A 57,062-nucleotide genomic window follows, 5' to 3' on the forward strand; every position below is an offset into this window, starting at 1 on the left:
CATGCAAAAACACCTCCGATGTTAGTACTTTTTAAAAGTGTACCACTCCGAAGGTGTTTTATATTGTCTCAAAATTTTAGGTTAGCCCACCGACAACAATGGAGTGGATTGGTTTTTTTGTTCAGTCCATCATGAATTTTTCGATGACGAGGGCAATGCCGTCTTCATCATTAGAGGCAGTCATGTACTGGGCTTTTTCTTTGACGGTATCGGCAGCATTTGCCATGGCAACACCAAGACCGGCCCATTCAATCATCGATAAATCATTGTTGCCGTCTCCGCATGCGATGACATCTGCCTGTTTGATCCCGAGGCGTTCAGCCAGCAACGCGAGACTTGTTCCTTTCGTCACGCCGGCCTCCGTAAATTCGAGGAAAAACGGTTTGGAGCGGGCGACGGCGAGCTCACCGGCTAACTCAAGCTGAAGTTTCAGCTCGACTTCCGCCAAACGATTTTCTTCCGCAAGCATCAAACACTTGACGACCGGTTCTGTAATGGCTGCCTTGAAGTCCGGAACCGTGATGACATCCATTCCTGTCAGTTCGCCTTCAATCGTCGAAAATTCGTTAGCCCGTTCCGTAAAAATCTCGTGCCCGACATATGTGTGGATATCGATATTTTCACGTTTACTTAAATCGTAAAGGCGATGTACGGTTTCCGGAAGAAGGGTACTGGAGAACAGGGACTCGTTTGTTTTACAGTCGATGATCGAAGCCCCGTTGAAACTCAGAATATAACTGCCGTAGCGGGCAAGTTCGAGCTCTTTTGCCAAATCAATCATCGCGTAAGTCGGACGGCCGCTCGCGAGCACGACTTTTTTTCCGCGACGCTGTGCATCGAGTAACGATTGTTTTGTTTTTGGAGAAATCGTGTGGTCGCTCGTCAATAATGTATCGTCAAGATCAAGTACAATCATTTCGTAAGCCATAAATATAAACCCCTTTCGAATATCTGTTACATCTTAACAAGTTGACTCTTCTTCCACAATATACTCTCGCTTGAAAGAGTGTGATAAAGTTTGAGAAGAGCATGTATGGAAAGGATTTAAGTCTGATGAAATATTTTATAATTTTCTTATCGACCCTATATTTGGCCGGATGTGGTCTTACGCTGCCTCATCCTGCTTCCTTGCTGGAGCACCCGGCTTTACCGGAATGGGAAAAGTCATTAAAAGCAAGAATTGATACCGATTTGCCGACAGAGGCGGAAATCGTGGCGCCGCGTAATCAATCCATTTCCAGGCTGTATGAATTGATTGATTTAAACCGGGATGGGCGGGACGAAGCCATTACGTTTTACCGGATTGAACATCAGGGAGCATTTCAAATCAGAGTGTTGGTACATGAACGCCTGAAAAAGAAGTGGGTGTTGCGTGTCAGCCAGCCGATTGCGACAGGCCGATCGATTGACCAACTCCATGTCATCCTGGATGAATCCCAAAAGTCGAATCAACTGATGATTGGTGTGACGAGTCTTGAAAAGAATACCGTTTATCTCCTGAAAGATTTGATGAAGCCATCGATTCACGTTACGAAAATCGATACATATGATCGATTGACGATTGCCGATTTGAATCAGGATCGACGTCAGGATATGGTGTTGCTCAAAAAAGAACAGACGACAGAACTCATATATTATGAAGAAGCCTTAAATCCGACCAACCAGCAAGACATCACACTGCCGGTCAAAGACGGTGATTTGTTTGCGGATCATGACCTGTTTGAAATCGATACCGTCAATCCGGCCAAGAAAAAAGGGGTATTCGTCTCCTTTACCCGTGAAGCCAAGATGCATCTGCTGGTCTTTCAGCTTGAAGAAACCCGGCTGACACCCGTCCGTTGGGGTGAGACATCAGAAATCGTCGAGCCGATGTATACGTTCCCGAAAGATGTCGATCAGGACGGTGTCATCGAATTTGCGCATCAATATACGCCTGACGGAAGCATCGGACGCGCGGCCGAAGAAAAACCGCGGATTACGGCATATTACGCTTGGAATGGCGCCGACGTGCAACCATTTCTCGAAAGCGGCTTTGAACTTCGGGAAGAGCAATACATCGATCTCGAATACAATTTCGTGATGCGTTTCCCGGCAAACTGGGCGACGCGTGAAACGATTGAGAAAAAGGACAACCGGGTCCGGTTCATCAACCGGGATACCGGGACGATTGATTTTGAGCTCGAAATCATTCCGAAGACGCAATACATCGCCAGTCATCGCAAGAAAAAAATCAAAGAAGGCATTGATTACGTGTATGTCATCTCGACCAATCAATCCTATGAAGAGTACGCTGCCAACGTAGCACTCGTGGAATAAAGGAAAAAGCAGGAGGAAAATAAGATGACTAAAATATTAGTGGCCGAGGATGAACATGCGATTCGCAGTTTCATCGTCATTAATTTAAAACGTGCAGGATATGAAGTGATTGAAGCGGAGAACGGACGGGAAGCACTGGACTATTTTGAACAGCAGACGTTCGATATCCTGCTGCTCGACATCATGATGCCCGAAGTCGACGGATTCGCGGTCTGCGAACAGGCCCGCTCGAAAGATGAAGTTGTCGGCATCATCATGCTGACTGCGCGAACGCGCGAAGAAGATAAAGTCATGGGACTCAGCGTCGGGGCGGATGATTATATTGCGAAGCCGTTCAGTCCGGCTGAACTGTTGGCACGTATTCAATCCCTGCTCCGCCGGGTCGAGACGCTCCGCCGCCGGAAACAACCGCGTGAACTGGTCTCCGGACCATTTCGGATTGATCTCGGAGCGAAGCGGGTGCAAAAAGCAGGAGTCGATGTCGAAGTCACACCGACGGAATATGATTTGTTGTGCCATTTCATCAAAAATGAAGATCAAGTCATGTCGCGGGATGAGTTGCTCGATGCGGTGTGGGGCGAAAATTATTTCGGAGATCGTAAGACGGTCGACGTCAACATTCGCCGGTTGCGTCAGAAAATCGAAGAAAATCCAGCGGAACCCCAATTCATCGAGACGTTGTGGGGTCATGGCTATAAGTGGCGTAACGAAAAATGAAACGACAGATTTTGATGCGGTTCATGACGATCATCACGGTGACGGTGCTGCTCGTCATCGGAATCTTATCCTTCGTGACGTATAACTATTATTATGTGACGGCGACCGATGTCTTGAAACGACATGCGAATGCCAGTGCCGTCTTATTTGCGAACAGCGGTCTTGCCTATGATTTTCAAGATTCAGAGGCGACGATTCATGACGTACTCGATTCCTATGCCTACACGGATGCAGAAATCGAAGTCCTAGATGCGAAGGGGATTCCCCGCTATTCGTCGACGGGATTCGTCTCAAAACGAAACATGACGAAACAGGAAGTGACCCGTCTGTTGAGCGGGGGAACAATCACGAAACGTTATGATGATCCGACGACAGGGGAACATCTGCTTGAAGTGACGGAACCGATTGTTTCTTTCGGACAGACGACGGGAGCACTGCGTTATACGACGTCGCTTGCGAAAATCGATCAGCGGGTCATTGAAATTTGTTTGGCGATTCTCCTGTTAGGTGTCGTCATTTGGGGACTGGCCTACATTTATTCGTCCCGTCTCGTATCGTCGATCGTTCGTCCGATTCAGGAAGTCATCGGTGCGTCCGATCAAATTGCCAAACAGCATTATGATGTCAAAGTCAATGAAGAGTATACGTTTGAACTGGGGGAGCTGGCCCGGACGATCAACTATATGGGACAACAGATCAAACAACAGGAAACGTTAAAAGATGAGTTCATTTCCGGTATTTCGCATGAGTTGCGAACACCTTTGACCTCGATCAAAGGGTGGAGTGAAACGTTGCTCGCAGAGCCGGAACGATTGCCGGAAGAAGCCTCGCTCGGAATGGGGATCATCCATTCCGAAACCGAACGCCTGATTTCCCTCGTCGAACAGTTACTGGATTTTTCAAAGCTCGAAACGAGTCGTTTAGTTCTGTACCGGCAGGAAGTGAATCTGACGGAAGTCATCGAGACGGTGACGGCGCAACTCCGGCAAAAGCTGGAGGAGAAAAACATCCGGATCATCCGAAAATTACCGGCACAGGTCGTCGGTTTATATGATGAGAACCGTTTGAAACAGGTCTTTTTGAATTTGCTCGACAATGCAATCCGCTTTTCGCCGGTTGACGGTGAAATTACGATCCGTCTTGTCCGTTCGGAACGTGTCCTCTTTTTATCCTTCAGCGATGAAGGTCCCGGGATTCCGAAAAATCATCTCCGCCACGTGACGGAGAAGTTTTATCAGGTCCAAAAAGGGAAAGGTGGAACAGGACTCGGACTGGCGATTTGCCGGGAACTGGTGGAAGCCCACGAAGGGAAATTGTTCATCGATAACCAACCGGAAGGCGGAGCCATTGCGACCATCCTGTTGCCGGTCACGAAAGCATAACGGGAAAGTCAAATGAGAAGCGCTTTCGAAACTGAACTGGTAAAGTAAAATCAGAATCATGATTCACAGCAAGACGAAACGAATGGAGGAATCAGTCATGGCACTTGGCGTATCGAACGGCAAATTAAGTCCGCTCACAGGGAAACCGAACGCGGTATCGACACAGACGGATAAAGAAGCGTTGAAGATGACACCTTTACCTTTTCACGGAAATCTAGCAGAATCAAAATTTCAAATCATGCGGATTCTTCAAAGTCTTGAGCGGGTGAAAGTAGTCAAAGAAGATTCGACGTACATTCATGCCATCTTCTCGAGTAAAGTGTTTCGTTTTAAAGATGATGTTGAATTTTACTTCGACGAGTCTTCTCAACAAATCCATTTCCGTTCAGCTTCCCGCGTCGGCTATTCCGACTGGGGCGTCAACCGCAAACGAATGGAAGACATCTCGGCACGCTATAAGGAGGCTTCCCGATGAAAAGTTATCAGTTGGTCGTAATCGGCGGCGGAGCAGCTGGAATGACGATTGCAGCAGGGGCTGCCAGTCTCGGCGCACACGTCGCATTAATTGAAAAACATACGCATCTCGGCGGTGATTGCCTGCATTACGGTTGTGTCCCGTCAAAAGCATTGATTGAAGCGGCACACGATGTTCATGTCATGAAGCAGACAGCCGCCAAATACAATGTGACGTTGAACGGGGAAGCGGTCTACAGCAAGACGAAAGCAAGCGTTGACCGTGCCCGGAACATCATCCAGTCGCATGACGGAACAAAACGGTTTAAGGATTTAGGCGTGGATGTCTATATCGGTGAAGCCAGTTTCTTGAGTGCCAATGAAGTGGAAGTGGCGGGGCAGTTGGTCGTCGGAGAGAAATTCGCGATTTCGACCGGATCACAGCCGATTATTCCACCGATTGAGGGTCTCGATACGATTCCGTACTTAACGAATGAGACGATTTTTGAACAAACGGAACGTCCGGAACGATTACTCGTTATCGGCGGCGGTGCGATTGGCCTTGAATTATCGCAAGCTTATGCGCATCTCGGAACGGAAGTAACCGTGATTGAAGGTGCCAAATCACTGATGCCGAAAGAAGACCGCAGTATGGTCGAAGTGTTACAACGGCAAATTGAACAGGAATTGACGCTCCATTTGGATACGACGGTGACAAGTGTCCGTAAAGCGGCAAAAGGAATCGAAGTTACGGTCAAAACCGGTGAAGAGTCCCGTGTCATTGAAACGGATGCCGTCCTCGTTGCGGTCGGTCGCAAGCCGCGGATTGATGCGTTACGTCTCGACCGTGCCGGCGTCCATGTTGAAAAAGGTTATGTTCAAGTTGACGGTTCACTTCGGACGAATCAACGTCATATCTTTGCGGTCGGTGATACGATTCAATCGTTACCGTTTACGCATGTCGCAGGTCTTGAAGGAAAAACCGTCGTCACAAACGCTCTGTTCGGTTTACGGACCAAACCGGATTACCGTGCCGTTCCGTGGGTGACGTTTACGACACCGGAACTGTTCCACCTCGGACTGACGGAAGAAGAAGCCCGTCAAAAGTACAGCGACATCAAAGTCTACGAAACCGGACTGGATGAAGTCGACCGGTTTGTCATCAACGGCCGGACAGAAGGGCGTGTCAAACTGATTGCCGATAAACGCGGGAAATTGATTGGTGCCCATGCCATCGGCGAACAGGCCGGTGAATGGATGCAGGAAGTCGTGTATGCGATGGCTCGCAAAGATAAAGTCGGTCAGCTGTCACGTGTCGTGCATCCGTACCCGATCCGGGGAGCAGCCGTCCAGCGTGCCGCCGATCTTTACTGGCGTGAACGTCTGTTTGACGGTCCATTGCCAAAATGGTTAAAACGATACTTTGATTGGAAACAAGGAGAATAATACATGCAACAATCTGCTAAAAAACGTAATTTCGTTCCGGTCGTCATCCTCTTGACGCTCGTCATCAATCTGTTGGTCGCACTGTTGTTTTTTGCACCGCCTGTTCAGGTCGGTGACGGGTTTGACTGGACGCTGCTTCCTTTTTTAAACGCGATCTTTAACAGCTTTACCTTTATGCTGTTGCTCGGTGCCTGGATTTCGATTCGCCGGGGCAACCGGATCAATCACCGTCGTTTCATCGGCGGTGCCATCACGACGACGACGTTATTCTTGATTTCGTACGTGACGTATCATGCGGTCAGTGAATCAACGAAATTCGGCGGCGAAGGATTTGTCCGTCCCGTCTACTTCTTTATTCTCATTTCGCATATCATTTTGGCGGCGATTATCGTCCCGCTCGTCTTGATGTCACTCGCTCATGCCTTGAATCAAAACTTTGAGAAACATAAAAAGTGGACCCGTTTTACAATGCCGCTTTGGTTATATGTCAGTCTGACGGGTGTCATCGTGTATGTGATGATTCGTCCATATTATTAAACAGCACGTTAAAACAGGCCCATTCCGATTTTTTTCGGAGTGGGCCTGTTTTGATTAGTGAGTGGATATTATGGTTTGACCTTTGTCTCATCGAGGACATTTTGTGCCTTGATATCAATCAGCGGACGGATCAAGACTTCGACCCGGCGATTTTGACTGCGGCCGCTTTCCGTATCATTCGAAGCAATCGGTTGATACTCGCCGTAGCCGCTGACTGTAAATCGTTTAGGGGCCAGTTTTGGATTCCGCTGAAGAGCACGCATGAAACTGATGGCGCGTTCTGCACTGAGTTCCCAGTTCGATGGATATTGAACGGTATTGATCGGAATATTATCGGTATGACCCGACACCTGAATTTGACGCTGTCCCGCTTTGACGAGCAGATTACTCATGCCTTGGGCAATTTGAATCGCGTCACCTTTGACATCTGCTTGGGCAGGGGAGAAGAGAGCCCGGTCGCGAATGGTGAAGACAAGCCCTTCATTCGTAACCTCGACTTTGATGTCCTTCTCAAGCTTCTGTTGTTTGATGTAGTCATTGGCTTCTTCCTTGATTTTTTCAAGTTCAGCAATTTCATAGCTTTGTGCTTTCGTCCGGGCATCCGTCTTTTTCGAGTCCTCTTCTTCTTGTGAGGTCGATAAGGAACTGTTCGTAATCATGCCGGAGCCGCCGTTAAAGACGGAGCTGAACGATTGGGACATCGCTTTCAGCTTGACGGCATCGACGTTACTCGAAGCGAACAGGACAATGAATAAGGCCAGTAACAGCGTCAGGAGATCGGCGTAAGGAATCAGCCAGCCTTCGGAAATGTGTTCGTCATGCGGCTTCTTTTTCCGTTTCATACGTCGCACGCTCCTTCGGTGTCAGATAGACAAGTAACTTATCCTCCAGGTTTTTAGGCGATTCTCCGTTCTGGATCGATAAAATCCCTTCAATCATCATTTCATACAGTTGAATTTCAGTCGCTGATTTTTGCTTTAATTTTGTCGCGAACGGGAACCAGAGGACGTATCCTGTAAAAATCCCGAACAGCGTTGCGATGAAGGCACCGGAAATCGCATGTCCGAGCTTTTCGATATCGGATAAATCAGACAGCGCGGCGACAAGTCCGACGACGGCTCCGAGTACCCCGAGCGTTGGGGCATATGTACCGGCCTGCGTGAAGATATTGGCATTTGCATGATGTCGTTCGGTCATGTTTTCAAGGTCACGCGTCATGACATCTTCGACATATTCCGACGGCTGACCGTCGATGACCATCATGACACCACGGCGCATGAACGCATTATCGACTTCTTCGAGTGCCGTCTCAAGCGACAGCAAACCTTCTTTTCGGGCTTGTGTCGAAAGGGTCAGGAATTGTTGGAGCAATGTTTGTTTCGTCATCAGTTGTTGCTCAAAGAAAATGACTTTAAACAAAGCCGGGATGATCTTTAAACGTTCTTTTGGAAATGAGATCATGATTGCTGCCGCTGTACCGACAAAAATGATGACAAGTGCTGCAGGGTTCAGCAATGCAATCGGGGAGGCCCCTTTTAAAATCATTCCTCCGACTAAGGTGATGAGCCCCAGTATAATACCAATAATCGACACGATATCCATTTCAGTTGTGCCACCTTTCCTCATGTTGTCCAATCGTGAACGAAAAATAAAAAGAGCAGAAGAGGGCGTCTTCTGCTCGGAAATCCAAAAACCGAGAATCACGCGCCGTTTTCGTCGATCAGCAATTGAATGCTTTCGTTTCGTTCGTCACGCTCTATATCGGTTAATACATCGTATTTTTTTAATGCAATATACAATTCGTTTAGAATTGATTGATCCACATGCAGCGATAATAACTCCTCGAATTGATAATATAACTGTGCGGGCATCCATTGCGATTGGCGTTCAAGCCTTCGCGAGACATCTTCAATCGAATGGTCAGCCGTCCTAGGGTCCACTGTTTCCCTCAACCTCCTTTTATGATTAAACGTCGACTTTTATCTATTTTACCAAAAAAAAACGAAAACGTTTAGCAGATTCAAAATTTAAATAGAACAAATGTTTTTGAGGGAGTATGATAGATGCAATTGGGTCATTTCATCTAGGAGGAGTACGAATATGTTTTCTCATAAAAGACGTTCGCGGCTCGCGAAGTTCGGACGGTTCGGGGAACTGATTTATCATCAGTTATTCGATAAACCGGCCCGTTTTATCGCGACCGGTTTTACGTTGACCATCTTATTGGGTGGATTTTTACTGTGGTTACCGATTGCTCAACAGGACGGTCAGGACATACCGTTCATCGACTGTTTGTTTGTCGCGACTTCGGCCGGGACGGTCACCGGTCTTTCGACGGTCAATATTGCCGAATCCTTTAATCTGTTGGGACAAATCATTATGGTGCTGCTGATTCAGGTCGGGGGACTCGGGTTCATGACGATTGCGCTTGTCCTGTTGAGCGTAACAGGACGGAAGATCGGAATCCGGCAACGCATCATCATTCAAGAGATGTTTAATCTCGACAGTCCGGGCGGTACGATCCGTCTGGCCCGGAACATTATTCTGACGACTGTCGTCGTCGAATTGATCGGGATGCTGTTGATTGCGCTTGATCTGTTCATTCAATATAAGTACACGTTCGGTAAGTCCTTGTATTACGGATTGTTCCATGCTGTATCGGCCTTCAATAATGCGGGCTTTGCGTTATGGGGCGATAATCTGGTCGGTTTTCAACAGGATACGACGTTCATCCTGACGATTTCAGCATTACTGATGATCGGTGGACTCGGTTTTACCGTCATCGCGGATATATCGGCTAAACGGAATTTCAAGAAGATCTCCTTACATTCGAAATTGATGCTCTTATCACTTGTCGTCATCAACGGTCTTGGGGTTCTTGCGATGATGATTTATGAGTGGGTATCACATCTCGGATCGCTTCACGATAAATCTTTTTTTGCAGCATTGCACATCGTCTTCTTCCAAGTCGTTACGACGCGGACGGCAGGGTTCCAAACGATCGATTTAACGACGATGGTCCCGTTATCAATCGGCTTGATGATGGTCTTGATGTATATAGGGGCAGGTTCTGCTTCGACAGGATCCGGAATCAAGGTCACGACGGCAGCGGTCATCTTGAAAAACGTCTGGACGTACCTGCGCGGACAACGGGAAACCGTCTTGATGCGGCGAACTGTCCGGCCGCAGGCAATTCAAAAAGCTTACGCCATCGCCGTGTTCAGTCTGTTGTTCATCGCTCTCGTGACGACGTTGCTTGCTTTGTCCCAACCGAATCTCTCCTTTGTCGGTCTGTTTTTCGAGACGGTGTCCGCATTCGGGACAGTTGGTCTGTCGTTGAATGTCACGGCGGAATTAAACGACTTCGGGAAAGCCTTGATCATGTTTATGATGTTACTCGGACGTGTCGGATCGTTAACGATTCTGTTTACGTTTGCCGCTCAACACGATCGTTTGATTCGTTATCCGAAAGAAAATATGCTGATTGGCTGATTTTCCGGGAATGGTTAAAAAAGTGTCGTCTCTCCCATTTTTTATGGGACGGACGACACTTTTTTAATGAACGAAGGACAGGTGTTCTGAAATTGGTCGGATGACAACCCGTGAGTCGGTCATCCGATCGTCGCGCGTCATACTGTTATCTTCAGTAATGTGCCACTTCGACCCATGCAGGATGTTCAAAGCGGTCACGATGTCAAAAAAGGAATGACTTGCATTTCCGTTTGCCAAATAGAGACCGGGAGTATACGTCGTGACGATCGTATAAAGCGTCTGGGCCGTATCCTCTAGAAAAGCACAGGAAGGATACCACTGTGTGCTGGCGGGAATTGGACCTGCGATAGCATGGCGTTCCAAATAATCAATCATATTATTGGAGCCGGCTGCCTGCCCAATCTGCCAACCAATCCGGACGATGTAGGCATCGGGATTGACCGCTTGAATCAGCCGTTCGCACGTTCGTTTGTAAGCTCCGTACTCATCCGTTGCTGCAGGGACGATTGCAGGATCATGAGGTCCTTTTTGTTCGTCGGAATAGACGGAAGCCGTGCTTGTAAAAAGAAACGGAATGTTTCGTTCGAACGACAGTCGTGCAAGTGTTTCGGCGAATTCAGCCGGACCCATCCCGATATGCAGCAAGAGGTCGGGTTGAACACGATCGATGAACGCTTCCATGACGGCAGAATCAGTCGTAGAGACGACGGACCGGTCCCAGGCGGTGATATCGTAGTGATGGGAACGGAAGACGTCTGCGAGAACGGGCGCGACCGTTCCGTTCATACCTGTTATTAAAACATTCATACGGGTTCTCCTGTCTGCGGATGTTTTGTTTTGTAATAGGTGACAAGGCGGGGAATCAGTTCCGCTAAATCCGGACAGATGATACCCGTTCCGTCCAAATCACGTAAGGCGTTACTCGTATCATATCGGGCCGGATGGGCGAAGTAATCGAGTGTCTGCCGTTGCATCTGCAGGCGTTTCGCGATCCGCGGTGTGAGAAGAGACGTGACCAGTCGAAACGGAACAGTACCTCTCGGATATGAACCGTGATAGACGACGTGCAGCATCTCGTAAATCGCGCGGGCACCATGCGGGAACGGATCGGTCAGGTGATACGTCGTCCGGATGCCGGCTGGCGCATGACTGAGATACGTCGTCGCATTGACGACGTAATCATACGGAACAAGATTGACGAGTGCGTTTGCTCGTCCGGCATACGGTAACGGGGCAAAAGGACGGAGCAGCCGTAGCGCATTCAGAACAAAATACACACCATCCCACTTCGGGGTTTCACCGGTCTGGGAATGTCCGACGACGATTCCGGGCCGGATGATCGTATAGGGTAACGTTCCGACTTCTTCACGGAATCGTACTTCTGCCAAATATTTCGTTTCTTCATAGGCATTTTTAAAGTCGACCTGATGTGTTAACTCGTTTTCAGAAATCGTTCCGATCCGGAGACCGGAAACATAAGCCGTACTGAAATAGACATAACGTTCCAGGTGGACGAATGTATGGGCAAGGCGCGTCACATTCGAGGTGCCGGTGACGTTAATCCGAAAGGCAGCAGCGTAAGCAGTCGCCAAGTCATAAAGAGCAGCCAGATGGAAGAGATGAGTGACGCGACTTACCAGCTCCTTCCGGATGGACTCGGGCAAACCCAACCCCTCTTTCGTAATGTCGCCTTCAATTAAAATCAGCTGTTCTTCCTTGAGCGACGTCGTCCGTAAAAACTGTTCCTTCTGCGAGACGGCGCTCGCGTATTCATGTTTAAGATGCAACAGATAAAAGCAGTCGATTTGTTCAGGAACCAAAGCTAAACGTTCGATCAGCTTCGTTGCCAAAAATCCGGGGAATCCTGTCATCAGATAAGTTCGCGTCATTTTTTCTCAAAATCCTTTCGTGGATCCAGCTCCAATACAATCGTGAACGTCGATCCTTGATTTAACTCCGATTCGACGGAGATGGCGCCTCCGTGAGATTCGATGATTTCTTTACAAATAGCTAGTCCTAAGCCGGTTCCGCCGATTTTTCGGACGGCGGAGTTATCGACGCGATAAAATTTCGTGAATAATTTATCAAAAGCGGTGGGCGGAATGCCGATGCCGTAATCTGTCACGCTTAAGATGGCCTGATCTGCTGTTTTTTCCAAACGGACATCAATATGATCAGCGGCAGGGGAATACTTAATGGCATTGGACAACAGATTGATGATGACTTGTTTGACCTTGTCTTCATCGGCAAAAATAAGGATTGGGTCATCGTCCGTCACAGCATGGATCGTATGAATCTCTGCTGTCTCCCCGAAGGTTTCGATCGTTTCTTCCAACAATTGGCGTAACGAAAATGGTTTAAAGGCATAATCCTGTTTGCCGCCTTCCATGCGTTGGATGTCTAAGAAATCATTGAGAAGATTCGTCAGGCGCTTCGCTTCTTCATGGACGATTTCCACATACCGCGTCGTTTTTTCAGGTGTCGGTTGCCGGTAACGCAACAGTTCCATGAAACCAAGGATAGATGAGAGCGGTGTCCGTAATTCATGGGAGACGGTGCTGATCAGTTCATCTTTGACGTGATCCATTTTCTGTTCTTCCGTCCGGTCACGGAAGACGAACAGGAAGCCGTGTCGTGAAAAGCGGCTCCGTTCTTTTTTGATCGAGGTCGCATAAAATTCAAAGTAATGATGACCGGATTCATCCGGTTGCTGCAAGGTGAAGCGGAAGGAGATCTCGGAATGTTTCCCTGCCAACAATTCCTCGACCTGCTGCAGCATGGCGTACCGTGTCGCTAAATCGAGATTCGGAATCATGCTGATCCGTTCCTGGATTTTACTTGGCGCGATACCCGGTACATCCAGCAGCTTGCGTGCTTTGACGTTCATATAGGTAAAACTGCCGTCTTCCCCGGTCAGTAAAAAACCTTCATTGGAAGCTTGGAGAATCGACTGTGTGATATCGCGTTGGCGCATGATGGCATTTTTTTCACGTTCTAACATCTTTTCGATTTTCTTTTGTTCGGTCATGTCGCGAACGACGGCGACGCGCATCCGGGTCTTTTCGTAGGTTATTTCACGGGGAAAGACTTCAATTTCGACAGAAGTGCCGTCCGCCCGCCGCCCGATGACTTCATACGGTTCTTCATGATGCTTCATGATTCGCTGAGTGACGGAGTTCTGAAACTCGGGTTGGATAAAGTCGAGAATCTGATGACCTTTCATCAGTTCGAGTCGGGTCCGGAAAATAATTTCCGCCGCCCGGTTCGCATCGAGAATGAAGCCGTTATCATGAAAGATGACGGCTTCAAGAACCGATTCGGCAATCAGACGGAAACGCCGTTCACTTTTCGCAAGATGCAGCTCGACTTGCTTTTGAGAACTGATATCCGTGATGAATAAAAAGAAACCGCCATTTTGGAGACGCGTCATATACAGGCGGCCGTAGAAATAAGAACCGTCTGTCCGGTGATACGTCCAGTCATTTTCTGTATCCCGTCCGTGTAACAAGAGAATATCTTCATCGGACAAGTTTTTTAGATTTAACTGTTCAAGATGTTGTTTCCGGAGTTGGAATTCTTCCGGATCATGAATCGAGATCGGTGTCATCTCCTGAGGCAGCGCAGCGGGATCGACGCCGAACATCGTGCCGGCTGTCTCGTTGATGGCGGTGATGCGGAAATCCGGATCTGTCACGAGAATCGCGGCATCAATCGTTGAATTCAATAGTTGGTGGAGATCAAGTGACTTGATCGTGACTAAAAAGAAATCCGTCTGCTCGACCGGAGAAATCGTCAACGTGTATGGAAGCGAGACGACTTGAATCCGGCTTGAAATCGGGAAAAGTGTATCCTCCAGTAAGAAGAATGAAGAAAGCGATGTATCAGCTGATGACAGCTGGAACTGATTATGAAATGCAGGGTTCGCAAAGTCGATGATACCAAGTCGATCCACTAACACGACAGGCTCTTCGAGAGCGCGCAACGTTGCATGGATGACTCTGCTGGAAGAAGGAGATGAATGTTCTGCCATGAGCTGCCTCCTTAAAAGAAATGAGCGGTAGACGAATGTGTACAAAAAAGTCAGTAAGGTGACGTATTCTCTATATATTCTCCATCCCATGACGTCGTTCCTATCACTTACGCAAGACAGGCACGAATTTAGTATGATGAATATAGAGAACGAATCCGACTACGGACGGGTGTGACACGTAAACCGACGAGCGGACTCGGAAGGGCGGAACAAAACGATGCAAACACATACGAAACGAAGAATGATTGCCTTCTTATTTGCAGGAGGCGGGGGAGCCGCTGCTTATTTTTTTTCGAGTTCTTGGGAACCTTTAATCTTGATTGTCAGTATAGTAGGGTGTACACTCTTTTTAATCCTTTCCTTCCTGACACCGTCACTCGCCAATCGGCTGGACCGGATGGAAGGACGAGAGTTTGAGGAATGGTTGGTCGAGCTTTTTGAAAAAGCCGGGTATCGTGTCGAGTTGACACCGGCCTCACGTGATTTCGGAGCAGATTTATTGATTGAAGACGCACAAGGGTATAGGATTGCGATTCAAGCGAAACGATATGGTTCGGTCGTAGGACTCGAAGCCGTTCAACAAGTGGCGGCGGCCGTCCCGTTTTACGGTATGGATGAAGGATGGGTCGTGACGAACTCGACCTATACGGAAGCCGCGTATCGTCTGGCAGAACCGAATCAGGTTCGGTTGATTGATCGGAACGAATTACTGGAATTTGCTCATGAAATTGGCTTTCGCTAATGTTGTCGAATGATTGTCGACAAAAGGGGGTTGTCAATTTGTTCAAACGGTGCAATAATCATTTTCGTTAACGAAATATCAGTCAGATAAAGAAAATCAAAATTATACGGAATGTCTAAATATACTGGGGACGAAATACCAGCACTTTTTAGCAGTGAGAGGAGAATTTCTGTTGCGCAAAGTTGTCTATGTGCAGGGTTGCGTTTTTTCGCAAGGTCATGCCGCGATTTATGATGAATCCCACCAAATGATTGGGGCGGTTCAACACGACGATACAGGTCGTGTTCAAGTAATGAATGGTGAAGGTAGAGGGGTAGCGTTTGGTAAGTTCATCCCGACATGCAAGAAATGGGTCGTGATGAACCACGATGGTCAAGAAGTAGGTCAAATGCGTGAGAAATTTTCACTCTTCTCGAAGAAATGTGAGTACAACGTTTACGAACGAGGTACGTACACCATTTCCTTCGACCTGACAAAAGGAAAATTCTCAGTACGGAGTTCAGCGGGAGAAGTCGTCGCAGAATTGCTGCAAGACGGCGATGAATACCGTCTCGTCAAAGATGCGGATAAGCTTTCGATGTACGAATTACTCTCGGTTCTAAAGAGCCTGACGAATAACGTCAACTACAAGTCACTTACAGCAGTCTAAAATAAAAAAGATGTCCGGCCATCGATGATGACCGGACATCTTTTTTTATTAAGTTTGTAAGACATGTTGAAGACGTTGCTTCGCTTCGTGCGTCAGATGCGATATACGGCGCGCATAGAGGCACAGTTGGAGAACGTGGACAGTTTCAGGGCGGTAGGCGTTGATGCGCTCTAAGGACCGTCTCAAGCGTTTTTCCGTCAACTCGATCGGACCGCTTGTTTCCGCATGTTGTGTATACACAAGATAGAAGTCAAGCGGACTGATTAAATCATCTTCATCAATGTTTGGATTTTTGAAGACAATCGTCAATAATTCACGTGTTTCCTCCAGTGAAAACAAATGCTTTAAATCATCCAGTAAGTAAATGATGGCAGCCTGGTTAATGGAATACTTCTTACCCCGGTGCGGAACGCCGATGATGTCACGGACTTCGCGCTTCGTCCAATTTTGAATCGTCGTTGCCGACATATGTTCCCCGATCAATGCATTGGCAAGGTGAACGATTTCATTAATGGATAAACCGTTTTTGGAAGGATCGAACTGTTTGAGACGGGTCATTACTTTCGGCAGATCGGCTTCATCTTCTGACACAAGTGTCCCGATTCCTTTGCCTTCTTTCAAACGAAGCAGGCAACTGGATAACGTTTGTACTGCTTGAGCATCATACATGCAGAATACTTCCTCTCTAGAACGTCATTTGACCTTATGTTAACAAATGAAGGTTCGAAAGAGCAAACGCCAATTGAACGAAGTACAATGAAACTATCAAAAAAGGGGGATTCGTATGGAGTGGATTGCTGCAGTCGGAACAATCGTCATCGTTGGAATCGTCTTAGCCCTTCTCGAATGGACGGGAAAAAAATTGCAGATGCAACCCGAGACGATACGGAAGTGGATTCATATCGCGGTCGGGCACTGGGTGTTTTTAGCCCTCGCTTGGATGGAGCATTGGTATGTCGCCATCACACCGCTGCTTTTTTTCACACTGATCAATTGGATTACATTGAAACGAGGGACCGGGCGGATGAATCAGGTGGAACGGGTTTCGTATGGAACAGTGTATTACCCGATGGCCTTGGCCCTGCTGGTTCTGTTCTTTTTCGAACAGGAACCGATGGCGCTTGTCGCAGGAAGTATGGTCCTTGCCTGGGGAGACGGATTAGCCGCCCTCGTCGGAAAACGCTTTGGGAAAACATTCTACACCCGCGGAAAAATCCGTCGTTCGTTCGAAGGTAGCATCGCGATGTTTCTCGCCTCGTTTCTCGTGTTGACAGTGACCTTCCTATTGTATGAAGAACCGGCTTGGCTTGCCGTCAGTTACGGTTTTTTACTGGCCAACATTGCGGCCTTGATTGAAGCGGTCTCTTACCGGGATACCGATAACCTGTTGATTCCGCTGACGATCGGAGCTCTTGTCGCATTCGCCCTGTGAATTACGAACGGTGCAACAGACAACGCATGAAATACCGGGACCGGATCGTCAGGTAGAGCGGAATGGACCGGATTCCGGCATGGCGATACGTCAAGTCACGGCAAAGCGTATCAAAAACGGTCCGACACATCCGGTCTTTCGTCTGATCGTAGACGGCTGCCCACATGCTGTGTTCGACCATCAGGGAAAGCATGGAATCGAGCCGAAAGACGGTTGCTTCATCCGGTTCGCCGTCCAGTGCCTGTTGGAATAACTCATAACGCATTTCCGCATTGTTGGCGGCGATCGAATGGAACACCATATCGTGGTGGTGTTCCGGAATTTCGAACAGCAATGAGTAAAGAGACTCCAGCACATGTTCATCATGCCCCGGCATCGACTGCATCATATCGATGGTCATCAAGGTCCCTTCTCCACCGGGACCGATTTTTTTCAGGTATTGGAGTGCATGAGACGCGGCCTCGCCGAAAAATTCCCGTTCGTGATAATGAACGGCTAAATGACGATGCACACTCGGCTCCTCCGGAAAAAGCGACAACGCATCCAGGAAATGCCGTTCGGCCTCATGTTGAAAATTTTCGACTTCACTCATCAAACCGAGCAGCAGGTGCGCCCGGACATGATCACCGGTTTCGGAACGTGCCTGTTCAAGTTGTCGACGTGCGGCTGAAAAGTTTTGTTCGTGAAAGAAAGCATAGGCTTTGGCAATCCCGGGAAGCGGATGCCCAGGGTCCAACTGGTGCAGGCGTTCAATTTTTTGCTGAAACAGCTTGGGTTCAAATTCAGACGTCAAATGCGACAACAGATCAAGCTCTGCGAAAGGGATTGTAATCTCATTTGATTGTGCTTGTAACGTATGGATCATGTGAAGACCACCTTATGTCATGTGATATCTTCATGATAATGGAAAGAGAAGACAAGAAACAGCCCATTGCTTCAGCAACGGGCTGTTTCTTGTCTTTATCAGATAGGCTTAAGCGTGTAGATGAAGCACATCTTCCACCGATTTGTACGTGTATCCAAGATCGCGTGCAACTGCTTCGTACGTGACGAATCCTTGGGCAACGTTCAGACCTTTTTCAAGAGCGACGTTTTCAGCCAGCGCGCGATGCGTGCCTTTGTTCGCAAGCTCTAATACATAAGGAAGTGTCGCGTTCGTCAAAGCGAGTGTCGATGTGCGTGGAACCGCACCTGGCATGTTGGCGACCGCATAGTGAACGACACCGAACTTCTCATATGTCGGATCATCGTGTGTCGAAATACGATCAACTGTTTCGAAGATTCCACCTTGGTCGATCGCTACGTCAACGATGACAGAACCCGGTTTCATCCGCTCGACCATTTCAGCCGTGACAAGTTTCGGAGCTTTTGCTCCAGGAATCAAGACGGCACCGACAACGAGATCACTTTCAGCGACAGCTTCTGCGATCGTATACGGGTTTGAAATCAATGTGTTGATGGAATTACCGAAAATATCATCGAGTTGACGAAGGCGTTCCGGACTGACATCGATGATTGTTACGTCTGCACCGAGACCAACCGCAAGTTTCGCTGCGTTTGTTCCAACGACACCACCGCCGATGACCGTTACTTTACCGCGACGCACACCCGGAACACCTGCGAGCAGGATTCCCATGCCGCCGTGTGGTTTTTCGAGGAACTGCGCTCCGATTTGTGATGCCATCCGACCAGCGACTTCGCTCATTGGTGTCAAGAGTGGTAATGTCCGGTTTTTTTCGACCGTTTCGTATGCGATAGCTGTAATTTTTGAATCGACGAGTGCGCGTGTCAATTCAGGTTCTGCAGCCAGGTGAAGATATGTGAACAGTGTCAGTTCCGGACGGAAGTATTGATATTCTGAAGCAACCGGTTCTTTCACTTTCAGTGCGAGTTCTGCAGTCGCCCAAACTTCAGCCGCTGTCTCGATGATTTGTGCCCCTGCTTGCGTGTACTCTTCGTTTGTAAAGCCGCTCCCCATACCAGCAGTTGTTTCGACGATGACCGTATGTCCTTGACCCGTTAATGCTGCTACCCCAGCAGGCGTTAACGCGACACGGTTTTCATTGTTTTTGATTTCCTTTAATACTCCGATGATCATAAATGCGATCCCCTTTCGCGAATAAACAAACAGTGTGTCACTTCTTCTTCAGTATACGAGAAATGAAAGCGCTCTACTTTATCGGCGATTTCAAAAATACAAGCAATCCTTTGTGAAAAATCACAAAGGATAACGGTCTGCTTTTAGGTATAGGTAGAGAAGGGCCCGTTCCGGAAGCGACTCCATCCGAATACCGGCTTCTTCTTCGATTCTTCGCATCCGGTACAAAATCGTATTCGGGTGAACATGGAGATGAGAAGCGACCTGTTTGACGTTTCCGTCATAATGAAGGAACCATTCCAACGTCTCGCAAAGGGAAGCGGCATGCTTCTCGTCATAGGAACGCAAGCGTTCGATTTCTTCCAAGCGGACAGTTCTTCTGCGCAACCGTTCAGAAAAAATCGGCAAGAGTTGAAACAGACCAAGACGTTCATATCGTGTAACCGTACTAAGTTCAAACGGAAAAGCATCTTTTAACCGCAGAACGATGCCGGTTTCCTCGTACCGTTCCGGAATCGACTGGACGCCGGTAAACACTTCGCTGCTGGCAGAGATGAAGTTCGTATAATTAAACCGTTCCGCGAGCATCTGTCGGAATGACTGGATGAACGCATCGAACTGGAGTCGTTCATGATGGGCATCTTGATCGTTTGTGCTGATCCACAAAATAAAATCAGTTTCATCATATGCGTACAAAAGCGGTCGGACGGTTTGCTGGATAGTCAGCAAATAGCGTAAACGATCCGCGAGTCGTGGCGTGATGGCTTCTGAAAACCGGATCACCATCAGACGGCTGATTCCGGGTGGCGCAACATGTAACTTAGAGAAGGTCTTTAAAATTTCCGATTCGGGCATGTCTTCATGCAGTAGTTCAAAAAAGAATTGTTCCGTTTTTTCTTCCTGGCGTTTCTTTTGCATGTCGATCGCGAGCAACTGGCGCTGGGCAAGCAACGCTCCTTTTTTTAAATCGGATAACTCCGTTTCCGAAAAGGGAGTGCTGCGGGCAATCGACCAAATATACCCTAAAATTTCTGTGTCCTGTTTGATTGCAATCGCGACGCGGTCATTCAATCCGACACCCGTCCGGGCTGAAATGATTAAAGGTTCGTCTTGCGCAGCAAGATTCTGGATGACTTCGTCTTTCCACAGTTGATCGATGACCGATTCGGGGACGCGCCGCCCAATAATTGTTGCAATCCGGGCCGGATCCGTATCAGCTGTGTGTGTGCTGTAGGCAAGTAACCGGTGATTCCGGTCCTCGATCGTAATGGGAGCACTCAGTGCGACACCAATCGCTTCGGCTAAATCCTCAAGGGAATGATACGTCGCTTCCAACATAAAAATCAGACCTTCTTTCTCTATTTAAAAAATCCTATTGAAGTAAGTATATCTTTGGTTGTGTACAAGCACAAAGAAATTCCTGTAAGTTGTAAATTTTAACAAAATATAAAACGACTCCACGTCAAAATCAGACACAAAAAACCTCCCGACAGTTAACCGGATTTACCGGGGAACTGTCGGGAGGCGAGATTATACAAAGAATCAGCGGCGGACAGAGCGTTTACGACTGTAGACGACAAGTGTCAGCAAGAAGACAAGACTGAGGGCAATCAAGACAATCAGTGAAGCCGTATTGAAATGAAGGACCTCAAGAAGAACGCTTGTTGCAACGGTCAGATAAAAAATACCGAGATATTTTTTGACGAACGGGCTGTCGAAATGCGCCAATTGTTTGGCCCCGATCGGTGCACCGAGTAAAGCTCCGATGATCAACATGACTCCGACGAGCAGATCGACATCGGTACTTGCGACCGTATAGTTGACGAGCCCGGACAAGACGATCAATAAGGCAGAAGCAATACTTGTTCCGACTGCGCGCTTCAACTCATATCCGGCAATACCGACCAGGAGCGGCGTGATGATAAAACCACCGCTGACACCGAGCAACGACGAGATGAATCCGGCAAACAGTCCGATGAATCCAAGCGCCAGGTAACGGTTTTTCCAACCGGTCTGTGATCCGGTCGTTGTTTTGGGACGTAAAAATTTATTGGCGAAATACAGCAGCAAACCAATATAGACGATCGAGATGACGAGATGGGCACCGTTCACTTCTTCCAAGCGGAGAACGATCGGCGTTGCGATGGTAGAACCGATGATCCCGACGAGACCGACGACCAGACTGTCACGCCAGACCACGTTTTTAAGGCGCAAGTGTGAGAGCGTACCAGATACGGTCGAGCCGAGCGTCAACATTAAGCTGGTCGCGATGGCGACGCTCGGGGCAAAACCGAGAATCAGCAAAAGCGGTGTTAAGATGATGCCGCCGCCGATTCCGAAGAAACCGGAGATGATACCAATGAAAAAGCCGAGCGGTAAAAAATAATAAAATTCCATTTGAGACATTCCTTTCACGTTCTTTCATACGGTTAGTATGGCAATCCCTTCGCAAAATGTAAAAGGGAACGGCTCCTTCAAGGGGGTTGAAGGAGCCGTTAAGGGGATTATTCTTTTGATGCCGCAACTTCAGTTGCTGTATCAATACCGGTATTGGCTTTGACAAGAATACGTTCGAAGTTACCGGCCACTTCGTCCGATTTCGTAACAAGTGTTCCGATGATCGCACCTAGAAAACCAAGTGGAATCGAAACAATTCCCGGATTCGACAGTGGGAATAACGCTTCCCCGACGAATAAGGCTGAACCGTCGACTGCCCAGATGTTAGGACTGAGCGCGACGAGAAGCAGTGAAGAGAAAAGACCGACGACCATACCTGTGACAGCTCCGCCAGTATTGAAACGGCGCCAGAAAATCGTCAGCAAAATGACGGGCAGGTTAGCACTGGCTGCAACTGCAAAGGCCAGTGAAACGAGGAAAGCGACATTCATCGATTGCGCGAATAACGCCAGTACCATCGAAACGAGTGCGACGGCAATGGAAGCGAGACGGGCAGCCGTCATTTGTTCTTTTTCCGTCGCTTGTCCTTTGCGCAGGATGTGACTGTAGAAATCATGGGCAAAGGCGGAAGCAGCCGATAAAACGAGTCCGGCGACGACGGCAAGGATGGTCGCAAAAGCAACAGCCGCAACAAAGGCGAACAGTAAGTCTCCGCCAAGCGCCTGCGCAAGGAGAGGGGCCGCCATGTTACCGGCAGCATTCGCAGCAATGATGTCATCTGCTCCGACGAAAGCCGCGGCTCCAAAGCCGAGGAAAATCGTTAAGATATAAAACGCACCGATGATCCAGGTCGCATACACTACTGATTTCCGGGCAGTCGGTGCATCTTTAACCGTAAAGAAGCGGATTAAGATATGCGGCAAGCCGGCTGTTCCGAGAACAAGTGCCAAGTTTAAGGAAATCGTATCGAGCGGCAACTTAAACTTATTACCGGGGTTCAGGAATGAATCACCGAGCGGCGTTGCTTGTTTCACTTCCGAAAACATCTTCATGACTGAGAAGTCGAATTTAGCAAATACCATAAAGGAAATAACAGCTGTTCCGGCCATCAACAGAATGGCTTTAATGATTTGCACCCAGGAAGTGGCCGTCATCCCGCCGAACACAACGTACACCGTCATCAAAATACCGACGATGATGACACTTGTCGTATAAGGAATCCCGAGTAATAACTCAATCAGGGCACCGGCTCCTACCAACTGGGCAATCATATAGAAAATGGAGATGACGATGGAGTTCATCGCTGCGACACCCCGAACTTTCGAGGCATTAAAGCGGGCGGCAATCATATCTGCCATCGTATATTTTCCTAAATTACGCAACGGTTCGGCGACAAGGTAAAGAACGACGAGGTAGGCGACCAGGAAACCGATCGAATAAAAGAATCCGTCAAATCCGGCCAAGGCAATCATTCCGGCAATTCCAAGGAAAGAAGCAGCTGACATATAGTCGCCGGCAATGGCAATTCCGTTTTGGGCACCGGTCAAACCACCGTCCGCGGTATAAAAATCGTTTGCCGTCTTCGTTTTACGGGCGGCGAAGTATGTAATGACGAGTGTCAACCCGACAATCGCGGCGAATAGGGTGACAGCTGTATAGTTCATTTCGATTCCTCCTTGATTTGTTCGACCAACCGATCAAACGAACGTGCTTTTTTGCTGTAAAGGGTACAGAACGTCCACGTCATGATGAACTGCAGGAAAGCGAATAGCCAAGCTCCTGTAATATCACCAAGCAACGGCCGATTCAAGAAGGTAAAATAGCTGGTCATGATAGGCAACGTAAAATAAAAAATGAGACAAAATAGAATAGCAGGTAAGATGAATGCCTTTTTTTCTCGCATCAATTGTTTAAATGATGGACTTTCGACAATCGCTTCAGCAGAGCGTGTTGTTTCCGTCTTAGCTGTTTCGGATACCTGATGCATGGGACGCCTCCTTTGAAAATGAATTTAAATTCATTATAGAGACACTTACTTTGGAAAATCTATCCTAATTTAGAAGGGGGAAACAGAGATATTATACTAGTATTGGTCTTACCAATTAATTGTAAGCGTTTTCAATGGTGAACAAAATGTGAACGTTATTTTAATAACATATTGATTTCAAAAAATGATTCAAAAGTCCTGCTTTGGAAAATGGATTCAAACCTTAGAAAAGCGTGATGAAACAGCATAATTAAAAGACACACCCTTCATCAGGATGTATCTTTAGAGGTAAATCATTTGTTATTGTGCTCGATTTCTTGTTCAAGCTCACGTAATGACTTCGAACGTCGTGCCAAGGCACGGCGCTTGATGATTTCTTCGACGCCGCGACTGACTCCCCAGATGGCGAGTAAAATTAGGAACAGAAAAACAAGCCGGATCGGCCGTTCCAAAAATGTCGACCATTCTTTACCGATTAAGGAGAAGATGATGACGACGATCAGTCGTCCTGCTCCGGCAGCAATCAAATACGTCCGAAGCGACAGTTGAATCATGGCGGAGATGGCTGTAATGATGAACGCCGGCATGAACGGAAGGGAAAAGAAAAAACCGAGCGAAATCGGACTCATATGGCGAACCCGTTCAATCCACTGTTGAGCGGCTTTATGTTGTTCAAGCCACCTCGTGACAGGGCGACGGAATAAATAACGGATACAGGCAAAGACAACAAGTGAGCCGAGCATGCTTCCGACCCAAGAGACGAGCACACCCATCCAAAATCCATAAGTGGCGGCATTGGCGGAAATGATCAGAACAAGTGGGAGGAACGGAAAAAGTGATTCCAAAAAGGGTGCGATCAATCCGGTCGCAGCACCACCCGGAAGATCCTGGAGAAACGTAATCATCTGTTCAATCCACTGACGGACGGTTTGGAGCATTCGGAATCCTCCTTACAATATAAACTGCTAATTTCTATTTTAACTCTTTCCCCGCCAGAAAGGGAGAAAGTTTGTCCGGAGCTTCTTCTGAAACTAGTAATTGTGCATTTCAAATGAAGTTGGTATTATACTTAAATGGGTGCGTTTTGCAGGCGTTCCCAGCTAGCTTATAGCTATGACGCTTCGTTCGCCAACGTTCGTTTTACTGCAAAAAACTGACATGGGGGCCAATGAGGATTATGAAACCTTATCGCGTACTATTATTTTATAAGTATGTTCCGATCGACAATGCGGAACAATTAACAAAAGAGCACCTTGCTTATTGCAAAGAGCTCGGCATCAAAGGAAGAATCTTGATTGCTCCGGAAGGAATCAACGGTACTTTATCCGGAACAGTCGAACAAACCGATCAATACATGCAAGACCTGCTTGCCGACCCACGGTTTAATGATATCGAATTTAAAATCGATGAGGTCGACGAACATGCCTTCAAAAAAATCTTCGTTCGTTATAAAAGCGAACTGGTCACATGGCGTTTTGAAGACGAGTTCAACGTCCCGGAAGAACATGCCGCGTATCTTGAACCGGCCGAATGGAAAAACATGATGCAAAATGAAGATGTCGTCATTCTCGATGTTCGGAACAACTACGAATACGATCTCGGTCATTTTAAAAATGCCGTCAAGGTCGATGTCGATGCGTCACGTGAGTTTCCGCAATGGCTCGATGAAAATGAACACTTGTTTGAAGGAAAAAAAGTCCTGACGTACTGCACGGGTGGTGTTCGTTGTGAAAAATTCACAGCGTATTTCCGTAAACGTCAAAACAGTGATGACATCTTCCACCTTAAAGGCGGCGTCGTCATGTACGGGAAAGATGAAGCGACACGCGGAGAAGACTGGGAAGGGGAATTGTATGTGTTCGACGAACGCATACAAGTACCGGTCAACGAAGTGAATCCAACCGTCGTCTCAACATGCTATTACTGTGGGAAAGACGAAACACGTTACGTGAATTGTGCAAATCCGGAATGTAATCGTCAACACTTCTGCTGTGAAGAGTGTGAACCGAAAGTCATGCGATCTTGTTCAGACGAATGCCGGGAACACCCGCGCAACCGTTATGTGAAAGAGCAGATGGAAGAATTGGTAAAGTGACGGCGTATAAATAAAACAGGCTGACAAAATCCGGTTTCTGGATTTTGTCAGTCTGTTTTTTTTAGGATGAAAATAAGAAGCGGAGAATATCCGGCATCCGTTTTGCCCATTCGGTTTCATGATGGATGGCACCCGGAATGATTTCATAAGCCGCTTGTTGAACTTTTTTCTGCACCGCTTTCGCCAAAACCTCGTTCGTATGCAGATAGTCATTTTCTGTCATCGGTCCGCTGACTTCCTTCGTACCGACGTCCATGTAACAACGATGGTCCTCTGATAAACCCGGACTGCGCTCGATGAATTCCAGTAAAGAAGAAAAATTCGCCCAACCGGCCGTCGATAAAGCAGCCACACGTGTGAAGACTTCCGGATAAGCAAATAGGCCGTACAGTGAAATGACACCTCCCATGGAACTGCCGATCATGGTCGTATCCGTCGGAATCGTCGCATACTGCGCATCGATATACGGTTTTAATTCATGAACAATCCAGTGCATGTATTGTTTTCCGTTACCGCCGATCGTCTTGCGATGAGACGGATATGCAGTGCGCATCAAAAGGGCTTCATCTGTCCAGGGGGCATATTCATCGTAACGGTCCATCCCGTCATCCGGACTGTCGATGGCGACGATCATCGCGTGTAACTGAACGGTGTGTAAAGCATGATGGACTTCCCAGCCTTTTCCGAAAGAGGCGGTTTCACCGCTGAATACATTTTGTCCATCGTGCATATAGATGACCGGGAGTGCTTCATCGGCCGGGAGTTCAGTCGGACGATAAATTCGGATCGTTCGGGGCATTTCAAGTGTAGGAACCAATCGTTCAATTTCAGTAATCGACAAGATAGTCACGACCTTTCAAAGATTAGCGTAATGAGCAGTACAATTGCGACCGTTGTGTTTGCCTCCGACATAAAGGGCATGATCCGCTTGACGAAGCGATTCTTCAAACGATCGTTCCGACTGATATTCGACGGTATCGACGCCGAGGCTGATGGTGATGGATAAACGATGTCCGTCGACGACGAACGGTCGATCGAGTACAGCATGCCGGACCTCTTCTGCGACATCGATGGCCTGATTCTGTGGAGACTGATGAAGTAACAGGACAAATTCCTCCCCGCCGTACCGTGCTGCGAAGACATTGTGCTTTTTCTGCTGGATGGACCGGATTCTGCGACCGAGTTCACGCAGGACGAGGTCACCGACCTTATGCCCGTATGTATCGTTGACATACTTAAAGTGGTCGATATCAAATAAAACAATCGACAACGGATAACGGTCGGAAGCAAACTGTTGGGCCCCTTCCTCGTAAAAAGCACGGCTGTTGGCGAGTTCCGTCAAGGCATCCGTCCGGCTTTCGGCGTACAGTTGATACGTTTCCCGTGAACGGTGCACCACCCGGCAAAAAATGCGTAACAAACGCGAAAGCTCGTCTGCACTTGTCGCATCATAGGCATCGGCAATTTGATGGAACAGAACGATCGATACATCGACATCTTCGTTCGTAATCGACGGAATGGCAATCATCGAATGACGGTCAACGGGTAAATCGATTTGAATATCCGAGCCCCAATCGCATCGGAGACCGTGGATGATTGGGGTGTGTAACTGTTCGGCCGACAGGGAATGGAATAGAGGCAACACGTCAATGATTGTCTTCGTTCGTATGTTGTAGATCGTTTGCTTACGCTGTTGCTGAATCGATATCCATCCTTCTGAGAAATCAATCAGGTGTGGCAAATCGCATAATAAGGAATCAATCGTTTCTTGTTCAAACCGGGAAATCAGCAGGTGTTCTTTTGCGTCATCAAACCGTTTGGCTTTCTCATTCGCTTCAATCGTCTCCACGCGTTGTTGGAGCAAACGTTTGAATAAAAATAAAATCAGTGTCGAGACAGATGCGGCGATGAGCGGATTCTCATCGTAAAACCAGATTCCGAGCAGGGCACATAAGATGCTGATACCGTAGACCAGCGTCTGCAGGCGGACAAGGCGGACCAAATCATATTTTAAGTAGAGGATCCGGTTGACGAACCGGCACTGGAGATAGGAAACGAGCATCACGGTCGTTAAATATCCGAGAAGCGGAAGGAGCGCTTTCGAGTAAGTAAAACCGGTCCCAATCGGTCCACCGAGTGCTAAATAGACAAGGGATGGACAGGCGAGATAAACCAAATCAAACAGAACGTTGATTGGATACAAGTATAAAAAGCGTTGACGGCGAATTTCTTTTTTGTGAGAAAAATATTGAAAAATGATGATACCAATCTGACTGAGAAGGATGGACGGCCCTAATCCGTAGTTAAGGAAGATGAATAAGATGATTCCTTCCTGAAACGTATAATAAATGCCTCCCCGCCGGATGTTGTCGAACTGAAACAGGATGATGAGTGCGAGAAGGTAGGCGGCATTGCCGAGTGAGAGTGGGAAGTCAATGAGTGTCGGATGTGTAAGTAAAGTGAAGGTAAGCAGGCTGGCGACGAGACACAAGACGAGCCAACTGTTTCGTGCCACTTTTTGATAGTAGACCATGGTGCGTCCCCCTCCTTTAACAGTCCTTCCCTACTTATACCCGTTTTGTGGAAATTATGATAAGGGATTTACAAAAAAATAAGGTTGAGAGAATGGGGTGAATTGCGTATAATGTGAAAGATATCAGACAATCGATGACGAAGAAAGTAACGATAGGATGTAATCGACCAGCGAATCAGGGAATGGTGGAAGCCTGAACAGATTAGACCATCGTGAAACGCACTTCCGAGATGCTATCCGAATCCATGTGATCAGGCCTAGCCGGGGGAACCCCGTTATCCCCGTTAAAGTGGGTGTCGTACCGTCGACACCAAGAAGAGTGGTACCGCGGTCTTTCCGTCTCTTTGCGTGTTGCGCAAAGGGCGTTTTTTATTGGAAAAAATAATTGTTTGGAGGAAATAAAATGAGTTACAAGCAACAGTATGCCCAAGTATTACACGATGTGATCGGTGACGCCCTGTCACAAGAAGAGATTGAACAACTGATCGAACAGCCGAAGCACGAGGATCACGGAGACCTGGCTTTCCCATGTTTCCAACTCGCAAAAGCCTTCCGCAAAGCTCCAATGATGATTGCGACGGAACTGGCTGAAAAAATCGATAACCCGCTGTTTTCAAACGTCCAGGCAGCCGGACCGTATGTAAACGTCTTTCTGAACCGGGAAGTGGTTTCGCGTGAAATCATTAAACGTGTCTTAGAAGAACAACAGGCATACGGATCAAGCGAACCGAACGGAAAAACGATCGTCACGGATTTCTCATCTCCGAACATCGCAAAACCATTCTCGATGGGACATTTGCGTTCGACGGTCATCGGAAATGCATTGAACCAGATTTCACGGAAAAAAGGATATGAGGTCGTCGGCATCAACCATTTAGGAGACTGGGGAACTCAGTTCGGTAAATTGATGGTTGCCTACAATATGTGGGGGAAAGAAGAAGATGTCCGCTCTGAGCCGATCAAAGAATTGCTGAAACTGTACGTTCGTTTCCACGAAGAAGCGGAAGAAAACCCAGGCTTAGAAGACGAAGGTCGGGCTTGGTTTAAAAAACTCGAGCAGGGGGACGAACAGGCGACAGCACTTTGGACATGGTTCCGTGAAGTCTCACTCGTCGAGTTCAGCCGTGTATATGAAATGCTTGGTGTCAGCTTTGACAGCTTAAACGGAGAAGCCTTCTATAATGATAAAATGCAACACGTCATCGACTTATTGGAAGAAAAAGATTTGCTCGTCGAGTCGGAAGGCGCAATGGTCGTCGACCTTGAAGCAGAAGGCATGCCTCCTGCCTTGATCAAGAAAAAAGACGGTGCGACACTGTATGCGACACGTGATTTGGCGGCTGCCGTGTATCGTCTTGAGACTTACGGCTTCGAACAGGCGTTTTATGTTGTCGGCGGCGAACAAGCCCTTCACTTCAAACAACTGTTTGCTGTCCTGAAGAAACTCGGATTTGAAAATGTTGACGGCATGCACCATGTTCCGTTTGGTTTAATCATGAAAGACGGGAAAAAGATGTCGACACGTAAAGGACGGATTGTTCTGCTTGAAGAAGTGCTTCAAGATGCAATTAACGTTGCCAAACAAAACATCGCTGAAAAAAATCCGAACCTTGCCAATGCAGAACAGACAGCACGCGAAGTCGGTGTCGGCGCCGTCATTTTCCATGATTTAAAAAATGAACGCATGAACAACATTGAGTTTGATCTCGAGCAGATGTTGAAATTTGAAGGAGAAACCGGTCCATACGTCCAATATACGAATGCACGGGCAAATTCACTGCTTCGTAAAGGTGCTTATGACGGATCAGCGTTCAACGGAAGTGTGGATGATTATTCATGGGGTGTCGTATCTATGCTGAACCAGTTCTCGGCTGTCATCGACCGGGCGTTTACACGCCGCGAACCGTCGATCATCAGCCGTTATGTCCTTGATTTGGCTCAAAGCTTCAATAAATACTACGGACAAGTTCGTGTCCTCGAAGACGATGCGGAAAAACAATCTCGCCTCGCACTCGTAAAATCGGTTACGATTGTATTGACGGAAGGATTACGCCTGCTTGGCGTCGGCGCTCCGGAAGAAATGTAAAATAAATCAGATTAAAGATGGGGTTATCATATGAACAAAGAGACAATGGAACGGTTACAGCACGCATCTACACAAATGAACCAGGAAGACTTAGCTGCATCGATCGCTTTTATTGCTGACTTTCACGGAAAAGTCGCTGCATGGCTTCCGGGCGAATCAGTTGATTTCGTATTCGATTTCGTGACAGCACCAGGAGCTGATCAAATTGCTCCAATCAGCGGTGACGCACTCGATACGAAAACCAACTTTGAGTTCTTCATGACGAAAAAGCAGACACGCAAAAAACTCGGTGAGTTGCTGGCGTTATGGAAAGCACCCCGTACAAAAGAGACGTTGAACCAGATTGATGCGATCGGTTTGAAGAAATGGTTGGCCCGCAATGAATTTCGTTCGGAAGACAAGCCGTGGGACTATTTGAACCGTCTCCATGTCCTGTTATTCCTTGATCAGATGACGACGGTCATCGATGATCATCAGTTGACGACGTTATACGAACAATTGGTCCGGAAAACACCGGTTCCGACAAGCTTCGTCCGTCGTCAAGGTGAAGTCCGTCACGTCGTCAACCAGTTTGCCGATAAGACAGAGTTCACACAAGTGGATTTAGTTCGTGCTTCTCTTGTCCGTTATCTGTAACAGCGGATAACTCAAAATCCCCCGTTCCTTCACGAATTGTGAAGGAACGGGGGATTTTTCATGTCAGGCAGTCATTTGGCTCGATAAAACGTGATGGTTTCGGTCGTCGTATCGTACAGCAACCATTCCCGTTCGACCAGAACCGGTCCGACGTTGATGGCGTAACGGCCGCGTTTGATCGAAATCGGAATATCATGATGAACGGTTAATCGTTTGCCCTCTTTAAACAATCCGCGTACATGACTGTGACCGAAAAATAAGAGCCGGTCCGCATAAGAAGAGGTGTCGGGCGTCAAATCATAACTCCATTTCAATTGATCACCATGAATGAACAAAGCAGAATCCGTTTGTTTTGTCCGATCCGATGAGCGCAGCTGATCGAGATAATGGGATACGCCTGTCGGAATCAATGAAAACAACCGTTCTTCCTGATTTCCGAGCAACGTTTCAAAAAACAGCAACTTCAAAAAATCCGGATCAAGCGTCACGACTTGTTCGATTTCTTCAAACGTATACCGCTTGACCCGTTTTTTTCCGATATGACATTCGTGGACGTCTCCGAGCGAAAAAACAATTGCTTGCGGAGCCGTCCGTTGAATAGCTGTCAACACAGCACGTGTATCGGATAATGAACTGTGCAGATCGGTGATGAGTGCATACTGCATGTGGCATCGCTCCCTTGTACTAAGAGTATACCCCGCGTTTCATGCGGCTCATCCTGTTTTTAATTAAGCCGGGTCGACGGTCACGCCGCGTTCAGAGAAAACAACTTTTGCGACTTCGAGTGCGTTAAGGACACGCGGGAAGCCGGTATAAGGAACAAGGTGCATGATGGCTTCGACGATTTCGTTTCCTGTTAATCCGGCCGTTAATCCGGTATTAATATGAAGCGCGAGTTGTGGTTCAGTTCCTTGGGTGACAAGTGTTGCGATCGTGACGATCGCGCGGTCGCGATTGACGAGCCCGTTGCGGCTGTAAACTTCCCCGTAAGCAAAATCGGTGATCCATTCACCAACTGCCGGAGCGATATCTTTTAACGATTCGGCGATTTTTTCGTGTGTTGATTGCGCAGAATTCGTATCGGTAAATTCGTTTAATTTTTTAAGTCCTACTTCGTGTCGGTTGTTTAAGTGTGTAGCCATGATGAATAACTTCCTTTCTGTTATGAACGATACGGTTTATCTTAAAGGAAGAATACTCATGCTACAAATACATGGTTTTTATATGTGTCATTCATTTTAAGAATGATTTTCTTGAATGAAGCGAATCCATTCACGTGTCACATAAGACTGATAGCGTCCGGTCGGGACAGCGACACCGATCTGCCACGGTACACGGACATCGAGCGGAATGGTTTTCACACCTTTGATCGTCATTTGCTGTGCCAAAGACCGCGGAAGAACAGTCACGGCATTTCCTTCCGCAACGAGCAGGCACAAGAAGTCCCACTGCGAACTGACATGGGCGACGGCCGGGCGGAACCCTGCTGTCTCACAGGCCTGTAAAACGACGTCGTGAAGTGAAAAGGTTTCATTAAACAGAACGAACGGCATCTCGGCGACATTTTCCAAGGCAATGGACGGCTGATCCGCGAGAGGATGTTGCTCCGGTAAAAACAGATGCAGCTCCTCTTCAATGAAGGGATAGACCGTCAAATGTTCATCGGCCGGAAAGACAGTCGCGATTAAATCGACTTCTCCGGCAACGACAGCCTTCTCAAGCGCGTGTCCGCCGGCTTCCGTAATCTCGATTGTCACCATCGGATACCGTTCACGGAACAAACGGAGCAGACGCGGGAAAAACAATGAACCGATCAAAGGCGGAACACCAATCCGGATTGTCCCTTTCGTCAAGTGCATGACGTCATAGAGATGAGACGGCAGATCGGCAAGCTGATTCAGAATTTTTTCGCCTTCGACAAGTAAAGTTTCCCCGGCATCCGTTAAGACGATTTGCCGTTTACTCCGATCAAACAGTTCGATATCCAATTCTTCTTCTAAATGGCGGACCATCTTACTGAGGGTCGGCTGAGTGACATGCAGGTGATCCGCCGCCTTTGTAAAGCTTTTGAAGCGGGCGACTTCCGTGAAATATTCCAACTGGCGAAAATCCATCTGATTCACTCCTATTCGTTTTTGTTATATCTATCATAACAAGTATTCATTTTTATTATTCATTGCCTAAGCGTACAGTAAAAGAAACAAACGAGTAAAGAGGAGTAGATGAAGATGAAACAACTTGAAGGAAAAGTCGCATTGATTACCGGAGCAGCAAGCGGAATCGGTCTCGAAATTGCGGAAGAATTTGCACAGGAAGGTGCAAAAGTCGTCATCGTTGATTTACAGGAGAATGCAGCCAAACAGGCGGCGGAAACACTTCAAAGTAAAGGATTCGAAGCCTTTGCTGTCGCAGGGGACGTCACAAGTGAAACGGCGATTCAGTCAAGCATTGAACAAACGATGAATCACTACGGACGGATCGATATCGTCATCAACAATGCCGGCATGCAACATGTTTCACCAATCGAAGAGTTCTCGACTGAAAAATTTGATTTACTTCAAAGCATCATGTTACGGGCACCGTTCCTCTATACGAAATACGTGTTCCCGATCATGAAAAAACAAGGATTCGGTCGTATCCTGAACATGTCATCCATTAACGGTTTGATCGGATTTGCCGGTAAAGCCGCTTACAACAGTGCAAAACACGGTGTCATCGGTTTGACGAAAGTTGCCGCACTAGAAGGGGCAACGTCCGGTATTACCGTCAATGCGATTTGTCCGGGTTATGTTGATACACCGCTCGTCCAAAAACAATTGTCTTCGCTTGCCGAAACACGGAATGTGCCGCTCGACCGGGTACTTGAAGAAGTCATCTACCCGCTCGTTCCGCAACATCGCTTACTGCAAGTCAAAGAGATTGCCGACTACGCGATCTTCCTCGCAAGTGACAAAGCAGCCGGTGTCACCGGTCAAGCTGTCGTTCTTGACGGCGGATATACCGCTCAATAAGCATAAAAAATCCCTTGCTCCAACCGGAGCAAGGGATTTTTTATGCTTAACGGAAATTAATGAACTGGACGTCGACCGATAACGGCAACTCACGGACGATTTGCATAACTTGCTGTAAGTCATCGCGTGATTTTCCCGTAACACGGATTTGATCGTCTTGAATCTGAGTTTTCACCTTGAGTTTTGATTCCTTGACGGCGTTATTGATTTTTTTAGCATCATCACGATCGATTCCGCTTTTGAGAATAACGCGTTGACGGACAGTATTTCCGGCTGCCTGCTCGACTTTTTCGTATTGCAGGTTTTTCGTCGGGACTTCCCGTTTGATGAGTTTAGCTGTCAGGACATCTTTGACTTGATCGAGTTTGAAGTCGTCATCTGAGATCAGAATCAAATCTTCTTTCTCGAGTTTCATGTCGCTTTTTGATCCTTTGAAATCAAAGCGGTTCGTAATTTCCTTTAGTGCGACCTGCATCGCGTTTTTAACTTCTTCGATGTTGATTTGTGACACGATATCAAATGAATTGTCTTTTGCTGCCATAAGAATCTCCCCTTTCGTTCCACAACCATTTTAGCATATTTGCCCGGAAATGCTTTGACTTCAGGTTGAATTTTCGGCAAAGAAAAAGCAAGGAAGAGAGTCGAATCGTTCATCCGGATGAAATTTTGTTATAATGAAAACCATGAAATGAAAGGGGTGCATGGCTTTGAAACAAACAGCAGATATGTTGACGCTCACACCGGAAGAGTTGGATGAGCGCTATGCCTATAAAGGATCGGATTTAGGAGCGACGTTTGATGAGCATACGATACGTGTCCGTTTATGGGCACCGACGGCGGAACGTGTCGTAATTCGTTTGTACCGGACATTGCGGGCAAGGAAAGTTGAAGAACTTGAATTGACGGCAGATCAGCAGGGGACATTCGTCGTCGAACTGGATCGCGCTGTGTATGAAGGTTACTTTTATACGTTTCAAGCCAGCATCAACGGACAGAAAGTCGAAGCAGTCGATCCGTACGCGAAAGCAGTCGGGACCAATGGCAAACGGGGGGCATTAATCGATCCGTCGGCGATTCACCCGGAACGTTGGATTGAGGAACGTCCTTTGTTCCATTCGTCACAAGACGCTGTCATCTATGAATTGCATGTTCGGGACGCGACGAGCCATCCGGCGAGTGGGGTCATCGAGCGGGGCACATTCCGCGGATTAACGGAAGCGGGAACACGGACACCGGCAGGCGGATTGACGGGTCTTGATTATCTGACGGACCTAGGTGTGACGCATGTCCAACTTCTTCCGATTTATGATTTCGGTTCAGTCAATGAAGCGGCACCAAATGATCCGGATAACTACAACTGGGGATATGATCCCGTCAATTACTTTGCGCCGGAAGGATCCTATTCGTCGAATCCGGATGATCCGGCAGCACGGATCCGGGAATTAAAAGCCTTGATTCAAGCCTTGCACGATCGAGGCATTCGCGTTGTAATGGACGTCGTTTTTAATCATGTCTATGATGCGGAAACGGCACCACTTGGACAATTCGTTCCGGGTTACTTTTTCCGGCAGGCAGCGGACGGAACACTTTCAAACGGAAGTTTCTGCGGGAACGACACAGCATCAGAACGCTTTATGATGCGGAAATTCATTCTTGATTGTGTGACCTATTGGGCGAAAGAGTATCATCTGGACGGATTCCGGTTCGATTTGATGGGCTTACATGACGTCGAAACGATGAATCAGGTTCGTCATGCCCTTGACCGGATTGACCCGTCGATTTTGATTATCGGGGAAGGGTGGGATCTTGACACACCACTCGCAGCCGATCAAAAAGCCAACTACTTTAATGCGCCGCAGATGCCGGGAATCGCTCATTTCAACAACGGATTACGTGACGGTGTCAAAGGTGACGTTCAGACACCGGCTGACCGGGGATTCATCAGCGGGGCTTTCGAGCGGACGAATGAAGTCAAACGGGGAATCGCCGGAAACGTCTCTTCGCAAGGCTTTGCGGATGAACCGAATCAGGTCGTTTCGTATGTTGAAGCCCATGATGATTTAACGATTTGGGACAAATTGTCCGTGTCAAAACCGGAAGATACGGATGAAATCCGTCGAAAGCGGCAAATGCTAGCGAATGCGATTATCTTAACCGGCCAAGGTATTCCGTTTTTACATGCAGGGCAGGAGTTTTTCCGGACGAAAAACGGGATTCGGGACAGTTTTAATTCCGGAGAAGTCGTGAATCAATTGGATTATGAGCGCGCGGAACAATTCCGTGCCGGCGTCGAATATGTCAAAGGATTGATTGCCCTGCGGCGCCAGTATCCGATGTTCCGTCTGGAAAATACAGCAATGATTCGGAAACATCTCCGCTTCCTCGAAGAAGGGGAAGGTATCATTGCGTATGAATTGAAGCGGACGTACGAAGGATATGTGGAGCGTCAGCGGGTATATCACAATGCGACGGACCATGATGTGACAATCGAGTTACCGAGCGGCGAGTTCGAAATTCTCGTCGAAGAAGGGGTCGTAAAAATCCACGCCCCCCGTCTACACGAAGAAAAACAACTTGTCGTGAAAGCCTTATCGACGACGGTGATTGCCGAACGAAAAGCAGACTATAAGAAATATGCAGTGGCAGGCGGTGCCGCACTGACGATTCTTGGTTTGCTCTATGCAGCGAACAAACGACGTAAAAATAATAAATGATGCATAAGACGCTTGTAAGAATCGGGGTTCGCTGATGTGGACTCCGATTTTTTTTTGATTTAGCCGTAGTGCATGACGTGACAGTCGTGTTGCGGTGTCATCAGAATGACTTAATGAATTTCTAAGTTTACTGTTTTAATTCATGACTTCCGGGAACATACTATAAGTAGTATTTAGAGTGCTGGTTTTTTTGAAAGGATGTATCGTATGTTTGGTTTCAATGATATCTGGAAATTTTTCTTCTCGTTTTTTTTACTCTTACCAATCGTCACGTTAATTCATGAGATGGGTCATTACTTTTTTGCACGTCTGTTTGGCGGTAACATGGAAATCAATATCGGATCGGGAAAATCCTTGTTACGCGTCGGTCCAATCCGCTTGAACCGCGTTTATTTTTGGGACGGGTGGTGTCAGTACGAGGCGCTTCGTCACGAAAATAAGTTTACGAACATCATGGTTTACGCCGGTGGAGCCATCTTCAATCTGGCGAGTATCCTGATCGTAAACGGTTTGATTTATGCGGGTGTCTTCGAGGCTTCGATCTTTACGTATCAATTCGCCTATTTCTCGTTCTATTTCATTTTCTTCTCGTTGTTTCCGATCGATCATCCGAACGGTTATCCGAGTGATGGAAAAGCGATTGTTAATGTATTCCGTTATGGAAAGTCTGAATATAATCCACAATCTTAATTTTATAAAGAACAATGCCCTTCTTTTATGCGGCCAGCGCACGAAAGAAGGGCATATTTGTATCATTTGTCTTCTGAAGATGTATCATCCGCAGAAGAAGAGTCGGATTGTTCCGCTTCTAATTCGACCAGTTTTTGTATTAAAATATGCCGCGGCATATGCATTAACTGTTCGAGCGGCACATTGAGACGTTTCGAAAGTTCAACAGCTGTATCAGCAGACAGTTGTAGGGGTTTCATTGTGTGTAGACCTCCTTTTTGTTTCCTTTAAGTATACAGGACATGCTCTTCGAGCGCATCGACAGTAGCTAGAAATGAAGAAGGTTGATACCGTAGGGAGTAGGAAGTGATGCGTATGTATAAACCAGCCGCTGAGCTGTTGTTCCATGAATCTGTTTCACTTTTTGACCGATTCGGTGATGATCTGGTTTTATACCGGGATCAAGGCGGATTTACAAAATGTGATTTGGATTTGAGAATACGGTGGGAGACAGCATGTGCGTATGTTCCGTTTACCTGGTTCTTTGAACCGGACGGATACCGTGTGTTCATCGTTTTTGAAGAAACTTCATTGTTTGGTTTACTCGATTTAAGAGACGGACGTCTCCAATATATGAATCGTCCCAGCCACTTTGCGGACGCTTGGTTCAGTAATCTTTATGAATGGCGAGGCGAACAAATTTTTATGTATTCGGCTGAAACCGATGTCGTACGTTATGATTTTGAAAAACAGGAAGGAACTTTTTCGGATTATGACGAAGCTCCTTTATTAGGACGTTTGATTGAACGGGGGTATGACCCGCAGTATGCGTTTGAACGTCTGCTGGCACCGGGAACGATGATTTCCTATGATGTGAATCAAGCGCGTTATGTCATTTGGGATGCGTTTACGGAACAGGAACAATTGATTCCGTTTTCCGAGTACGATGATTATTTGCTGGTCGACAGCCGGGAACATCTGTTTTCTGTAACGGATGCCAATCGATTTTATCTGTACGAAAAAGAGCAACTGAAATTTAAATTTGATGGATGCCAGTCATCTATCCTGTTAAAGACGATCTTACTGGATGAATCGGCGCAACGACTGGCCATCGTCTCGACGTCGGCAAATTTCGGAAATACGTGGCTCCAAATTTTTCAGAAGACGTAAACACATCCTTTGTCGCAGCAGGCGAAGGATGTGTTTCTTGTATACAGGGAGGAAGATGACAGATGGAACGTTTTGGTCGATACGTAGTCCGTTTTCGAAAAGGCATCAGCGTGACTTGGGTGGTATTGTTGCTGATCCTCGGTTATTTTGCAGTGCAGCTGCCGGATCAGCTGAAAGGAAACGGCTTTACGCGGGACGGGGAATTTCAACAAGTCGAACGCACGTTAGAAAAGGAATTTAAGCAGGATCCTCACCAAATTATCGTGTTGTTTGAAGGGGAAAAAGAAAGCATCCGGCAGGAAATGGAACGCCACGTCAAAGCGTTTCGGACGATTCAAGGTGTCGGACAGGTCGTCGGTCCGCAGGAAAATCCAGAAGCATTCAAAGACGGGAAAGGATATGTCTCGATCGGGATACCGGACATTGATTCCTCTTGGGTCAAGACAGTACAACAAAAACTCGATCCGCAGGACGGCAGTACGATTCGACTGACAGGGGAGCCGTTGATCGTTGACGATTTGAATACAGCGTCCAAAAATGATTTGGTCCGTGCTGAATTGATTGGCGTCCCGGCAGCCTTACTGGTCCTGTTTCTCGTTTTCGGTACACCGCTCGCGGCTATCTTGCCGCTCATCATGGGACTCGTCACATTCATCTTCGGGGCCGGAACACTGTATTTCATCGCCGGACAACAGGAATTATCCATCTTTGTCTTAAATGCCGTAGCGATGATTTCACTTGCCCTCGGAATTGATTTTTCCCTGCTGTATGTCAATCGGTTCCGGGAAGAACGGACAGCCGGACGATCGATTACGGAAGCGGCGGAAGTTTCGGTGGCGACGGCCGGACGATCCATTTTATTTTCCGGAATTTGTGTTTTTGTCGGATTGGCGGGATTACTTGTCATTGACGTCGACGTCTTTCAAGCAGTTGCGATCGGAACATTGGTCTCGGTGCTTGGTGCTGTCATCAGCGCCGTAACCTTACTTCCGGCTTTGCTGGCATTACTGGGCGGGAGTCTGGAAAAGGGCCGGATTTTCAAAGCGGATTCGGAGCAGGGAGAAGTCAGGTGGCGTAAGCTCGCCCGGTTCGTCATGAAACGTCCGGTCGCCATTACCATCTTTTCACTTCTATTGCTGTTGCCGTGTTTAATTCCGTTGCGTGATTTGGAACTGAACATTCCGCAAGCGAGTGCTTTGCCGGAAGATTATGAATCGCGCCTTGCCTTTGAAGCGTGGGAAAAAACCTTCGGGGACGACGGAACGGATGCCGTTGTCTTGCTGAAAGCTGATTTTCAAACAGAACAGGGTGTCGAAAAACTGGAAGCATTGACGACACGTCTCGAAGCAGATGCCGGAGTCAGCAGCGTCATCTCAGCGACGTCACTGGCGGAAGCGAACGGACAGAGCGTGACTCAGATTGCCGCAAGTGAACAAGGGAAACAACAGTTAGCATCGTTGATTGCGTTTGATTCAGGAATTGCCCGGGTTAACGTCAAGTTGACGGGAGATCCGGGAGACAAGAGTTCACAAAAATGGGTCCGTGAAGTACGGGACCAGGGCTATCAGGTCGGAGGACCGGCGGCCTTCAATCAGGAAATTTATGATGAAATCTACTCGAAGATGCCGCTCGCGTTAGGTCTTGTCTTACTTGCCACATTCATCATCCTGTTGTTTGCATTCCAGTCGATCTTGATTCCGATCAAAGCGATTTTGATGAATCTGCTCAGCCTCGGTGCCACATTCGGGTTGCTTGTCATTTTGTTTGAGTCCGGTTGGGTATTCCCGGCCGAGACAATTGGTATTTTAACACCGGTCTTCATCTTCTCGCTGGTGTTTGGTCTGTCGATGGATTACGAAGTGTTTCTCGTCTCACGGATGGAAGAATACTACGATGAGACCGGAGATAATGATCTCGCGACGGAAATGGGACTGGCGAAGACAAGTAAAATCATCACTTCAGCCGCCTTAATCATGATTGTCGTCACCGGGGCCTTTGCCTTTACCGGCGTCAGTCCGATCAAGCAACTTGGTGTCGGAATTGCGCTTGCGATCTTCATTGATGCGACGATCGTCCGCATGTTCCTCGTTCCGGCGCTGATGAAGCTGTTCGGACACTGGAACTGGTGGTGGCCGGGCGGGCGGCGGAAACGGAAGTACCGGATCTGATCAGCGTTCAGAACATCAGTGAAGCACATCATTAGTCATTTAAAGCAGAGCGGGCGTATACTGACGATATTCAAGTTAAGATTTCAGAGGAGGATATGCTTCAATGGCTAATGAAAAGATGTTTGATACGTTTACACTTCCAAACGGAGTGACCCTTAAAAACCGGATTATGATGGCGCCGATGACGAACTACGCGGCAGAAGAAAACGGTGAAGTTTCAGAAGCGGAGCTTGCCTATTACGCAGCACGTTCAGGTGGAGTCGGTACAGTCATCACAGCATGTGCTAACGTCACATCAGACGGTCAAGGATTCCCGAATGAGTTTGGCGCGGAGCGCGACGAATTGGTTCCGAGCCTGAAACGTCTCGCGACAACAATCCAAGATCAAGGCGCAAAAGCGATTCTGCAAATTTTCCACGCGGGTCGTATGGCACCACCGGAACTCGTCGGCGGACAAACCGTCAGCGCAAGTGCAGTAGCACCAGAACGTGAAGGCGCAATGACACCACGTGCACTGGAAGCAGCAGAAGTCGAAGCGATCATCGAAGCGTTCGGTCAAGCGACACGCCGGGCAATGGAAGCCGGATTTGATGGAGTGGAGATTCATGGTGCGAACACGTACTTAATTCAACAATTCGTTTCTCCGCATTCGAACCGTCGTGAGGACAAATGGGGCGGCAGTCTTGAAAAACGTCTTGCTTTCCCACTAGCCGTCGTCGATGCGGTTGAAGCCGTTGCAAAACAAGATCCTTCGTTCATCGTCGGTTACCGTTTCTCACCGGAAGAAGTTGAAAATCCGGGAATTACACTCGACGATACGATGCAACTCGTTGATGCACTTGCGAAAAAAGATCTCGACTACCTGCACGTTTCTGTGATGGACTTCTTTGCCGGATCAATTCGTGATCAAAACGAAACACGTTCGCCAATAAGCTTAGTTCAAGAGCGTGTCGGTCAACAGGTTCCAGTTATCGGTGTCGGTTCACTCCATACACCGGAAGAAGTCGAGCGTTCGCTTGAAGTCGTGCCACTCGTCGCCCTGGGCCGTGAGTTAATCATGGAACCGAAATGGGTCGAAAAAGTCGAAGCTGGTGAAACGGAATCGATCCGGACAGAACTCGATCCGTCGGCACAGGCGGAACTCGTCGTACCGGATGCACTATGGCAGGGAATCACGAGCCGTCCAGGCTGGTTCCCGATTAAACAAACAACGAAATAAGAAATACGAAAAGGAGCCACTCAGAATTTTGAGTGGCTCCTTTTTTAGCATCAGTAAGCGACTTCACCCATCCGAACGCCACAAAAACGGTGTAGTTCGACCGGATGTTCGATATTCGTCCGGTCAAACATATCCTGCAGTAATAAAGCACAGATGTAGGCATCTTCTTTCGCATCATGGTGCTTAAACGAAACATTTAAAAATTCCGCCATCGTATTTAACTTATGGTTCGGTAACCATGGATACAGCTTGCGTGACAGTTTAACCGTACAGCCATATTGAAACGCCGGCATTTGATATAAGTCATATTTTTGAACGGCTTTTTGGAGCGCTCCCATATCAAAAGCCGCATTATGGGCAATGACAAGTTCGGCCTTCTCGATTAACTTAAACAATCCGTGTGCTTCCATTGCTTCCGGTAAGGCCGGTGCATCCCAGACGTCACTCGGGCGAATGCCGTGGACACGGATGTTGCCGGCATCAAAATCTTCTTCCGGATTAATCAGAACCTGCTCGCTCGTCACGACGCGTCCTTCGGATAAAACAGACCAGCCGAAGGCACAGATGCTGCGGCTGTTTCGGTTCGCGGTTTCAAAATCAATCGCTAAGGTATAAGGTGGCATGTCATCTCTCCTTTTTAAACAGCATACCGTATTTTGATTTAGAATGCATGTTCGTCTTTTTATTTTAACCAAAAAGTCCGTCTGCCTTTAAGACAGAACGGACTTTTTGGTTATTTGGCTTGTGCCGCTTTTTCCTGTTCTTCCGGTGCTGCATACTCATCCGGCTTAAAGAGCATGATCCGGTCACGGTAGGCAAAGACAACTGCCGTTAAAACCGCCATCAAATCGGCGATCGGAAAGGCGAACCAAACTCCTTGTACGCCGAAGAACATCGGTAAGATCAGAACGAGCGGAATCGTATATAAGGTCTGCCGTGAGAGCGACAGGAACAGGGCGATCCGTGCCTTGGCGAGCGATTGATACATACCGTTGACAATCATCTGAATGCCATACACGAATGAAATGGCGAATAAAATCCGCATCGCAGTCGAACCTTCGTTAAGTAACGTCGCGTCTTCCGTAAACATCCCGACCCAAAAACGGGGAAACAGCTGAATCAACAGCCATAGGGTGATGGATGACGTCAAGCCGTAACGAATGGCCAGTTTGATGGCTTGTGACATCCGGTCAAACTGTTTCGATCCGAAATTATACCCGACAATCGGTTGCATGCCTTGGACGATGCCCATGATCGGCATTCCGACGAGTGCCATGAACTTATTGATGACGGCAAAGGTTGCGAGTTCTGTCGTACCACCGTAACGGACGAGCATATGATTGACGGTGATGAACAAAATCGACTGTGATACTTGCATGATAAAAGAAGAAGAGCCGATTTGTCCCATCCGGCCGACCAGTTTCGGATCAAACCGGAACGCTTCCCGGTCAAGGACTAGACTCGTCTTTTTTGATTTCGTAAAAAAGAATCGGAAAATCAGGACGGATCCGACGATTTGCGCAACAACTGTCCCGAGAGCGGCACCTTGAATGCCCCAGTCGAGTCCGAAAATAAACAGCGGAGTCAGGACGATGTTGATTGCGACCGTCGTCAGCATGACCCGCATTTGATAACTGGCCCGTCCTTCTGCCCGAAGCATGGCACTGGAAGCCATCGTCAACATGAAGAACGGGGAACCGAGTAACAGGACCCGGAGGAAATCAATGCTGTACGGCATGATTTCCGGCGTCGCACCGAACACTCGTAACAACGGTTCGACGAAGATGAAGGCCGTGATAATCGCAAGCATACTGACGACGAAGACGGTCATCAGGACATTCGCATAGGCTCTGCTGGCACCGGCCAGATTTTTTTGACCGAGCCGCTGAGAAGCAATGGCTGCACCGCCGATACCAACCGAATTCGAAATCGCCATCAAGACAAGCTGGACGGGAAAAGCGATACCGACAGCAGCGACGGCAACCGTTCCGATTCCCTGGGCGACAAAAATCGTGTCGACGATATTGTACAGGGCGGTCACGAGCATCCCGATCATCGCCGGGAGCGACAGGCCGATCAGGAGTTTATTGATGGGTGCTTCTCCCAAACGTGCCGTATTTTTATTCATCATCAGGAGAGCCTCCTTTTTTTCAAAACAGGGACATAGATTTTCATTCAGATTAGTCGCTTCCCCGGACGGATGCAAGTAATCGAATCAAGCAATGTGCAAAACGATTAAAAGACACTCCGGATATGAACGACGGAGTGTCTGTTTAAATGTCGCGACCGCTTAGGATGGCGTCGGAAGATATCCTTTTGAGTATTCAAATGCAATGAAGAGAATCGCACCGAGAGCCAGGTAAGCAAACAGCGTAATCGTCTGTTGTTTCTTTGGCATCTGATGGTATTCAACTGATTTTTCAGCCTCGAGTAACGGTTCAATCCGTTGGTCAAGTCGACGGATCAAAGCATCATAATCATTGGCCGAGTCATATTGATAGCGGAGCAACTCATCGGCAGCACTTTTTGCGTCTTCCGGACTGGCGCTCCGTAAATCCTGGAGGTCGTGCCGGAGTGACCAGGCAATCGGATCATAAGTGGAAACCGTTGTGTCGTCCGTTTCATCAATCATTTCGTCCGAACCGGTTTCTGTTGCGGTCGCGTGTTCCTGCTCGACTTTCGCCTGCAGAACACGGTTGCGGGCTGCCCGGTATAACATCAGAACCGATTTGTTGTTCTCATATTGTTTAGCGAACTGATATCGTTTCCAGACTGCACTTCCGCCAAGGAAAGCAATCAACAACAGAATAATGCTGAAATGGGTGATACCGTAGGCAATCAAGGCCGCGAGACCGGCGATCCAGACGACAATCGGCAGACCGGCTAAAATCCGTCCGCCGTCAAGCGGGCTGACCGGCAGCAGATTAAACAGGTTCAGCAAGGCACCCAAGTGGAAGATGACAAGCCAAAAATCGTTTCCGGTCACCGCATATCCGATTAAAAGCGGAATGAGGGAAAGTAATCCGGCAAACGGTCCACCGTAAGCCAAAATCGCTTCTTGTTTCGGTGTCCGGAATGTATCCTTGATTCCGATGACAGCTCCCATGAACGGCACAAAGATGGCCGGTCCTGTCTTGAAGCCTAGCCGTTTGGCGGCTGCGAGATGCCCCATTTCGTGAATGAACAACAGATACAATAAGCCGACGCCAAACCAGACGCCGAAAATTTGTGCGTAAAACAATAACGAAATTCCGAACGAGATTAACGTTCCGCCAAATTTAGAGAATTTTAAGAGAGCGAGCAGCACTTTACCTTTTGAGAGCAGAAATGCTCCGGCGACGGCTAAGCCTCCCCAACGTTTTTTAGCCATTGTTCATAACCTTCTTTCCTCATCTGACTCTTGTCTCTAGTGTACGCCAAAAGACGAGGGAAGGTTTCATTCCGAGTGTTCAGCGACAGGTGATGTAAAAACAGCTGCCGCCGTCCGGGCGGGCCTCACTGCCGACCGACAGCTGATGATGTTCCGCCAAAGCGGCCGCAATCGACAGACCCAGACCGCTGCCGGACCGGTCACGTGCTTCATCGAGCCGGTAAAACCGATCAAACAAACGAGCGCGCTGCGCGTCAGATAAGTGGGTGCCGCGGTCCAGGACCTCAAGCCGGTCCGGTCGGAGACGGATTTCCGGATCTTTAGCGTATTTGATCGCATTATCGATGAAAATCGTCAAAATCCGGACGAGTGCCTCGTGATTGGCCGTAACGGTACCGATCGCATCCACGGGAATCGTGATGGCATAGGCATGGTGCATCCGGTCCGCGACCTCGGCGCCGAGCTGTTTCAAATCGATGGTTTCTGTCGTTGTTTCGCCGTAGCCGAGCCGTGATAATTCGAGCATCGGTTCAATCAGTCCACTCCGCATCGTATGCGTTTCGTTCAGAATATTGCTGATGGATTCTTCAAGGACGTCAGGATTTGTTTTACCCCAGCGTTTCAGGAGCTTTGCATACCCTTCGATGACGGTCAGTGGTGTCTTCATCTCATGTGAAACATCGGCGACGAACTGCCGTTGCTGTTCCATTGTTTGATCGACACGGCCGATCATCCGGTTAAAGACTTTTCCGAGTTGTCCGATTTCATCATTTTGCTGTTCCGGAACAGTTTCAAGTGTGCCGGAGTCGGAAATCCGTTCCATCGTCTGACCGAGTTGACGGAGTGGACGCAACGTTTGATAGGCGATGAAAAAACTGCTGAGAAAGGCAATGATGACGGCGGCGATCAGGACGATCGAAAAGGCGAAAATCAGCGTCGAGACCGTATCATCCACCGTATCGTCTTCAAATAGATACGCCTGATCTTGATGGACGACGCCAAACCAGTCACCGGATTTGAACGGTTCGTCGCGGGTCGTCGGGATACCGGGAAGATCGCGTGCCCGGACATCACCGTTGACAGTAGCGGAATCATCCTCCTCTTCATCGTTCGCGATGACCCAGCGTCCGTCACTCCGCGACAGGACGACGGAATCTTCATGAAGTGTCAATAACGCCCGGGTCGTCGAATCATCCTCCATCAGTTCTTCCGCTTGTTCGAGTTGCGTGAAGCGGGATTCGATCAAATGATCACGGACGACATACGTGACGACTAAAAAAGACAACAGCAATAAAAGGGTCGTGAACAATGTGACGGATAAGGCGAGTTTCGTCCGCAACTTCATCCTTTCTCCTCCCTCAAAACATAACCGATTCCCCGAACCGTCTGGATAAGGGAAGGCTGATGGCGGTCCATTTTTTTGCGTAAATACCGGATGTAAACATCGACGATATTCGTTTCCCCGAAGTAATCATAACCCCAGACCCGATTGAGAATTTGCTCACGGGTCAAAACGTGCTCCTTGTTTTCCATCAGATAAGACAACAAATCAAATTCACGTGGCGTCAAATCGAGCGGAACATCACTTCGAAACGCTTCATGCCGGTCCAAATGGAGTAAGAGATCGGCGTAATGCAGTTGATTGGTTTCGACCGCTGTACGGATCGTCAAACGGAGTAACCCGCGGATCCGTGCCAACAGTTCTTCGATTTCAAACGGTTTCGTCACGTAATCATTGGCCCCGAGATCAAGTCCGGCAACCTTATCGTACACTTCTCCCCGTGCCGTCAACAGGATGACCGGAACCGGATTACCGTTTGCTCGGAGCCGGCGAAGCACCTCGAAGCCGCTGAGCTCCGGCATCATCACGTCGAGTAAGACGAGATCGATGTCAGTCTCAGCAGCTGCTAAGCCATCTTTACCGTTGAAGGCGACCTGCGTCGCGTATCCGGCATGGTTTAATTCCAGTTCGAGCAATCGGGCGATTTTCGAATCGTCCTCGACGATTAAGATGGTAGGTGTCATACATTGTCCTCCTTACGACTGTTCGTCGATTTCTGTCACTTGTCGTGAACCGTTCAATTCCAGTTCGACGGGTGAATCAATCTGCACATCATTATCCTGTTCCATGTTTTGTGCCCGTTCAAACGTCACATTTTTACCGTTTTGTTCAATGACGACTTGTGAGTCGGTCACACGAACCAATGAACCGCGGATATCTCGGTCATCCGTCGCATCGTCTTGACGGTCATCGCTTCGAGCGTCCTGGTCATCCGCATCTTCCCGGTCGAGTTCCCGGACGAGACCGTCCGCGTTCAATTCCAGTTTCACGCGGTCCCCGGCTTGCGCCTGTTCAAGTTCTGCCTGCTCGATGAAGCGGTACGTTTGATCGGAACCGTTTTGCGTCAAAACGATTTGTTCATTCGATAATTCTTTGACGACACCGTTCACTTCATTGCGGTCATCGGCGGAATCATTATCTCGACCATCTTGGTCGTTGCGGTCATCTTCGCGTTCGAGTTCCCGGACAAGACCGTCCTGATTGAGTTCGATTTTAATCCAGTCGCCGGCTTGTGCCTGTTCGATTTCAGCGGAGGAAGCGAACGAATAAGATTGATCCGATCCGTTGCGGGTAATCGTAACAGAATTGTCGGTTACTTCTTTTAACGTTCCTTCCATTTCCTGATCATCATCCTGGAATGAGCTTGGAAGCGACTGTTTGACGTTACTTGATATTTTTGTTGAAGCGGCTTCGACTTTTTGTTCCACTTGTTCTGACGTCGTAACCGTTGAATTGATAAGCGAATGTCCTGGACCGGTGAACAGCAAGAAGGCGCCTGCGCCTGTCAAAACGGTCCCTGTGATAGCAATCGAAGCGAGTCCTCGTTTTACAATGTTCTTTTTAGGTTTGTCCGTACGTTTTTCGTTTGTCATGATAATTCCTCCTCCGTAGTGGTAGCTGCTTTTCTTATTCTTAGAATAGCGCCCGTACGTGAGAGGAGACTGAGGATTAGATTAAAATTTGATGAGAAATTAAATCGATTTGATGAAGCGGGCCGGATTTCCTCCGACCACCGTATTCGGAGCAACATCTTTGACGACGACACTTCCGGCTGCGATGACAGCATTGTCACCGATCGTTACACCCGGTGCGATGACGGCACGTCCACCGATCCAGACGTTATCCCCGATGACGACCGGTTTTCCGAATTCGTAACCGCTGTTGCGTTCGACCGGATCGAGCGGATGCGTCGCCGTATAAATATGGACACCTGGAGCGAACATACAGTTGTCGCCGATCGTAATCGGACAAATGTCGAGCAGCACACAATCGTAATTGGCATAAAACCGTGCGCCGAATGTAATGTTGTAGCCGTAATCACATTTAAAAGACGGTTCGATGTAAAAATCGGTCTGCTCGATTTGGAACAGTTCCTGCAGGAGCGACTTTCGGGCAGGTAACTCGTTGATGCTGAGTTGATTAAATTGATGACAAAGCATCTGAGCCCGCTTTCGATCAGCGACCAGTTCCGCATCTCCGGCTAAATACAATTGACCTTGAATCATTTTTTCTTTTTCCGTCATGTGAATCATCTCCTGTCATATGTATACCTTCATTAGACTAAACCGGGCAGGGAGAAGCAACTCATAACCAAAAAAGCAGCTTTGATGTCGCCATCAAAGCTGCCTGGTTGAAAAAAAATGAATTAAGCGAGTTCGATTCCGCCTGTGACACCATAAATTTGAGCTGTTACATAACTGGCGTCATCCGAAGCGAGGAAGACATAGACGCTCGAGAGTTCGACCGGTTGACCGCTTCGTTTAAGCGGTGTTTCCTGTCCGAATTCTGGAATGTTTTCGCTTGGTTGTCCTCCTGAAATCTGAAGCGGTGTCCAGATTGGACCCGGTGCAACCGAGTTGACGCGGATGCCTTTTGGCGCGACTTGTTTCGCAAGTCCGCGTGTGAAACCATTGATGGCAAATTTTGTTGACGCGTAGTCAAGCAGGTTCGCACTTGGATTGTATCCTTGAACCGAAGTCGTCGTGATAATCGAAGCGCCTTCTTTTAACAGCGGAAGAGCCGCTTTGACAACCCAGAACAATGAAAAGACGTTGATTTCATATGTTTTGCGGAGTTGTTCCGTCGACAGGTCCATGATGTCCTCGACAGCTTGTTGTTTACCGGCGACGAGTGCCAAAATATCAATTCCGCCTAGTGAATCATGTGCTTTTTTGACGAGTTGTTGACAGAACGTTTCGTCACTGAGGTCACCGGCAAGTAAGTATGCCTTTTGTCCGGCTGCTTCGACGAGTGCTTTGACTTCTTCCGCGTCTTGCTGCTCTTCCGGAAGATAATTGAGGAACACATCGGCACCTTCACGGGCATAAGCGATGGCAGCGGCGCGACCGATTCCGGAATCGCCTCCTGTGATCAAAGCTTTTTTGCCTTTTAATTTACCGGATCCTTTGTAGCTTTCTTCACCACAATCGGGAACGGGTTCCATTTTTGCCTGGACAGCCGGCGCCTCCTGATATTGTTTCGGGAAGTCATCATTGAAATATTGTGTAAGTGGATTGTTAGACTGTGACATGAACTGATTCCTCCTGTGATAGTGGTTTCGTTTGCATAAGAAGTATGTTCCCTGTCACTTCACGTCTAAACGTCAATTGATTAACCGAGTGAAGTTTTTAGCAACTGTGGAAGGAGACCGGGCAAAGCAGCCGCAACAGATTATCGGAATTAATTAGATGAAAAATAAAAAAATCGGAATCCACGGATGTGGACTCCGCTTTGAAGAGAGAAGGGGAAGGTGATGTATTAAACGCGTTCCGATGTCAGATCATTCATGCCTTGTAAAGCTGCTTGGTTCAGCAGGTTCCATGGTTTGTTGTAATGCGGTTGGAAGAAGAAGTCGACAAACGCCAATTCTTCGAGCGTCATGTCGTTTTGAATGGCCACCGATAATGTATTCATGGCTTGTGTCAAATCAACTTTTGAGATGATTTGCGCTCCGACAAGACGGTGAGTCGTTGTTTCATAAACGAGTTTCAATTGGACATTTTCAGCTGTTGGCATAAACTCAGGACGATAGGCATCTTGAACCGTCGTGCTTGCTACTTCCAAACCGAAGAATGGCGCGGCATCTTCCGTCAGACCGGTTGACGCGATATTCAAGTCGTATAACCGCAGACCGGATGTTCCTTGCGTTCCTTGATAACGGATTGTCGGAGCAAGCAGGTTTTTCCCGACGAGTGTTCCCATACGGACGGCATTCGTTGCGAGCGGAATGTACGCGTGTGTCCGGGCCGGATTGTAGTAGACAGCACAGCTGTCGCCGGCGGCAAAAATGTTCGGATTACTTGTCCGCATATAGTCGTCGACGATGATGGCACCGTTCGGTAACATGTCGATTTGTCCTTTTAACAGTTCCGTGCTTGGTCGGAAACCGACACAGAGAATGACGAGATCCGTTTCAAACGTTCCTTTATCCGTGACGACTTGTGTGACGTTTCCGTCAACACCGGTAAAGCTTTGAACAGTCTGGTTCAATTCGAGATGAATACCGCGGTCCGTGAGTTCCTGTTCGATGATGTCGGTGAAGGAACGATCCAGGTATTTATTTAAAATCCGGTCGGCACTGTCGATGAACGTGACATCTTTACCGTAGGCTTCAAAGGCTTCGACCAGTTCAGCACCGATGTAGCCGGCACCGACGACTGTAATCCGCTCTGCATCTGTCGCTTTTTTAATGATTGTTTGGGCATGGTGATAGTTTTTACAGAGCTCGATTTGATTTAGTTCAATTCCCGGTAACATCGGGATGATCGGCCATGAACCCGTCGTCATGATCAATTTATCGTACGTATCATAAACGGTTTCACCCGTTACGAGGTTTTTGGCAACAATCGTTTGATTCGTGCTGTCGATTTCGAGAACATCATGTTTTAAGCGCATGTTTGCACCAAGCTCAGCCAGTTCATCCGGTGAAGAATAAAACAGCGACTCAGCATGCTCGACGACGCCACCGACGTGAAGCGCGATGCCGCAAGAGAGGAAAGAGACGTTATCGTTTCGTTCGTAAACGGTGATATCCAATTGCTCGTGCTGTGAAGTTAATTCTTTAACTGCTGCTGTTCCTGCGTGTGTACAACCGATGACTGCTACTTTCATGAGTAAAGTCCCCTTTTTGTTTTGTTTGTGATAAAAATCACATTCATTTGATATCCTTAGTGTATTACTTCACAAAGTCGTTTTCAAGTACTTTGTTCACTATTGAGCATAGATTTGTCTAAAATGTGAAATGGTGAACAAAAGACAAGTCTCCTGTATCGTTTATGTTAAAAACGTGTAAAACTGTTTCAGTTTCTGAAGTTCGGGTTATAATAAGAAAGACAAAACGTGAAAGGGTGGAAACCGATGGATACCGAGAGGACCGATCATCTATTCAGCTTACCTGATTTTTAGCAGCGCCAATCTTCATTGAACAGGAAGGTAATGGCTTGAAAAAAATCAGGGAGAGCGAAAATAGATGAATACCCAAACGGGACAATTACATCCTCTCCCATGGAAGATACGGGAGAGGACAACACATGAAACGAATTATGACCATCTTGGCCGGAACGCTGCTTATGGCGTTCGGCTACTATACCTTGAATGAACAGTTTGGTTTGGCGGAAGGCGGATTTATCGGCTTATCGTTGCTCGGACGCTACTTTTTTGACATCAATCCATCGATTTCGATGATTGTGCTCGATATTCCGTTTTTTATCGGAGCACTCTATTTTAAAGGCAAACGCTTTGTCGGTGAAGCATTGATCTCAGCCGGCGCGTTGTCGCTATTTTATGAAATGTGGTACCGGTTGGATCTGTTTCATTTTCCGGAGCAGGCTTGGCCGGCAACCTTGATTGCAGCAATCGCAAGCGGGATCGTGACCGGATACGGTCTCGGACTTGTCTTAAAAAGCGGTGCTGCAACAGGCGGCGACGATCTGTTGTCGATGGGACTCAGTAAGCTGACCGGCTTATCAATCGGGACGATTTTATTTGGTCTTGACGCTATCGTCCTTCTGATTTCACTCGTCTACTTGCCGTTGAGCTTAACATTGTATACCTTACTTGCCGTCGCGATTGCAGGACGTGTCGTCTCGGTCATGACACGTGAACCGGTGACTGCACCGGCTGCTGCGGTAGCTGAACTGAAATGAAATGAACAAAATCTCTTCTGATATCAGAAGGGATTTTGTTTTACGATAAAGTAGAGTAAGAGGCAGAAGAAGGGAGAGTAATCAATGATCAGACAAGCAACGGAAAAGGATGCGGAACAAATCGCACCGTTAATTGAACAGGCGATTCATGAAATTGCGGAGACGTTGACCGGAACACAGGAGAAGGAATTGATTTTGGAGAGGCTCGCGTGGTTTGTCACGCAAACGGGAAATCGGTTAAGCTACGAAAACATTCTCGTTAAGGAACTGGACGGACGTGTCGTCGGTATTGTCATCACCTATGCAGGATTTGACGCGGCACGGTTGGATGAGCCGATCAAACGTCAGCTTCGCGAGTGGACAGGACGGGATGTGCAGATTGACCAGGAAACGGAAGGGGATGTCTATTATCTCGACACCTTATCCGTTGATGCAGCGTACGGGGGAAAAGGGATCGGATCCGAACTGTTACAGGCGGCAGCAGATGAAGGAGAGCGGCGTGGTTTACGGGCCTTTACGTTAAATGCCGACCAGACAAATGCTGGTGCACAACGTTTATACCGACGTCTTGGGTTCGTCCCGGTCAAGACGATTGAAATCAGCGGCGGACAATTTGACTATATGGAAAGACCGTATTCAACTTGAATGACGAAGGAAGTACTTGGAATTCGTTTGAAGAATCGTTGATACGCAGACAAGACTTCGCTTTCCGCGGGCGAAACGTGAGCCTGCGCGACTTACGGGTCTCACCTGTTCCGCTTTTCCCGCAGGAGACTTCGTCTTGTCTGCTTCTCAACGATGGTGTCTTTTAAAGCAGTATGATTTTAAATAGAATATCTTAAAACAGATGAAGATTCTTTGACCGTGACTCCTACGGGAAAAGTGCGTTTTAGCGCACGTCAGAGTCAAGCAAGACCCGGCTCCTTGACCACAAGTCAAGAAGTCGCGGCTTGCGACTCGCCCGAGGAAAGCACGGAAAAAAAGAATCTTTTATCTGTGGCTATTTTTAATTAAATGAAGTTTTATACAACCTTGCCTCTGCATCCTCCGGTTCAAATCGAGGATCACTCGCAAAACGGAAAACTTCATTCGCTTCAATCGACACATCGGCCGCCCGTAACCGATCGAGCAGTCGGCCGGTCAGGTAAACCTCTTTTGATTTCGGCTCTGCCCGCCACTTGCTGACGGAGCCGATCGGAACGATAGTGGCGGCAGGTCGTTTCATTAAAAATTGCCGGTCTTCTTCATCCGTAAAGACCGTTGCTGACGCCGGTAAATCAGTGACGGCTTTTGCCAGCTGAAGTGTTGCCGGCTCAGTATGGGCTTGTCGATACAAAGCCATACTACCGATTATAAGCTGAAGACATAAAAACGGAACAAGCCAACGGACTGACAGTCGGCGGACGAGCAGAATGACGAGCAGCAGGATAAGCGGTAATGTATGCCGCGGCTTATCGATGTTTTGTGCGAACCAGACCCACAGGAAATAACCGGTTCCGGTCACGGACCACCAAAGTGGAAGCGGACGGATCCGCTGAGCGCACAAGAATAAAACAGAAGCGAGACCGAGCCATGTCGCCAATCCGAATCCGTGCCAGAAGATTTGTTTCAGTGTTAACCCAAGCCGTTCGAGCAGCGAGGCATCATCCGTTTGTGCTGTACCGCCCCAATCTGAAAAGTGTCCCGTCACGAAACTGAGCGATAACTGGGCGAAGGACGCCGGTCCGCCGACGGAGAATGCCACCGGTAACAACCAGGCGAGTTGAGCCAGCAACAATACGGCGATTTCTGACACCCATTGCCACGGATCGCGCCGGACCTGCCAGAGTAAAAACAATAGAATGATGCCGAACGGTGCATAGGACAGCCTGGTTGCCATTAACAGTCCGAACAGGAGGTACGGCAAAAGGCGGAAACGATTGTACCGGGCCTGTTCGACACTCCACATGAACCAGCAGAGGACACCAAGCGCGAGACCATCCGACATACCGGTCGCAGCCAAGGTAACGAGCGAAGCCGTCGAGACGACCGTAAACGCACCGAGCAACCGGACGGTATCAAAAGAATACCGTTTGAATACGAGATAAAGCGGTATTACACCGCTTGCGAGTCCGAGTGTCGAGACCATGCCGAGTGCCCGGCCCGGATCGAGACCGAGCCGGGCCAGACCGGTCGCAAGCAAAATGAAAAACGGATATCCGGGGAAGTGCGGTTGCAGATTGGCTAAATCATATTGTCCGACAGCAAGCGTGAAGTTCGCGATATCGTAACTTGCGACATAAGGGCTGACGAATGCGAGACGGATGCCGATAAAGCCGAGCATCAGCAAGCAAACGATGAAAAAAAGCGATCGTCCACGTCGTTGTGGATGACCGCTCTGAACCGTCAAGAAACCTCCTTCAGTTTCTTGGCGGTTTTTGACGTCCGATTTTGACGCGTCAGCATGAAACCGGCGAAAGCAAAGTATCCCCACCAGGCGATGACTTGTTCCAGGGATGGATTGTGGCTGTAGCCGAACATCGCGCCCATGAACGTCCCGATTTGTCCGCTGATCAAGGTCGTATTGCCCGTGTCCCGCAAATACTGGACTTGATCGATGTAGTGTTCCGGCATGAAAGCGACGATATTGTAAAGCGCAGCCGGTGTTCCGTCCGCATTCGTCAACAGACTGCCGAGCAAACCGAGATCCTGGAACCGGCCGATCGTTTGCACAAGCATTCCGGCCGCGATGAACAAAATCAAGACGCCGGTCACTTGGAAAAAGCGTTTGACGGGAATCTTCATCGTCCCGGAAACGAACAGGTAACCGAAAATCAAGGCGAGCAGAAGACCGGAGACAGCACCGTAGCTCGTTAGGACTTTTTCAATTTCACCGCCGGAGATCGCGGCGAAAAAGAACACCGTTTCAATCCCTTCCCGGACGATGACGAGGAAGGAATGGACGATCATCGTGATCGCACTGCCGGTCGAAACAGCGGCCGCGACCTTCGCCTGGGAGACCTGTTGATTTTCTTTCGCTTCCTTGCCCATCCACAGGACCATGTGCGTCAAGAGGAAGACGGAGATAATCATGATGCCGAGACGCAGATACGTATCGCTGCCGAAGCTTGCGAAACTCGTAAAGACGACCTGGAACAAGAAGGCGACACCCAGGCTCGCGAGTAATGCCAAACCGACGCCGGCATAAACCCATTTTTTATATTGTGGTGCATTCAGTCGATCGAGATAACCGAGAATCAAGCCGACGATCAGGACGGCTTCAAGACATTCGCGAAGGGTGATTAAAAACGCCTGAAAATCCATATGTCTTCCTCCTTATTGAGCGCGTCGTTTCTTACGCTGACCGATGATGACGATGACGATTAAGATGATGACCAGACTGATGGCGACCGTTTTCCAAATATCGTCCGTTCCGAAGGACTGACCGAATATCGAGTCTTCTTCATCGAAGACACCGGTCTTTTCCTCGCCGGGTAAAACGAATAACGGGGTGATCGTATCTTCAATCTGTTTGATGTTTTGATCAAATGCTTCACGGTCGCTGGCTTTCTTCCCGACGCCGAACAATCCGGGATTCCCGAGAGCGGCAAGCGATTCATCAAATGCAGTATACAAGGAATCGCTCGTCTTTGCATCCTCACTTTCCTTGACGTAAGGAGCGAGGACGTCATATGTGCCGCGTGCTTTTGCGAGCAGCAGCTTGGCCTGACCGAAATCATCGAATTGTTCCTGTGCGAAATGCAGACGACGTTCGATATTTTGACGTAACGCCACGCGATAGGCCTGTTTGGCAGCATCTGTATCTTGATCTGCTAAAGCAGCATCGATTTTTTCTTTAGCTTCCGGGAAGTAGAGGGTGAACTCTTTATCATAGGCATCAATCGTTTCCCGGGCCAGTTTGTAATCCTTTTGATCGAGTTGTTCTTCAAACTGTTTATAAGCTTCCGCAAACGCCTCTTTTCCCGGATCCCCGTAACTGTACGCGGATGCCGCCAGCGGTGCGGTCAGCAGGAAGAGGAAGGCGATGATGGTCAATACAAGTGGTTTTCTCATCCAAGGTGCTCCTTTCGTTCAAAACGTTCTTCAGCGGATAAGCGGCTGATGGGACGACGCCATTCCCGGTAAATCGCAGGCAGGACGCGCTGGACATAATTCAAACGGATAAAGGACTTGCCGGCTTCCCGCACGCGGTAACGGATCGGCACTTCGTGCAGCCGGAATCCCTTCCGGACAAGATTCAAGGTCAGGACTTGGGCATAGTTATAATCGTGGATGATCTCCACATGTTTACAGGCGGCACGGGAGAAGGCCCGCATTCCGCTTTGACCGTCGTGAATCCGTTGTTTCAGCAACAGACACTGCAACCACGTAAAAACATGATTTCCAATATAGCGGTACAAACGCATTCCGTCAACGGTGCCTAAGAAACGGGAACCGAAGACATAATCCGCTTCATCTGCAAGAATCGGCCGGACGATATCTGGAATCTGATCGGCCGGATACTCAT

The 57,062-nt window shown here is 48.1% G+C and carries 56 protein-coding genes and 1 other annotated feature (1 of these 57 running past the window's edge); of the genes, 21 read left to right on the top strand and 35 right to left on the bottom strand.

The window, feature by feature from the left end:
* Positions 1-121: 121 nt before the first annotated feature.
* A complete protein-coding gene (locus KNQ07_RS10065; protein ID WP_012371750.1) occupies positions 122-928 on the bottom strand; it encodes a Cof-type HAD-IIB family hydrolase in 807 nt (268 codons plus the stop codon).
* 125 nt (positions 929-1,053) lie between these two features.
* Here KNQ07_RS10065 and KNQ07_RS10070 point away from each other — a divergent pair, with 125 nt between their 5' ends.
* The 6 genes from KNQ07_RS10070 to KNQ07_RS10095 all read left to right on the top strand — a co-directional run bounded on the left by KNQ07_RS10070 (position 1,054) and on the right by KNQ07_RS10095 (position 6,851).
* Positions 1,054-2,316, top strand: coding sequence for a hypothetical protein (locus KNQ07_RS10070; RefSeq protein WP_251139521.1), 1,263 nt, complete (start codon positions 1,054-1,056; stop codon positions 2,314-2,316).
* Positions 2,317-2,340: 24 nt separating this feature from the next.
* Positions 2,341-3,033 (top strand): response regulator transcription factor, encoded by a 693-nt coding sequence (locus KNQ07_RS10075; protein WP_012371748.1) that lies wholly within the window; start codon positions 2,341-2,343, stop codon positions 3,031-3,033.
* Positions 3,030-4,415, top strand: coding sequence for a sensor histidine kinase (locus tag KNQ07_RS10080; RefSeq protein WP_012371747.1), 1,386 nt, complete (start codon positions 3,030-3,032; stop codon positions 4,413-4,415). Before KNQ07_RS10075 ends, KNQ07_RS10080 begins: the two co-directional genes overlap by 4 nt.
* Before the next feature lie 97 nt (positions 4,416-4,512).
* Positions 4,513-4,890 (top strand): DUF1499 domain-containing protein, encoded by a 378-nt coding sequence (locus tag KNQ07_RS10085; RefSeq protein ID WP_214766447.1) that lies wholly within the window; start codon positions 4,513-4,515, stop codon positions 4,888-4,890.
* Complete coding sequence (locus KNQ07_RS10090; RefSeq protein ID WP_214766449.1) at positions 4,887-6,314, top strand: dihydrolipoyl dehydrogenase family protein; 1,428 nt, start codon at positions 4,887-4,889, stop codon at positions 6,312-6,314. The genes KNQ07_RS10085 and KNQ07_RS10090 overlap by 4 nt, the downstream gene beginning before the upstream one ends.
* A 3-nt stretch (positions 6,315-6,317) precedes the next feature.
* On the top strand, positions 6,318-6,851 hold the full coding sequence (locus KNQ07_RS10095) for a DUF420 domain-containing protein (RefSeq protein ID WP_012371744.1): 534 nt from the start codon (positions 6,318-6,320) through the stop codon (positions 6,849-6,851).
* 68 nt (positions 6,852-6,919) lie between these two features.
* Here KNQ07_RS10095 and motB read toward each other — a convergent pair whose 3' ends face one another.
* From motB to KNQ07_RS10110, 3 genes are all read right to left on the bottom strand, one after another.
* Positions 6,920-7,693, bottom strand: a complete 774-nt coding sequence (gene motB / locus KNQ07_RS10100; RefSeq protein ID WP_214766451.1) for a flagellar motor protein MotB — start codon at positions 7,691-7,693, stop codon at positions 6,920-6,922.
* Positions 7,668-8,453 (bottom strand): flagellar motor stator protein MotA, encoded by a 786-nt coding sequence (gene motA, locus KNQ07_RS10105; protein WP_012371742.1) that lies wholly within the window; start codon positions 8,451-8,453, stop codon positions 7,668-7,670. The genes motB and motA overlap by 26 nt, the downstream gene beginning before the upstream one ends.
* 98 nt (positions 8,454-8,551) lie before the next feature.
* Positions 8,552-8,791, bottom strand: coding sequence for a hypothetical protein (locus KNQ07_RS10110; RefSeq protein ID WP_012371741.1), 240 nt, complete (start codon positions 8,789-8,791; stop codon positions 8,552-8,554).
* 160 nt (positions 8,792-8,951) lie between these two features.
* Here KNQ07_RS10110 and KNQ07_RS10115 point away from each other — a divergent pair, with 160 nt between their 5' ends.
* Positions 8,952-10,343, top strand: coding sequence for a TrkH family potassium uptake protein (locus tag KNQ07_RS10115; RefSeq protein WP_214766453.1), 1,392 nt, complete (start codon positions 8,952-8,954; stop codon positions 10,341-10,343).
* Positions 10,344-10,406: 63 nt separating this feature from the next.
* Here the strand turns inward: KNQ07_RS10115 and KNQ07_RS10120 are convergent, their stop codons facing one another.
* The 3 genes from KNQ07_RS10120 to KNQ07_RS10130 are packed head-to-tail and all read right to left on the bottom strand — an operon-like array spanning position 10,407 to position 14,373.
* Positions 10,407-11,150 carry a sugar nucleotide-binding protein gene (locus tag KNQ07_RS10120; RefSeq protein ID WP_012371739.1) on the bottom strand — a complete coding sequence of 248 codons (744 nt, stop codon included), beginning with the start codon at positions 11,148-11,150 and terminating at the stop codon, positions 10,407-10,409.
* On the bottom strand, positions 11,147-12,232 hold the full coding sequence (locus KNQ07_RS10125) for an SDR family oxidoreductase (protein WP_214766455.1): 1,086 nt from the start codon (positions 12,230-12,232) through the stop codon (positions 11,147-11,149). The genes KNQ07_RS10120 and KNQ07_RS10125 overlap by 4 nt, the downstream gene beginning before the upstream one ends.
* Positions 12,229-14,373, bottom strand: coding sequence for a PAS domain-containing sensor histidine kinase (locus KNQ07_RS10130; protein WP_214766457.1), 2,145 nt, complete (start codon positions 14,371-14,373; stop codon positions 12,229-12,231). The genes KNQ07_RS10125 and KNQ07_RS10130 overlap by 4 nt, the downstream gene beginning before the upstream one ends.
* A 217-nt stretch (positions 14,374-14,590) precedes the next feature.
* On the opposite strand from KNQ07_RS10130, the gene KNQ07_RS10135 reads away from it, so the two are divergent.
* Positions 14,591-15,115 carry a restriction endonuclease gene (locus KNQ07_RS10135; RefSeq protein WP_012371736.1) on the top strand — a complete coding sequence of 175 codons (525 nt, stop codon included), beginning with the start codon at positions 14,591-14,593 and terminating at the stop codon, positions 15,113-15,115.
* A gap of 172 nt (positions 15,116-15,287) precedes the next feature.
* On the top strand, positions 15,288-15,764 hold the full coding sequence (locus tag KNQ07_RS10140; protein ID WP_012371735.1) for an LURP-one-related family protein: 477 nt from the start codon (positions 15,288-15,290) through the stop codon (positions 15,762-15,764).
* A gap of 48 nt (positions 15,765-15,812) precedes the next feature.
* Here KNQ07_RS10140 and KNQ07_RS10145 read toward each other — a convergent pair whose 3' ends face one another.
* A complete protein-coding gene (locus tag KNQ07_RS10145) occupies positions 15,813-16,433 on the bottom strand; it encodes a DUF1836 domain-containing protein (RefSeq protein WP_012371734.1) in 621 nt (206 codons plus the stop codon).
* Positions 16,434-16,548: 115 nt separating this feature from the next.
* On the opposite strand from KNQ07_RS10145, the gene KNQ07_RS10150 reads away from it, so the two are divergent.
* On the top strand, positions 16,549-17,196 hold the full coding sequence (locus KNQ07_RS10150; protein ID WP_131503489.1) for a diacylglycerol/polyprenol kinase family protein: 648 nt from the start codon (positions 16,549-16,551) through the stop codon (positions 17,194-17,196).
* 1 nt (position 17,197) lies between these two features.
* On the opposite strand, the gene KNQ07_RS10155 is transcribed toward KNQ07_RS10150, so the two are convergent.
* From KNQ07_RS10155 to KNQ07_RS10185, 7 genes are all read right to left on the bottom strand, one after another.
* Positions 17,198-18,061 carry a tetratricopeptide repeat protein gene (locus KNQ07_RS10155; RefSeq protein ID WP_214766459.1) on the bottom strand — a complete coding sequence of 288 codons (864 nt, stop codon included), beginning with the start codon at positions 18,059-18,061 and terminating at the stop codon, positions 17,198-17,200.
* Positions 18,062-18,169: 108 nt separating this feature from the next.
* Positions 18,170-19,294 (bottom strand): alanine dehydrogenase, encoded by a 1,125-nt coding sequence (gene ald, locus KNQ07_RS10160; RefSeq protein WP_214766461.1) that lies wholly within the window; start codon positions 19,292-19,294, stop codon positions 18,170-18,172.
* A gap of 120 nt (positions 19,295-19,414) precedes the next feature.
* Entirely contained in the window at positions 19,415-20,632 is a 1,218-nt protein-coding gene (locus KNQ07_RS10165) for a PucR family transcriptional regulator (protein ID WP_114596638.1), read from the bottom strand.
* Positions 20,633-20,836: 204 nt separating this feature from the next.
* The gene (locus KNQ07_RS10170; RefSeq protein ID WP_012371729.1) at positions 20,837-21,691 is read right to left on the bottom strand and encodes a sulfite exporter TauE/SafE family protein; all 855 of its coding nucleotides are present in this window, start codon (positions 21,689-21,691) and stop codon (positions 20,837-20,839) included.
* Between the two features lie 107 nt (positions 21,692-21,798).
* Positions 21,799-23,355 (bottom strand): solute symporter family protein, encoded by a 1,557-nt coding sequence (locus KNQ07_RS10175; protein WP_214766463.1) that lies wholly within the window; start codon positions 23,353-23,355, stop codon positions 21,799-21,801.
* Positions 23,352-23,678, bottom strand: coding sequence for a DUF485 domain-containing protein (locus KNQ07_RS10180; RefSeq protein WP_131503487.1), 327 nt, complete (start codon positions 23,676-23,678; stop codon positions 23,352-23,354). The genes KNQ07_RS10175 and KNQ07_RS10180 overlap by 4 nt, the downstream gene beginning before the upstream one ends.
* A gap of 293 nt (positions 23,679-23,971) precedes the next feature.
* Positions 23,972-24,616, bottom strand: a complete 645-nt coding sequence (locus KNQ07_RS10185; protein ID WP_131503486.1) for a TVP38/TMEM64 family protein — start codon at positions 24,614-24,616, stop codon at positions 23,972-23,974.
* A gap of 239 nt (positions 24,617-24,855) precedes the next feature.
* Here KNQ07_RS10185 and trhO point away from each other — a divergent pair, with 239 nt between their 5' ends.
* Positions 24,856-25,773: an oxygen-dependent tRNA uridine(34) hydroxylase TrhO gene (gene trhO, locus KNQ07_RS10190; protein WP_012371725.1), complete on the top strand. Its 918-nt coding sequence runs from the start codon at positions 24,856-24,858 to the stop codon at positions 25,771-25,773.
* A gap of 61 nt (positions 25,774-25,834) precedes the next feature.
* On the opposite strand, the gene KNQ07_RS10195 is transcribed toward trhO, so the two are convergent.
* Both KNQ07_RS10195 and KNQ07_RS10200 read right to left on the bottom strand, forming a co-directional pair.
* On the bottom strand, positions 25,835-26,614 hold the full coding sequence (locus KNQ07_RS10195) for an alpha/beta hydrolase (protein ID WP_214766465.1): 780 nt from the start codon (positions 26,612-26,614) through the stop codon (positions 25,835-25,837).
* A gap of 15 nt (positions 26,615-26,629) precedes the next feature.
* Positions 26,630-28,306 carry a GGDEF domain-containing protein gene (locus KNQ07_RS10200; protein WP_214766467.1) on the bottom strand — a complete coding sequence of 559 codons (1,677 nt, stop codon included), beginning with the start codon at positions 28,304-28,306 and terminating at the stop codon, positions 26,630-26,632.
* Between the two features lie 125 nt (positions 28,307-28,431).
* Positions 28,432-28,653: a binding site (T-box leader), on the top strand.
* 56 nt (positions 28,654-28,709) lie between these two features.
* On the opposite strand from KNQ07_RS10200, the gene argS reads away from it, so the two are divergent.
* Both argS and KNQ07_RS10210 read left to right on the top strand, forming a co-directional pair.
* Positions 28,710-30,392, top strand: a complete 1,683-nt coding sequence (argS, locus tag KNQ07_RS10205; RefSeq protein ID WP_214766469.1) for an arginine--tRNA ligase — start codon at positions 28,710-28,712, stop codon at positions 30,390-30,392.
* Between the two features lie 30 nt (positions 30,393-30,422).
* The gene (locus tag KNQ07_RS10210; protein ID WP_214766471.1) at positions 30,423-31,028 is read left to right on the top strand and encodes a hypothetical protein; all 606 of its coding nucleotides are present in this window, start codon (positions 30,423-30,425) and stop codon (positions 31,026-31,028) included.
* A gap of 71 nt (positions 31,029-31,099) precedes the next feature.
* Here the strand turns inward: KNQ07_RS10210 and KNQ07_RS10215 are convergent, their stop codons facing one another.
* The 3 genes from KNQ07_RS10215 to KNQ07_RS10225 all read right to left on the bottom strand — a co-directional run bounded on the left by KNQ07_RS10215 (position 31,100) and on the right by KNQ07_RS10225 (position 33,142).
* Positions 31,100-31,693, bottom strand: a complete 594-nt coding sequence (locus KNQ07_RS10215) for a metallophosphoesterase family protein (protein ID WP_214766473.1) — start codon at positions 31,691-31,693, stop codon at positions 31,100-31,102.
* A gap of 63 nt (positions 31,694-31,756) precedes the next feature.
* A complete protein-coding gene (locus KNQ07_RS10220) occupies positions 31,757-32,170 on the bottom strand; it encodes a carboxymuconolactone decarboxylase family protein (RefSeq protein ID WP_214766475.1) in 414 nt (137 codons plus the stop codon).
* Positions 32,171-32,266: 96 nt separating this feature from the next.
* Entirely contained in the window at positions 32,267-33,142 is an 876-nt protein-coding gene (locus KNQ07_RS10225; RefSeq protein ID WP_012371718.1) for a LysR family transcriptional regulator, read from the bottom strand.
* A gap of 114 nt (positions 33,143-33,256) precedes the next feature.
* Between KNQ07_RS10225 and KNQ07_RS10230 the strand changes: the two genes are divergently transcribed.
* Entirely contained in the window at positions 33,257-34,039 is a 783-nt protein-coding gene (locus KNQ07_RS10230) for a 3-hydroxybutyrate dehydrogenase (protein WP_012371717.1), read from the top strand.
* A gap of 46 nt (positions 34,040-34,085) precedes the next feature.
* On the opposite strand, the gene KNQ07_RS10235 is transcribed toward KNQ07_RS10230, so the two are convergent.
* The gene (locus tag KNQ07_RS10235) at positions 34,086-34,580 is read right to left on the bottom strand and encodes a YajQ family cyclic di-GMP-binding protein (RefSeq protein WP_012371716.1); all 495 of its coding nucleotides are present in this window, start codon (positions 34,578-34,580) and stop codon (positions 34,086-34,088) included.
* Between the two features lie 160 nt (positions 34,581-34,740).
* Between KNQ07_RS10235 and pulA the strand changes: the two genes are divergently transcribed.
* Both pulA and KNQ07_RS10245 read left to right on the top strand, forming a co-directional pair.
* Entirely contained in the window at positions 34,741-36,753 is a 2,013-nt protein-coding gene (pulA, locus tag KNQ07_RS10240) for a type I pullulanase (RefSeq protein ID WP_214766477.1), read from the top strand.
* A gap of 207 nt (positions 36,754-36,960) precedes the next feature.
* Positions 36,961-37,443 (top strand): hypothetical protein, encoded by a 483-nt coding sequence (locus KNQ07_RS10245; RefSeq protein ID WP_012371714.1) that lies wholly within the window; start codon positions 36,961-36,963, stop codon positions 37,441-37,443.
* A 62-nt stretch (positions 37,444-37,505) separates the two neighbouring features.
* Here KNQ07_RS10245 and KNQ07_RS10250 read toward each other — a convergent pair whose 3' ends face one another.
* A complete protein-coding gene (locus tag KNQ07_RS10250; protein ID WP_012371713.1) occupies positions 37,506-37,682 on the bottom strand; it encodes a YycC family protein in 177 nt (58 codons plus the stop codon).
* 115 nt (positions 37,683-37,797) lie between these two features.
* Between KNQ07_RS10250 and KNQ07_RS10255 the strand changes: the two genes are divergently transcribed.
* The 3 genes from KNQ07_RS10255 to KNQ07_RS10265 all read left to right on the top strand — a co-directional run bounded on the left by KNQ07_RS10255 (position 37,798) and on the right by KNQ07_RS10265 (position 41,979).
* Positions 37,798-38,592, top strand: a complete 795-nt coding sequence (locus KNQ07_RS10255; RefSeq protein WP_148206650.1) for a hypothetical protein — start codon at positions 37,798-37,800, stop codon at positions 38,590-38,592.
* A 62-nt stretch (positions 38,593-38,654) separates the two neighbouring features.
* Positions 38,655-40,760: an MMPL family transporter gene (locus KNQ07_RS10260; protein WP_214766479.1), complete on the top strand. Its 2,106-nt coding sequence runs from the start codon at positions 38,655-38,657 to the stop codon at positions 40,758-40,760.
* A gap of 103 nt (positions 40,761-40,863) precedes the next feature.
* Entirely contained in the window at positions 40,864-41,979 is a 1,116-nt protein-coding gene (locus KNQ07_RS10265) for an NADH-dependent flavin oxidoreductase (protein WP_214766481.1), read from the top strand.
* 50 nt (positions 41,980-42,029) lie between these two features.
* Here KNQ07_RS10265 and KNQ07_RS10270 read toward each other — a convergent pair whose 3' ends face one another.
* The 9 genes from KNQ07_RS10270 to KNQ07_RS10310 all read right to left on the bottom strand — a co-directional run bounded on the left by KNQ07_RS10270 (position 42,030) and on the right by KNQ07_RS10310 (position 51,521).
* Positions 42,030-42,602, bottom strand: a complete 573-nt coding sequence (locus KNQ07_RS10270; RefSeq protein WP_214766483.1) for a 3'-5' exonuclease — start codon at positions 42,600-42,602, stop codon at positions 42,030-42,032.
* Positions 42,603-42,712: 110 nt separating this feature from the next.
* The gene (locus KNQ07_RS10275) at positions 42,713-44,110 is read right to left on the bottom strand and encodes an MATE family efflux transporter (protein WP_214766484.1); all 1,398 of its coding nucleotides are present in this window, start codon (positions 44,108-44,110) and stop codon (positions 42,713-42,715) included.
* Between the two features lie 159 nt (positions 44,111-44,269).
* Positions 44,270-45,349: a site-2 protease family protein gene (locus KNQ07_RS10280; protein ID WP_214766486.1), complete on the bottom strand. Its 1,080-nt coding sequence runs from the start codon at positions 45,347-45,349 to the stop codon at positions 44,270-44,272.
* Positions 45,350-45,428: 79 nt separating this feature from the next.
* Entirely contained in the window at positions 45,429-46,694 is a 1,266-nt protein-coding gene (locus KNQ07_RS10285; RefSeq protein WP_214766488.1) for a sensor histidine kinase, read from the bottom strand.
* Positions 46,691-47,374 (bottom strand): response regulator transcription factor, encoded by a 684-nt coding sequence (locus KNQ07_RS10290; RefSeq protein WP_214766490.1) that lies wholly within the window; start codon positions 47,372-47,374, stop codon positions 46,691-46,693. The genes KNQ07_RS10285 and KNQ07_RS10290 overlap by 4 nt, the downstream gene beginning before the upstream one ends.
* A gap of 12 nt (positions 47,375-47,386) precedes the next feature.
* On the bottom strand, positions 47,387-48,283 hold the full coding sequence (locus KNQ07_RS10295) for a hypothetical protein (protein WP_214766492.1): 897 nt from the start codon (positions 48,281-48,283) through the stop codon (positions 47,387-47,389).
* 99 nt (positions 48,284-48,382) lie between these two features.
* A complete protein-coding gene (locus KNQ07_RS10300) occupies positions 48,383-48,934 on the bottom strand; it encodes a maltose acetyltransferase domain-containing protein (protein WP_214766494.1) in 552 nt (183 codons plus the stop codon).
* A 122-nt stretch (positions 48,935-49,056) separates the two neighbouring features.
* Positions 49,057-49,941 carry an SDR family oxidoreductase gene (locus KNQ07_RS10305; protein WP_012371702.1) on the bottom strand — a complete coding sequence of 295 codons (885 nt, stop codon included), beginning with the start codon at positions 49,939-49,941 and terminating at the stop codon, positions 49,057-49,059.
* Positions 49,942-50,168: 227 nt separating this feature from the next.
* Positions 50,169-51,521, bottom strand: a complete 1,353-nt coding sequence (locus KNQ07_RS10310) for an FAD-dependent oxidoreductase (RefSeq protein ID WP_214766496.1) — start codon at positions 51,519-51,521, stop codon at positions 50,169-50,171.
* Positions 51,522-51,940: 419 nt separating this feature from the next.
* Here KNQ07_RS10310 and KNQ07_RS10315 point away from each other — a divergent pair, with 419 nt between their 5' ends.
* Together KNQ07_RS10315 and KNQ07_RS10320 are read left to right on the top strand one after the other, a co-directional pair.
* Complete coding sequence (locus KNQ07_RS10315; RefSeq protein WP_214766498.1) at positions 51,941-52,555, top strand: YitT family protein; 615 nt, start codon at positions 51,941-51,943, stop codon at positions 52,553-52,555.
* Between the two features lie 84 nt (positions 52,556-52,639).
* Positions 52,640-53,200 (top strand): GNAT family N-acetyltransferase, encoded by a 561-nt coding sequence (locus KNQ07_RS10320; protein ID WP_214766500.1) that lies wholly within the window; start codon positions 52,640-52,642, stop codon positions 53,198-53,200.
* Positions 53,201-53,561: 361 nt separating this feature from the next.
* Here the strand turns inward: KNQ07_RS10320 and KNQ07_RS10325 are convergent, their stop codons facing one another.
* The 4 genes in view from KNQ07_RS10325 to KNQ07_RS10340 are tightly spaced (at most 12 nt apart) and all read right to left on the bottom strand, a layout consistent with a single transcriptional unit that may run on beyond the window.
* A complete protein-coding gene (locus tag KNQ07_RS10325) occupies positions 53,562-54,944 on the bottom strand; it encodes a hypothetical protein (RefSeq protein WP_214766502.1) in 1,383 nt (460 codons plus the stop codon).
* The gene (locus KNQ07_RS10330; protein WP_214766504.1) at positions 54,941-55,858 is read right to left on the bottom strand and encodes an FTR1 family iron permease; all 918 of its coding nucleotides are present in this window, start codon (positions 55,856-55,858) and stop codon (positions 54,941-54,943) included. The genes KNQ07_RS10325 and KNQ07_RS10330 overlap by 4 nt, the downstream gene beginning before the upstream one ends.
* Before the next feature lie 12 nt (positions 55,859-55,870).
* On the bottom strand, positions 55,871-56,608 hold the full coding sequence (locus KNQ07_RS10335) for a hypothetical protein (RefSeq protein WP_214766505.1): 738 nt from the start codon (positions 56,606-56,608) through the stop codon (positions 55,871-55,873).
* Positions 56,605-57,062, bottom strand: partial view of a glycosyltransferase family 2 protein gene (locus KNQ07_RS10340; RefSeq protein WP_214766507.1) — the 3' portion only. It continues 274 nt past the right edge of the window; the window shows 458 of its 732 coding nt (coding positions 275-732); its start codon lies beyond the right edge, outside the window — the gene reads right to left on this strand; it ends in the stop codon at positions 56,605-56,607. The genes KNQ07_RS10335 and KNQ07_RS10340 overlap by 4 nt, the downstream gene beginning before the upstream one ends.

It is taken from the genome of Exiguobacterium sp. s145 (genome assembly GCF_018618835.1).
GTDB lineage: Bacteria > Bacillota > Bacilli > Exiguobacteriales > Exiguobacteriaceae > Exiguobacterium_A > Exiguobacterium_A artemiae.

Bases quoted from the DNA above. Each gene is read 5' to 3' on its own strand.
- KNQ07_RS10220 (WP_214766475.1), bottom strand. From the start codon at position 32,170: ATGGCTACACACTTAAACAACCGACACGAAGTAGGACTTAAAAAATTA.
- KNQ07_RS10130 (WP_214766457.1), bottom strand. From the start codon at position 14,373: ATGGCAGAACATTCATCTCCTTCTTCCAGCAGAGTCATCCATGCAACG.
- KNQ07_RS10245 (WP_012371714.1), top strand. From the start codon at position 36,961: ATGTTTGGTTTCAATGATATCTGGAAATTTTTCTTCTCGTTTTTTTTA.
- KNQ07_RS10265 (WP_214766481.1), top strand. From the start codon at position 40,864: ATGGCTAATGAAAAGATGTTTGATACGTTTACACTTCCAAACGGAGTG.
- KNQ07_RS10155 (WP_214766459.1), bottom strand. From the start codon at position 18,061: ATGATCCATACGTTACAAGCACAATCAAATGAGATTACAATCCCTTTC.
- KNQ07_RS10090 (WP_214766449.1), top strand. From the start codon at position 4,887: ATGAAAAGTTATCAGTTGGTCGTAATCGGCGGCGGAGCAGCTGGAATG.
- KNQ07_RS10135 (WP_012371736.1), top strand. From the start codon at position 14,591: ATGCAAACACATACGAAACGAAGAATGATTGCCTTCTTATTTGCAGGA.
- KNQ07_RS10310 (WP_214766496.1), bottom strand. From the start codon at position 51,521: ATGAAAGTAGCAGTCATCGGTTGTACACACGCAGGAACAGCAGCAGTT.
- motA (WP_012371742.1), bottom strand. From the start codon at position 8,453: ATGGATATCGTGTCGATTATTGGTATTATACTGGGGCTCATCACCTTA.
- KNQ07_RS10120 (WP_012371739.1), bottom strand. From the start codon at position 11,150: ATGAATGTTTTAATAACAGGTATGAACGGAACGGTCGCGCCCGTTCTC.
- KNQ07_RS10320 (WP_214766500.1), top strand. From the start codon at position 52,640: ATGATCAGACAAGCAACGGAAAAGGATGCGGAACAAATCGCACCGTTA.
- KNQ07_RS10280 (WP_214766486.1), bottom strand. From the start codon at position 45,349: ATGGCTAAAAAACGTTGGGGAGGCTTAGCCGTCGCCGGAGCATTTCTG.
- KNQ07_RS10175 (WP_214766463.1), bottom strand. From the start codon at position 23,355: ATGAACTATACAGCTGTCACCCTATTCGCCGCGATTGTCGGGTTGACA.
- KNQ07_RS10225 (WP_012371718.1), bottom strand. From the start codon at position 33,142: ATGGATTTTCGCCAGTTGGAATATTTCACGGAAGTCGCCCGCTTCAAA.
- KNQ07_RS10260 (WP_214766479.1), top strand. From the start codon at position 38,655: ATGGAACGTTTTGGTCGATACGTAGTCCGTTTTCGAAAAGGCATCAGC.
- KNQ07_RS10285 (WP_214766488.1), bottom strand. From the start codon at position 46,694: ATGAAGTTGCGGACGAAACTCGCCTTATCCGTCACATTGTTCACGACC.
- KNQ07_RS10305 (WP_012371702.1), bottom strand. From the start codon at position 49,941: ATGTCACAGTCTAACAATCCACTTACACAATATTTCAATGATGACTTC.
- KNQ07_RS10210 (WP_214766471.1), top strand. From the start codon at position 30,423: ATGAACAAAGAGACAATGGAACGGTTACAGCACGCATCTACACAAATG.
- KNQ07_RS10115 (WP_214766453.1), top strand. From the start codon at position 8,952: ATGTTTTCTCATAAAAGACGTTCGCGGCTCGCGAAGTTCGGACGGTTC.
- KNQ07_RS10230 (WP_012371717.1), top strand. From the start codon at position 33,257: ATGAAACAACTTGAAGGAAAAGTCGCATTGATTACCGGAGCAGCAAGC.
- argS (WP_214766469.1), top strand. From the start codon at position 28,710: ATGAGTTACAAGCAACAGTATGCCCAAGTATTACACGATGTGATCGGT.
- KNQ07_RS10065 (WP_012371750.1), bottom strand. From the start codon at position 928: ATGGCTTACGAAATGATTGTACTTGATCTTGACGATACATTATTGACG.
- KNQ07_RS10330 (WP_214766504.1), bottom strand. From the start codon at position 55,858: ATGGATTTTCAGGCGTTTTTAATCACCCTTCGCGAATGTCTTGAAGCC.
- KNQ07_RS10270 (WP_214766483.1), bottom strand. From the start codon at position 42,602: ATGCCACCTTATACCTTAGCGATTGATTTTGAAACCGCGAACCGAAAC.
- KNQ07_RS10235 (WP_012371716.1), bottom strand. From the start codon at position 34,580: ATGGCAGCAAAAGACAATTCATTTGATATCGTGTCACAAATCAACATC.
- pulA (WP_214766477.1), top strand. From the start codon at position 34,741: ATGGCTTTGAAACAAACAGCAGATATGTTGACGCTCACACCGGAAGAG.
- trhO (WP_012371725.1), top strand. From the start codon at position 24,856: ATGAAACCTTATCGCGTACTATTATTTTATAAGTATGTTCCGATCGAC.
- KNQ07_RS10295 (WP_214766492.1), bottom strand. From the start codon at position 48,283: ATGACAAACGAAAAACGTACGGACAAACCTAAAAAGAACATTGTAAAA.
- KNQ07_RS10275 (WP_214766484.1), bottom strand. From the start codon at position 44,110: ATGATGAATAAAAATACGGCACGTTTGGGAGAAGCACCCATCAATAAA.
- KNQ07_RS10145 (WP_012371734.1), bottom strand. From the start codon at position 16,433: ATGTATGATGCTCAAGCAGTACAAACGTTATCCAGTTGCCTGCTTCGT.
- KNQ07_RS10185 (WP_131503486.1), bottom strand. From the start codon at position 24,616: ATGCTCCAAACCGTCCGTCAGTGGATTGAACAGATGATTACGTTTCTC.
- KNQ07_RS10180 (WP_131503487.1), bottom strand. From the start codon at position 23,678: ATGCATCAGGTATCCGAAACAGCTAAGACGGAAACAACACGCTCTGCT.
- KNQ07_RS10335 (WP_214766505.1), bottom strand. From the start codon at position 56,608: ATGAGAAAACCACTTGTATTGACCATCATCGCCTTCCTCTTCCTGCTG.
- KNQ07_RS10315 (WP_214766498.1), top strand. From the start codon at position 51,941: ATGAAACGAATTATGACCATCTTGGCCGGAACGCTGCTTATGGCGTTC.
- KNQ07_RS10215 (WP_214766473.1), bottom strand. From the start codon at position 31,693: ATGCAGTATGCACTCATCACCGATCTGCACAGTTCATTATCCGATACA.
- KNQ07_RS10085 (WP_214766447.1), top strand. From the start codon at position 4,513: ATGGCACTTGGCGTATCGAACGGCAAATTAAGTCCGCTCACAGGGAAA.
- KNQ07_RS10200 (WP_214766467.1), bottom strand. From the start codon at position 28,306: ATGGTCTACTATCAAAAAGTGGCACGAAACAGTTGGCTCGTCTTGTGT.
- ald (WP_214766461.1), bottom strand. From the start codon at position 19,294: ATGATCATCGGAGTATTAAAGGAAATCAAAAACAATGAAAACCGTGTC.
- KNQ07_RS10300 (WP_214766494.1), bottom strand. From the start codon at position 48,934: ATGACGGAAAAAGAAAAAATGATTCAAGGTCAATTGTATTTAGCCGGA.
- KNQ07_RS10080 (WP_012371747.1), top strand. From the start codon at position 3,030: ATGAAACGACAGATTTTGATGCGGTTCATGACGATCATCACGGTGACG.
- KNQ07_RS10170 (WP_012371729.1), bottom strand. From the start codon at position 21,691: ATGGAATTTTATTATTTTTTACCGCTCGGCTTTTTCATTGGTATCATC.
- KNQ07_RS10095 (WP_012371744.1), top strand. From the start codon at position 6,318: ATGCAACAATCTGCTAAAAAACGTAATTTCGTTCCGGTCGTCATCCTC.
- KNQ07_RS10165 (WP_114596638.1), bottom strand. From the start codon at position 20,632: ATGTTGGAAGCGACGTATCATTCCCTTGAGGATTTAGCCGAAGCGATT.
- motB (WP_214766451.1), bottom strand. From the start codon at position 7,693: ATGAAACGGAAAAAGAAGCCGCATGACGAACACATTTCCGAAGGCTGG.
- KNQ07_RS10250 (WP_012371713.1), bottom strand. From the start codon at position 37,682: ATGAAACCCCTACAACTGTCTGCTGATACAGCTGTTGAACTTTCGAAA.
- KNQ07_RS10290 (WP_214766490.1), bottom strand. From the start codon at position 47,374: ATGACACCTACCATCTTAATCGTCGAGGACGATTCGAAAATCGCCCGA.
- KNQ07_RS10075 (WP_012371748.1), top strand. From the start codon at position 2,341: ATGACTAAAATATTAGTGGCCGAGGATGAACATGCGATTCGCAGTTTC.
- KNQ07_RS10070 (WP_251139521.1), top strand. From the start codon at position 1,054: ATGAAATATTTTATAATTTTCTTATCGACCCTATATTTGGCCGGATGT.
- KNQ07_RS10125 (WP_214766455.1), bottom strand. From the start codon at position 12,232: ATGACGCGAACTTATCTGATGACAGGATTCCCCGGATTTTTGGCAACG.
- KNQ07_RS10255 (WP_148206650.1), top strand. From the start codon at position 37,798: ATGTATAAACCAGCCGCTGAGCTGTTGTTCCATGAATCTGTTTCACTT.
- KNQ07_RS10150 (WP_131503489.1), top strand. From the start codon at position 16,549: ATGGAGTGGATTGCTGCAGTCGGAACAATCGTCATCGTTGGAATCGTC.